The following is a 49296-nucleotide window of genomic DNA, read 5'->3' as shown; positions in this document are numbered from 1 at the left end:
CGCCGCCCGCGCGATTCGACGTTCAGCCGCAGCAAAGGCTCGGTGTTCGAAGCGCGCAGATTGAACCGCCATGTGCCAAACTCAAGGCTCAAGCCGTCCAGATCGTCGCGGCCCTGCGCTTGTGGCGCATAAATCGCCTCAATCGCGGCCACGGCTGCGGCGACATCTTGCACCCGAAAATTGATCTCGCCCGAAGACGGAAAGGCCGCGCGGCGCAGTTCCAAGAGTTCGGCCAAAGACCGCCCCGAACGCCCGATCAATTCCACCACCAAAAGCCAAGGGATCATCCCCGAATCGCAGCACATAAAGTCGCGAAAATAGTGATGCGCCGACATCTCGCCGCCATAAACCGCGCCGGTGTCGCGCATGGTTTGCTTTAAAAACGCATGGCCGGTGCGCGCGGCAATCGCCCGCCCGCCCGCCGTGGCGACGATGTCTTGGGTGTTCCAGACCACACGCGGGTCATGCACAATGCCCGCCCCCGGCTCTTTGGCCAGAAAAACCTCGGCCAAAAGCCCGACGATATATTCGCCCGCCACGAAATTGCCCGCCGCATCAAACAGAAAACAGCGGTCAAAATCGCCATCCCAAGCCACGCCCAGATCGGCCCCCACCGCGCGCACCAGCTCCGCCGTCGCGGGCTGGTTTTCAGGCAAAAGCGGGTTGGGAATGCCGTGAGGAAAGCTGCCGTCAGGGTCGTGATGCAGGCGCACAAACTCCAGCGGCGCACCGCGCGTGCCCAAGCCTTGCGCAATCGCATCAAAGGTCGGCCCAGCCGCACCATTTCCCGCATTGACCACAATCTTCAAAGGCCGCAAGGCTGCCACATCCACAAAGCCCAAAACCGCCTCAACAAACTGCGCCCGCACCGCTGAGGCATCGCGCAGCACCCCGCCCGGCTGATCCGGCGCAAAATCGCCGCTCTCGGCCAAGGCTTTGATCGCGGCCAAACCGCTGGCGCTGTCCAAAGGCGCCGATCCGCGCCGCACCATCTTCATGCCGTTGTAATCCATCGGATTATGCGATGCCGTGACCTCGATCCCGCCATCCGCCGCCAAGGCTGTGGTGGCAAAATACATCTCTTCGGTGCCACAAAGCCCCAGATCCAAAACCTCGACCCCCGCCTGCAACAAGCCCTCGGCGACGGCCTCAGCCAGCTCTTGTGACGAGGCCCTGCAATCGCGCCCCAAAACCACCCGCTTTGCGGCCAATCCTTCGGCAAAAGCCCGCCCGATGCGCCGCGCAATCTGCGGGGTCAACTCCGCGCCCAACTTGCCGCGAATGTCATAGGCCTTAAAACAGCTATAGCTTTGCATCAGTTCAATCCGTGCTCAAATTCGCTGTCACCTTAGCCAAGCGCGGGGCCAAATGCAAAAGCTTCGCACCCCTGCTTTTCAAACCGACCCCAGCCGCCTATAACAGCGCAACCTTGCAAGGAGCCCGCGATGCGCAGCGCCCAGATCACCCGCACGACCCATGAGACCGCAATCGCCGTCAGCCTCAACCTTGATGGCACGGGAATATCCACCTGCCAAACCGGCATCGGGTTTTTCGACCATATGCTCGACCAACTCGCGCGCCATGCACTGATCGACCTAACCGTTCAGGCCAAGGGCGATCTGCACATTGATGACCACCACACGGTAGAAGACACCGGCATCGCGCTCGGCCAAGCTCTGGCCAAAGCGCTGGGCGATAAAACCGGCATCCGCCGCTATGGCCACTTCCAGCTTGCGATGGATGACGCCCAAGTCGCCTGCGCGCTCGATCTGTCTGCCCGCCCCTATCTGATCTGCAACCTGCCCTTCCCTGCCGCCAAAATCGGCAGCTTTGACACCGAACTGGTGCGCGAGTTTTTCCAAGCCCTCGCCACCCACGGCGGCATCACCCTGCACATCGACCTGATCCACGGCTTCAACAACCACCACATAGCCGAAGCCGCCTTCAAAGCGCTGGCGCGTGCGCTGCGCCAAGCAGTCGAGCCTGATCCGCGGATGGCAGGACAACTCCCCTCAACCAAAGGCGCGCTTTAGCCTTTCATCTGTCTCTAAATATCCCCGCCGGAGGCCCCGCCGCCGGACACCCCCACGCAAGGCAACCCCATGCTCACCGTCCTGGTTGACTACGATTCCGGCAATCTGCATTCCGCAGAAAAAGCCTTCCAACGCATGGCGCAGGAAACCAACGCGGGTGAGGTGCTGGTCTCCTCAAAGCCCGAAGATGTCGCCCGCGCCGACCGCATCGTGCTGCCAGGCGATGGCGCCTTCCCCGCCTGCAGACGCGCCTTGGGCAGCTATGGCGGCCTGTTTGAGGCCATCGAAGAGGCCGTAACCCTCCGCGCCCGTCCCTTCCTTGGCATCTGCGTCGGCATGCAAATGATGGCAAGCTGGGGGCGCGAATACCAAGACACCGCCGGATTTGACTGGATCGCAGGCGAGGTGACCCATATCGCCCCGAAAGACCCCAGCCTGAAAGTGCCGCATATGGGCTGGAACGACCTGATCATCGACACCCCCCATCCGGTTCTGGCGGGGATCTCGAACGGCGATCACGCCTATTTTGTGCATTCCTATCAATTCCACGTAACCCAGGCCGCCGAGCGTCTGGCACATGTCGATTACGCAGGCGACATCACAGCAGTGATAGGCCGCGACACCATGGTTGGCATGCAGTTCCACCCGGAAAAATCGCAAGCCACAGGGCTACGCATGATCGGCAATTTTCTAACCTGGAAACCCTAAGACGCTGCGCCCCCGTCTGACGCCTTATCGCCTCAGGGTTTCGGGGGAACGCTCCGCGGGGGATATTTAGAGACAGATGAAACCAAAGCGCTTGATTTCATCTGTCTTCAAATATCCCCGCCGGAGGCTTCTAAGGCTGTGGCAGGGCGCGGGCGGCTTTTTCTGCGATGCCAGAGGTGCCTTCGCGCCGCGCAAGTTCGGCCTCGACATCGGCCAAAGTCAGATCGCGCGCGGCCAGCATCACCAAAAGGTGGTAAAGCACATCGGCGGCCTCTGCCGTCAGTTTGGCGCGGTCGCCCTTAACCGCCTCGATGATCGCCTCGATCGCCTCTTCGCCAAATTTCTCGGCGCATTTTTCGGGGCCTTTGGCGAGCAGCTTTGCCGTCCACGAGCCATCAGGATCGGCGGATTTACGGGCGGCTATGGTCTCGGAAAGTCGGGTCAGGGCGCTCATGTCAGCCTCATCGGGATGCCGGCGGCGGCCATATGGGCTTTGGCCTCGCCGATGGTGAATTCGCCAAAGTGAAAGATCGAGGCCGCCAGCACCGCAGAGGCGCCGCCTTTGGTGACGCCTTCGACCAGATGATCCAGCGTGCCGACCCCGCCCGAGGCGATCACCGGCACCGAAACCGCATCCGATATCGCGCGGGTCAGCGGCAGGTTGAAGCCCGCGCGGGTGCCGTCGCGGTCCATCGAGGTGAGCAAAATCTCGCCAGCCCCCTTGGCCACCATCAGGCGCGCGAAGTCGACCGCGTCGATGCCGGTGGCTTTGCGCCCGCCATGGGTGAAAATCTCCCATTTTCCGGGGCTTACAGTTTTGGCGTCAATCGCCACCACGATGCATTGCGAGCCAAAGCGGTCGGCGGCTGCGGCCACGACATCGGGGTCAGCCACGGCTGCCGAGTTGAAAGAGACCTTATCCGCCCCCGCCAGCAACAGCGCGCGCACATCTTCGTGGCTGCGCACGCCGCCGCCCACTGTCAGCGGCATAAAGCAGGCCTCGGCGGTGCGGGTGACCAGATCGAACATGGTGCCGCGGTTTTCATGGGTGGCGTGGATGTCCAGAAAGCACAGCTCGTCCGCGCCTGCGGCATCATAGGCGCGCGCGGCCTCGACCGGATCGCCGGCATCGCGCAGGCCGACAAAGTTCACGCCCTTGACCACGCGGCCATCGGCGACATCTAGGCAGGGGATCAGGCGGGTTTTCAGCATCGCTTGACCCTAGCCTTTGTGCGGCGCGGTGGCGAGGGTTTTGAGGGCGGCGGCCAGATCAATCGCGCCGTCGTAAAGCGCGCGCCCCGAAATCGCGCCCGCAATCACGCCGGTATCGCGCAGCGCGATCAGATCGGCCATCCGCGACACCCCCCCCGAGGCGATCACCGGGATGCGCACCGCGCGGCCCAGCGCCTCGGTGGCCTCGATATTGGGGCCCTGCATCGCGCCGTCGCGGTCGATGTCAGTATAGATCAGCGCGGCCACGCCGGCGTCTTCAAACGAAAGCGCCAGATCGGTGACCTTGACCGTGGTCTCGGTGGCCCAGCCTTTGGTGGCGACCATGCCTTTGCGCGCATCAATGCCCACGGCGACTTGGCCTGGAAAGGCGCGGGCTGCCTCGCGCACCAATGCGGGGTTTTCCACCGCCACCGTGCCCAAGATCACCCGCGTCAGCCCCTTTTCCAGCCACATCGCGATGGTCGCCATATCGCGGATGCCGCCGCCAAGCTGGGTTGGCACTTTCACCGCGGCCAAAATAGCCTCGACGGCCGCGCCATTCACCGGCGTGCCTGCAAAAGCGCCGTTCAGATCGACCAGATGCAGCCATGCGCAGCCCGCATCTTGAAACTTCAGCGCTTGGGCTGCGGGGTCATCGCCAAAGACTGTGGCCGCCGACATCTCGCCGCGCAGCAGCCGCACGCATTGGCCGTCTTTAAGATCAATTGCGGGGTAAAGGATCATGGCAGCCTCCGGTTTCGCTTGCACAGGCTCTTAAGCAGATGGGCCGTGATTGCCAAGGCTGATCGGACCCAACGTCAGGCTTGCAAGCTTTAGAATTCGCGGCACACTGAGTTGAAATCTTCAGGGAGGAAGAGAATGATACGGAAACTTGCGCTATCGGCGGGTTTTGCCCTTGTGGCCAGCACAGGCTTTGCCGGAAATCCGGTGGAAGGGGTTTGGAAAACATCCGTGGATGACAATGGCAATTATGGCCACATCGAGGTCACGCCCTGTGGCGAAGCCTTTTGCGGCATCTTGGTCAAGTCTTTTGACGGCAGCGGTAAAGCGATGGCAAGCGACAATATCGGCAAGCGAATCATTTGGGATATGAAGCCCGCCGCCGAGGGCAGCTATGACAGCGGCAAGATCTGGTCACCCGATCGCGACAAGACCTATGCCTCGAAAATGCAGCTGAACGGCGATTCTTTGGCGGTTCAGGGCTGCGTGATGTTCATCTGTCGCGATGGCGGCACTTGGACACGGGTGAAATAGCGCAGGTTTCGGGTCGTCTTTGCGCGCCGCGGGGCCCAGCCTTGCGGCGTGCAAGGGGGAGGAAACATGGATAAAACCGCAGGCGAGGCGATAGGTGATGCGGCTTGGGCGGCCCTTCGCGCCCGAGGGGCTTGGCCGGGAATTTACGGCGTGACCAGCACCGGGATTTTCTGCCGCTTTGGCTGCCCCTCCCGAATAGCCTTGCGCCCCAACATCAGGGTTTTCCCCGCCCCTGCCGCCGCCTTGGCCGCAGGGTTTCGCCCCTGCAAGCGCTGTGGCGGTGGGGTCTAGGCGCGCTTTGGCAGGCCCAAGCGCGGGATCTCGATCGCGGGGCAGCGGTTCATCACCACCGCCACACCGCGCGCGCGCGCCACTTCGGCTGCGGCCGCGTCTTCGACGCCCAGTTGCATCCAGACAGCCGTCAGATCGGGGCTGGCGGCCAAAGCCTCGGCCACCACCGCGCCCGCTTCTTCTGAGCGGCGGAAAATATCGACCATATCAAAGCCGCCCTCAATCTCTGCAAGCGAGGCGCGCACCGCTTCACCTGCGACGATTTCGCCGACTTGGCCGGGGTTCACCGGAATGACGCGGTAACCCTGTGCGGTAAGATAGGCGGCAACGCGGTGGCTGGGGCGGTCGGGCTTGGGCGACCAGCCGACAAGGGCGATGGTTTTTACACGGGTCAGAACATCGCGGATCAGGGCATCTTCGGTCATGACGGGGCCTTTCAAATAAAAAGACGCCCGCGCCAGAGGCACGGGCGTCAAGGTGTGGAACGAGGGACAATAAACAAGCGGTGCGGGGTTCCATTTCCGCAGCTCATGTCTTCAAGATGGGCGTTTTGACCAAAGATATAAGGGGCGCTCGCAGCTTTGTGATTACGCACAGGCTGCAAGCGGGTTTGGCCAAGGCCAGCGCGCCTAGGCTTTGTCATGACGCGTGGCGGCCGCATAAAGCCCCACCGCCGCGGCATTCGAGACGTTCAGGCTGCCAAAGGCCCCGGCAAAGGGAATGCGCGCGATAACATCGCAGGTCTCGCGGGTTTTTTCGCGCAGGCCCGGGCCTTCGGCGCCCAAAACCAAAGCGACCGGATGGGTGCCAACGCTGGCCATCGCAGCGCCCAATTCCACCGTGCCGTCGCCGTCCAACCCGATCATGCGGTAGCCCATGGCCTTCAGCTCTTCCATCGCCTCGGCCAGATTGGTGACCTTAAGATAAGGCTGCCGCTCAAGCGCACCGCTGGCGGTTTTCGCCAAAGCGCCGGTTTCAGGCGCGGAATGGTGACGCGGTGCGATCACGGCGCGCGCGCCAAACACCTCGGCCGAGCGCAAAACCGCGCCGACGTTATGCGGATCGGTGACCCGGTCCAGCAGCACCACCAAAGGCGCGCCCTCGCCCGAGATCGCGACATCAGCCAGCTTGCCCCAGTTCAGCGGCTTGACCTCCATCGCAGCACCTTGGTGGACCGAGCCTTCATCGATGGGCACATCAAAGCGGCGCGGATCGGCGATTTCGGGCTGAATGCCGGCGGCGGCGACCGCCTCTTCCAGCTTATCAAGTGCATTTTTGGTGACAACCAGCCGGATTTTTTCCCGCGCGGGGTTCATCAGCGCATCGCGCACCGCATGCAGGCCAAAGAGCCAAACTGTTTCACGCGCCTCGGCACGGCGCGCACGCTCTTTATCTACCACCCAAGACGGTTTCTTATCACCCGACATGTCTTTATCACCCTTATTCTCGCAAGCGCCGACAATGCGCAAAGCCAAGCTTGGGCGCAAGTGGGGCAGATGCGGAATTTCCATCGGCACCTCTTGACGCCCCCCAGCGCTTTCGGTAATCCCCCTCTCATGTTGGGCGACGCGCTGCAAGGTGCGGCAGTGGACTGTAACTCCGCCGAGGTGACTCACGCCTGGTTCGATTCCAGGGTCGCCCACCATATCCTTCTTTCCTTGTTGTGAAATCAATGCCCTGCGGGGCGGCTTGGTGTTTTGGCCAAGCGCGTCAGGCTTTGTCAAAATCGGCGCGATAACGGTTTGGCGCACGCCCGATCACACGCCGAAAGGCGCGCGAGAAATAGGACGGATCATCATAGCCCAGCCCATAGCCGATAGATGCGACCGAGGCGCGGGTATAGACCAACAGCCGACAGGCCTCACGCAGGGTCGCCTGCTCGATCAGCGCGGCGGCAGTCTGGCCGGTGGCCGCATGACAGATGCGCGACAAATGCCGCGGCGAGACCGAGAGCGCCCGAGCATAAGCCTCAACCCCCCAAGCCGCACGCAAGTGTTGCCTTAGAAGATCTTGAAACTGCGCAAAACGGGCATCTTGCGGGCGCGCGGCTGCGGGCTGGGCGGCATCCAATCCGCGCAGCGCAAGGCAGGCCACCTGCAAGGCCAGCGCGCGCAGCATTGTGGCACGCGCCGTTTGCGTGCTGGCATGTTCAGCGGCGATGCGCTGAAACAGCGCCGTCATCTCGGCGGTGACAGGCAAAACTCCGGCCTGCGCCAAGCCCGAGACTGGCGCGGAAGCCGAGAGCATTTCGGGCAGGGTTTGCACCGGCACCGTCAGCACCCAACCCTGTGTGCCCTTGGCAAAGCGAAAGCCATGCACCACCCCCGCCGGCAGGGTCAGCAAGAACGGCGGGGTCAGCTGGCGCGGCGCGCCATCAATCGACATTTGCACAGCACCAGTGGTGATCAGAAAGACTTGGTGCAAATGGGCATGACGATGCGGCGCGATCTGCCAATCCAGCTCTGCCGCCCGCGCGCGGATGGTTTCTATGTGCAAAACATCGGGAAAATCCCGGCTTTCGCCGTAAAGGCTCCAGATCGGAATCGGGGTGGTTTGCAATGTGGGGGCAGAGGCGCGCATGTCCGAAAAGTGCCAGAAGTTGCGCGCCCTGTCCATTCCCCCAAGCGGGGGGCGCCTTTACACCTTGGGCAAGAAAACCAAAGGCATTACGCGGCAAAGGAGGGGCAAGAATGAAAACCGATGTGGCCATCATTGGCGGCGGGCCTGCGGGGCTGTTGTTGTCGCAATTGCTGATGAAAGCGGGGATTTCCACCGTGGTTCTGGAACGGCAATCGCGCGATTATGTGTTGTCGCGGATCCGGGCAGGCGTGCTGGAATCAGGCACGGTGCAGCTGCTGCAAGAGGCGGGCGTTGGCGCGCGGATGCAGGCTGAAGGCATCCCCCACCACGGCTGTTTGCTGTCGTCAGACGATCAGATCATTCGGATAGATTTTGTCGAAAGCTGCGGCAAACAGGTGATGGTTTACGGCCAAACCGAGGTCACGCGCGATCTTTATACTGCCCAAGACGCCTTGGGCGCGCGGATCTTGCACGGCGTGGCAGATGTGGTCTTGCATGATGTGCAAAGCGATGCGCCCTTTGTCAGCTTTACCCATGAGGGGCAGCACCAGCGGCTCGAGTGCCAGTTCATTGCCGGCTGCGATGGCTTTCACGGCGTCAGCCGACCCAGCATTCCAGCCGAGGTGCGGCGCGAGTTTGAAAAGGTCTATCCCTTTGGCTGGCTTGGGATTTTGTCACAGACCCCGCCCGCGCATGAGGAGTTGATCTATGCCAACCACCAGCGCGGCTTTGCTTTGGCCTCGATGCGCAACCGCAATCTATCGCGCTATTACATTCAGGTGCCACTGACCGATAAGGTGGAAGATTGGTCGGATGCGGCGTTTTGGGACGAGCTTTGCGCCCGCCTGCCCGCCGAAGTTGCCAAGACCTTGGTGCGCGGTGCTTCGATTGAAAAAAGCATCGCGCCGCTGCGCAGTTTTGTCTGCGAGCCGATGCAATGGGGCCGCTTGTTTCTGTGCGGCGACGCCGCCCATATCGTGCCGCCCACTGGCGCAAAGGGGCTTAATCTGGCTGCATCGGATGTGTTTTACCTCTCGCGCGCGCTCAAAGCGCAGCTTTTGCAAGGCGATGGTGCGGCTTTGGCCCAATATGGCGCGGAAGCGCTGGCGCGGGTCTGGCAAGCCATGCGCTTTTCTTGGTCGATGACCACGATGCTGCATCAGTTCCCCGATCAAAGCGCCTTTGACCTACGCATTCAACGGGTTGGGCTTGAGACACTGGCCGCCTCGGCAGAGGCGCGCAAGCTTTTGGCCGAAAGCTACTGCGGCCTGCCCTATTAGCGCCGGACCGACTTCATACCGCTTTGGTTATGCATTTGGGCAAGTTTTGCATTATCGTTGCGAAACAGCAGAGATTAGAACAGGCTCAGAGGGGTGGGTCTGTCTGCGCCATACGGGGAGTTTGGTGGCGACGTTTGAAAAAGGCTCGACCTTAGAAAGCAGAATAATATCAGGGAGGATTTTATGATGTCACTATCCACGACGTTTGCCCGCTTGCTGGGGGCTTCGGTGCTGGCCAGCGGTTTGGGGCTTGGGGCGGCCTTGGCGCAAGAGGTTACCTTGAAACTGCACCAGATGCTGCCCGCGCAGGCGCCTGTGCCCGCGCTGGTGCTTCAGCCATGGATGGATAAGATAAGTGCCGAGTCGGGCGGGCGCATTGCCTTTGAACATTTCCCCGCCATGCAGCTGGGCGGCAAGCCACCAGAATTGGTCGATCAGGTCAAAGATGGCGTGGCAGATATCATCTGGACCCTACCCGGCTATACGCCTGGTCGCTTCCCGCGCACCGAGGTGATCGAGCTGCCATTTTTGGTGAATGACGCCGAATCTGCTTCGCGCGCGCTTTACCAGCTGGGCGAAAAATATATGTTCGACACCGAATATGCCGATTACAAGGTTTTGGCCTTGTTCACCCATGGCCCCGGCCTGTTCCATTCCGCCAAACCCATCACCACCCCCGCCGATCTGGCAGGCGTCAAGCTGCGCGCGCCAACGCGGGTGACAAATATGATGGTCACAGCCCTGGGTGCCACGGCGGTGGGCATGCCCGTGCCGGCCGTGCCCGAAGCGCTGTCCAAAGGTGTGATCGATGCGACCATGCTGCCATGGGAAGTCACGGGCGGCCTGAAAGTGGCCGAATTGGTCAAAAACCACACCGAATTCACCGGCAAGGCGATGTATGTCGGCGCGTTTTTGATTGCGATGAACAAAGAGAAATACAACGCTCTGCCCGACGACCTTAAGGCGGTGATTGATGCCAACTCGGGGCTGGAATTCTCGGCGCTTGCGGGGAAACTCAGCCAAGAGGCCGATGCCAAGGCCCGCCAGATTGCCATCGATCTTGGCAATAACATCATCCAGTTGGACGCCGCGCAATCGGCGGTTTGGGAAGAGGCCGCAAAGCCCACCTATGAAGCTTGGATCGCCGAAACTGCCGCCGCGGGTTTTGACGGTCAGGCGATTTTGAACGACGCCCAAACGCTGCTGGCGCAGTAGTCCGGCTTGTTTGCACCGCACCCGGGCTCAGGCCTTGGGTGCGGTGTCTTTTTTGGTGCGATCTGGAAGCTGCGCGGGGGGGGGATCATGCGAAATCTGGCTTATGCTTTGGCCAATGCAACGGCCTTGATCGGCGGGGTGACCCTTGTCGCGATTATTGTGATGACGGTGGTCAGTGTGCTGGGCCGCGCCTTTGTCTTTGCCGGTCTTGGCCCTATCCCGGGCGATTACGAGATCACCGAGATGACCATCGCCTTTTGCATCTTTTGCTTTTTACCGCTGTGCCAGCTGGTTTCAGGCCATGCGACGGTGGATGTCTTTACCTCGGGCATGGGAGAGCGGGCCAATTTGATCGTCTTGGCGCTGTGGGAGCTGGCACTGACCGCAACGGTGATCTTTATCGCCTGGCGGCTTTATCACGGTTTTCTAGGCAAGCTGGGCAATCATGAAATCTCGATGCTGCTGGCGATTCCTATATGGTGGCCTTACCTGGCCGCGCTGGTTCCAGCTGGTGTCGGGGTGATTGTGGGGCTTTGGTCGGCCTATGACCGCGTGCTGGCCGCCTGGACTGGCAAAGCAACGCGCGCGATTGCGGGGGCGAACCATTGAGCAATCTTGAACTCGGGCTTTTGGCCTTTCCTTGTCTGCTGGCGATGATCTTCTTGCGCGCGCCGATTGGACTGGCGATGCTGCTGGTCGGCGTGGCGGGGATGTGGGCTGTCACCGGCAGCCCCAATATCATTCTGTCCAAGTTCAAAACCGAGACCTTCAGCACCTTTGCCAGCCATTCGCTTTCGATCGTGCCGATTTTCTTGTTGATGGGGCATTTGGCGGGGCTGGGCGGGATGAGCCAGGCCTTGTTCAAAGCCGCCGAGGCTTGGCTAGGTCACCGCAAGGGCGGCACGGCGATGGCTGCGGTGGGCGCCTGCGCGGGCTTTGGCTCGATCTGCGGTTCCTCGGTGGCGACAGCGGCCACAATGGCGCAGGTCGCCCTGCCCGAGCTGCGCCGCGCCGGCTATTCCGGCGGGCTTTCGGTTGCCACCCTTGCAGCAGGCGGCACTTTGGGCATTTTGATCCCGCCCTCGGTGGTGCTGGTGATCTATGCAACCCTGACCGAAACCAATATCGCCAAGCTGTTCCTTGCCGCCTTTGTGCCCGGCATTCTGGCCGCTTTGGGCTATATGCTGGTTATTGCGCTTTATGTGCGCATCCATCCCGACTCTGCCGGCAGCCTGCCACGGCTGCCATACCGCGCGCGCTTTGCCGCGCTGCGCAAGGTCTGGCCAGTGGCGCTGATTTTTGTGGCGGTGGTGGGCGGCATCTATACCGGCATTTTCAACCCGACTGAGGGCGCCTCGGTAGGGGCCTTGGGCACGGGTCTGATTGCTTGGACTGCGGGCGGGCTAGATTGGCCGCGCCTCAAAGCCGCCTTGCTGGCCACCGCTTCGGGAACGGCGATGATCTTTCTGATCGTTCTGGGCGCGGGATTTTTCAACGCCTTTCTGGCGCTGACCCAGATGCCGCAGATTGTCTCGCAGTGGATCGTGGGCCAAGGCTTTGGCCCCTGGTTTGTGCTGGTCTGCATCCTGCTGATCTATCTGCTGCTGGGCTGTATCATGGACAGCCTGTCGATGATCTTATTGACGATTCCGATTTTCTTTCCCGTCATGCTGGCACTGGATTTCGGGATGAGCCCTGATCTGATGGCGATCTGGTTCGGGATTTTGGTGCTGATTGTGGTGGAGGTGGGCATGATTACCCCGCCTGTGGGGATGAATCTGTTTGTGATCCATGCCATCGACCGCAGCACGCCGATGCGCGACACCTATCGCGCGGTGATGTATTTTGTTCTCACCGACTTGGCACGCGTGGTTTTGTTGGTGGCTTTCCCCGCGATCACGCTGTTTTTGGTGCGCTGACTAGGGAGCAGCTGCCGCCTCTTGCAGGCAGAGGCGCTGAAGCTGTTCGGTCGCGGGGTTGCTGGCTTGGGCTTGCAGCCGCGTGACCCCGACAGCCCCCGACAAAAACCGCACTCCGGTGGGGATTTCGATCAATGCTTGACGGTCCAACTCATCGGCCACCACCCCGCGTGAGATGAACCAAAGGCTGTCAGAGGCCGCCAGAATCCCCCGCCCCACCGCCAAAGCCACCGTCTCGACCGAGGCCCGCAAACCAGTCAGCCCCAAAACCGACAGATAATCATTTACCGCGCGGCGGATCACAGCCCCTTCAGGCGGCAAGATGACCGGACAAGATTGCAGCAGCTGCGCCAAAGGCGCCTCGGCCAAAGGATGGCCCTTGCGCGCAACCAGAACGATGTCTTCTTCATACAAATGAGCAAAGGTCAGCCCCGCCATTTCTCCTGGATCAGGCATGCGGCCCAGCATCATATCCAAGGCGCCCGCCCGCAATTGGCCCAGCAAATAGCCATGCGGACCGGTCTCGATCTTCAGCGTCAGGCGCGGGTGCAGCGCGGTGAACTGCAAGGCCACACGCGGAAACAGCCGCGCGGCCACGGTGGGCAAAATCCCAACCCGAAGGCTTCCGCCATTGGCATCGGGCAGCAAGGCAATCGCCCCTGCCTCAAGCGATTGCAACGCCAGACTGGCATGATGGCGAAACAGCGCACCCTGTTCGCTTAGAACCAGCCGCCGTTTTTCGCGCAAGAACAGCTTGGCTCCCAGCAAATCCTCTAACTCGGCCAGACTGCGCGACAGCGCCGGTTGCGTCACCCCCTGCACCGCCGCGACCGAAGACAGATTGCCCGATGCCGCAATATCTAGAAAAGCGCGGATGTGACGCAGTTTGATTGCAGGGTGCATAATCATCGCGGTATCTACAGCCCCCTGTTTTGCAGCAGCAACTCTGCCTGCGTTCAAGCTATCGAAAGGCGCAAAGAAGATACAAGCGCTATCGCCGCCCCGTGCCACTTTCAGGCACCATACCCCGCTTAAACTGGCGCTTGGGGCGGTGTCAGCGGCTTGCACGCTACGGCGGCCGCCTTGACGCGCTGCCTTTCGCACAAGCTTCAGCTTTGGCCGCTATTTTTTGTTTGTTGCGCGCAGTTTACCTTGCTAGGCCTAGGGGAAGGGGGACGCCATGTCACACTCATACCAATTCAGCCACGCCATCACCCGCAAGCCCAGCCCCGAGGTGGTGGCAGGTCTGCGCGCTGTCGATCTTGGCGCGCCGGATTTTGCGCTGATGCTGCAACATCATAGCGACTACATCGCAGCCCTGCGTGCGACCGGGGCGCAGGTGATCGAGCTGGACGCCCTGCCCGCCTATCCTGATTCTGTCTTTGTCGAAGACACCGCCCTTTGCCTGCCCGAAGGCGCTGTAATCATGCGGCCGGGCGCGCCGTCGCGCTTGGGCGAGGCGGCCGAGATGGCGCCGCATCTGGCGCAACTTTACCGCCAAACCGTCCAGATCAGCGGCGCTGACAGCTTTATCGAGGGCGGCGATATTCTGGTGACAGGGCACGAGGTTCTGGTCGGCCGCTCGGCGCGCACCAATGCGGCGGGGATTGCGGAACTGGCGGCGCTGATCAGCCCATGGGGCCACCGGCTGCGCGAGGTCATCACGCCAGAGGGCGTGCTGCATTTCAAAACCGACTGCTCGCTTTTGGATGCAGATACCGTGCTTGCGACCCGCAGACTGGCGGCCTCGGGCTGTTTTGAGGGCTACCGCGTCATCGAGGTGGCCGAGGGCGAAGAGGCCTGCGCCAATACCATTCGCTTTAATGATGCCGTGATCGCGCCGGCGGGCTTTGCGCGCACCATGGCACGGCTGACCGAGGCGGGGTTCAAAGTCGTGCAGATTGGCAATTCGGAATGTGCCAAATTGGATGGCGGCATGTCCTGCCTATCTTTACGCTTCACCCCGCAGCCGTGATCGGGCTTTTGTCGGGCATCGTTGCGCGCTAAGTTACGCGGACAGTTTTGCAGCTATTGAGAGTTTTATGAGTAAAGCGCCTGTTTTTAACATTCTTGCTGTGGTGCAATCGGGGCGGTTGCAATACGAGGCGCTGCTTTTGGCCGCAAGTCTGCGTGCCAGCAATCCCGATTTTCAAGGCAAGCTTTATCTGGCTGAACCGCAGCAGGGCGGCAAATGGAAGCGCAATCCCGCAGTGTCCAACCCTGAAATACGCGCGGCGCTGCGGGATCTGGGGGCCGAGTTTCTGCCCTTTGAAGCACAGGTCTTTGGCCAAGACTACCCGCATGGCAATAAGATCGAAGCTGTCGCCCTGCTGCCCGAGGCGCCGTTTTTGTTTCTTGACACAGATACGCTTCTGCTGGGTGATCTGGGCAGCTTGGGCTTTGATTTCAACCGTCCCTCGGCCTCGATGCGGCGCGAAGGCACATGGCCAATCCCCAGTCTTTACGGCCCCGATATTGGCGAGATTTGGCAAGAGCTTTACAACCACTTTGACTTGGATTTTGCCGCCAGTTTGGATCTCAGCCAGCCCGAAGGCTATTGGCAACGCTATCTTTATTTTAATGCCGGCTGGTTTTTCCACGCCAGCCCGCGCGTCTTTGCCAAGCGGTTTCTGACCTATGCAATCGCTTTGCGCGACGCGCCACCGCCTGCCATGATCGGCCAGGAGCTTTACCCTTGGCTGGACCAGATCGCCTTGCCTTTGGTGATCAGCAGTCTGGGCGGCGGCAGGCCGGGGCCAGAGCTTGCAGGCCTGGACAGCGATGTCACCTGCCATTATCGCAGCTTGCCGCTGCTTTATGCCCGCGAAAGCGACAGCGCCGTGGCGATGCTTGAACAGATTTGCGCGCCCAAAGAGATGCGCAAGCTGCTGCGCGAACACGAACAGGTCAAGCTGATGGTCTATCAAAATCGCGGCAAGAAAGTGCGGGCGCTGTTCGATCAGGCCGATCTGCCCAAACGCGAGCGCGCCATTCGTTTTGTGCTGAAACGCGAGGGCTATTGGCTGCGCTAAAGCCGCAGCACCGGCAAGAGCGAGGCGACCAAAAGGGCTGCCATCGTCCAATTAAACGCCCGCAAGCGCGCAGGCACCGCCAACCAGCCGCGCAAGCCCTCGCCCATCGCCGCCCAGACCGAGACCGAGGGGAAATTGACGCAGGCAAACACCAAGGCCACCAAAGCGGCGGCTTGCACCGTGCCCTCGGGCGCATAGGCCGAGGTCGCCCCCAACGCCATCGCCCAAGCCTTGGGGTTGACCCACTGAAACGCCGCAGCCTGCAAAAAGCTGAACGGCTTGCCCCCGACTTGCGCCCCCTTTGGCGCCGCCGAATGGGCGATTTTCCACGCCAGCCAAAGCATATAGCTGACCGAAGCCAGCTTCAGCACGATCAGCGCTTGCGGTGCCGAATGGATCACCCCCGCCAGCCCCAAACCGACCAGAAACACCATCAGGCTATGGCCCAGCGAAATGCCCAGCATATGCGGCAAACTGCGGCGCAGGCCAAAGTTCACCCCCGAGGCCAGCAGCATCATATTGTTCGGCCCCGGCGTGACCGAGGTGACAAAGGCAAAGCCCAAAAGGCCAATGAAAAGATCATATGTCATCGCGGCAGTATTGCAGAACGCGGCAGAAAAAGATTGCAAATGCCGCGATAAAGCAGCAATATTTGCAACAAATGTCCAATTTTGACGCCATAGATCATAAAATATTGCGCGAGCTGTCGCGCGACAGTTCGCAGTCGAACCTGCATCTGGCGCAAAAGGTTGGGCTTTCGGCCTCAGCCTGTTTGCGCCGCGTGCAAGCGCTGGAATCGGCTGGGGTGATCAAGGGCTACCGCGCTGTGCTTGACCCGGCCAAGCTGGGCATCAGCTTTGTGGCCTATGTCACCGTTGGGCTGAACAGCCACACCAAAGCCGCGCAAGAGGCCTTTGAACGCGCCATCTCGCGCGCGGCGCAGGTGCGCGAATGCCATAATATCACCGGAACCGTCGAATATCTGTTGCGGGTCGAGGCGCGCGATCTGGCCAGCTATAAATTCTTTCATGCCGAGGTTTTGGGCGTGCTGCCGCAGGTGCAATCCATCACCAGCTATGTTGTGATGGACAGCCCGAAAGACGAGCGCGCCTAATGCGCAAACACGCCGTCTAGGCTGGGAAAGCCCTTGATCTCAATCGGGTTTCCCGATGGGTCACGGAAAAACATCGTCCATTGCTCGCCCGGCTCGCCCTCAAAGCGCACCGAAGGCGGCAGCACAAAATCAACACCCGCGGCAAGCAGACGGTCCGCCAAGGCGCGCCAGTCTGGCAGATGCAGCACCAGCCCCATATGCGGCATCGGCACCAGATGCGCGCCCACTTTGCCGGTGTTTGTGGTGGCAAAGGGCCTGCCCAGATGCAGGCTAAGTTGATGGCCGAAAAAGTTGAAATCGACCCAAGTCTCGGTGCTGCGCCCCTCGGCACAGCCCAAGGTGCCGCCGTAAAAGCTGCGTGCCTCGTCAAGATCAGTCACATGCAGGGCAAGGTGAAACGGCGTCAGCATCGCGGGCTCCTTTGGGGTTGCATGATGCTAACAAGGCTGGGCCGGGGCGCAAGGCGAAAGGCACGCGCCCAACAGCACAAAGCCAGACCTGCGGTCTTCAAGCATAACATATTGATATTGCAATCTATCGCAGTGTTTCCTTCCAGCAATAGCGTTTGCCCGTGGCGATTTGATCGCATAGTCTTGCAGCCAAATCACCCTTGGAGGACCCGATGAGCACCACTCTTGGTTTTGACACCCTTGCCGTTCATGCTGGCGCAGAGCCTGATCCGGCCACTGGCGCGCGGCAGGTGCCGATCTATCAGACCACCGCCTATGTGTTTCGCGATGCCGATCACGCGGCGAAATTGTTTAACCTACAAGAGGTTGGCTATATCTATTCGCGCCTGACCAACCCGACCGTTTCGGCCTTAGCCAATCGGGTCGCAGCGCTTGAGGGCGGGGCGGGGGCTGTCTGCTGCTCGTCGGGCCATGCCGCACAGCTGATGGCGCTGTTTCCGCTGATGCAGCCGGGTTGCAATGTGGTGGCCTCGTCGCGGCTTTACGGCGGCACCATCCAGCAATTTGCCAATACCATCCGCAAATTCGGCTGGTCGGCGAAATTCGTCGATACCGACGATCTGCTGGCGGTCGAACATGCGATTGATGAAAACACCCGCGCGGTGTTCTGCGAAACCATCGCCAACCCCGGCGGCTATGTCACCGATCTGGACGCGCTGGCGCGGATCGCCGATCAGGCGGGCATTCCGCTGATCGTCGATAACACCACCGCCACGCCCTATCTGTGCCGCCCGATCGAGCATGGCGCGACGCTGGTGGTGCATTCGGCCACCAAATACCTGACCGGCAACGGCACGGTCACCGGCGGCGTTGTGGTTGACAGCGGCAAGTTCGATTGGTCGAAGAACGACAAATTCCCCAGCCTGTCGCAGCCAGAACCCGCCTATCACGGGCTGAACTTTCACGGCGCTTTGGGGGCGATGGCCTTTACCTTCCATTCCATCGCCGTGGGTCTGCGCGATCTGGGCATGACGATGAACCCACAGGGCGCGCATTACACCCTGATGGGGATCGAGACGCTGTCGCTGCGCATGCAGCGCCATGTCGAAAACGCCATGACCGTGGCGCAATACCTCGAGCAAGACCCGCGGGTCGAGGCTGTCACCTATGCCGGCCTGAAATCTTCGCCCTATAACCACCGCGCGCTGTCGATGCTGCCAAAGGGTGCGGGGGCTTTGTTCACGGTCTCGGTCAAGGGCGGCTATGACGCTTGCGTCAAGCTGGTCGATAGCCTCAAGCTGTTCAGCCATGTCGCCAACCTTGGCGATACCCGCAGTTTGATCATCCACCCCGCCTCGACCACCCACCGCCAATTGGATGAGGCTGCGCAAATCAAGGCCGGGGCCGCGCCAAATGTGGTACGTCTGTCCATCGGCATCGAAGATGTGCGCGACATCATCGCCGATCTGGATCAGGCGCTGACGGCTGCGACCGCTTAAGGCGGGTCAAGACCTCCCCTCGCGGATGGACTGCGAGGGGAAAGCCTTTGGTATTAGGGCCGTTTTCCCCATAAGCCCCCCCCGCCAAAGGCCTCGCATCGGGGCTCTGGGCGGTCTGGGATAAGGTCTGGGCGGAAAACCGCGAAAAACTTGGCTTTTTCTTTTCTTCGGCGAATTCCTGCTATACGAAGGAAGCTATTCTGGGCTGTGTTCCCGCAGGCCTTCCTCTTGTGCTAGACCCGTGACATGAAACCAGCTTTCGCCCTCGACTTCCGAAATGACTCTGTCAGCCTGTTGCACCGTTCTGCCGTTGGCTGGCAGTTGCTGGGCAAGGTTGCGCTTGACACCCCCGATCTGCCCGAGGCGCTGACCTATCTGCGCTCGACTGCGCTGGGGCTTTCGCCCAAGTCTCTGACAAGCAAGCTGATTATCCCCAACGAGCAGATCCTTTACACCCGCGTCACAGCCCCTGGCCCAACTGCGGCCGAGCGGCTGGCACAAGTGACCAAGGCGCTGGAAGGCCGCACCCCTTATGAGGTCGCCGATCTGGCCTTTGACATTCTGGGCGAGGGGCCCGAGGTGATCGTTGCGGTGATCGCCAAGGAAACGCTGGCCGAGGCCGAGGCTTTTGCGGTCGAGCATCGCTTTAATCCGGTGTCTTTCGTCGCGGTGCCAGAAATGGCCGAGATCCGCGGCGAGCCTTGGTTTGGCATGACAACTGGAGCGGAAAACTATCTTGGCGCCGGCAAAAAGGTCGAGCGTGACAAAGAGGCCGTGGCCATCGCGCAGCCGCCTGCCGCGCCCGAGGCAGAGCCCGCACCCCAGCCTGAACCAGCACAAGCGCCTGAAATCGCAGCCGCAGCGGCCCCTGTTGTCGCGCCTGAAATCGCAGCCGCACCCGAGCCTGCGCCTGCCCCCGAGACCGCAGCCGCGGTCCAAGCCCCCGAGGCCCCCGCCGCACCCGAGCAAGCACCGCAGCCCGTGCAGCCGCAGCTTGATCTGCCGGCCCCGTCAAGCCAACCGCTGGCCGCCGCGCGCCCTGCCCCACCGGCCACCGATGCCGCCACCGACCGCGAGCTGATCGCGCGTTTGGGCGACACTTTGGCCCAGCCCATCGCCCAGCCGCCTTTGGCCAGCCCCGCCAGCCTGCTTGATATCGACGAGGCCCCGATGGCGCTGGATGTTGCGCCCGACGAAGGGTCAGACGACGAGCCGCAAGGCGCTGACATCATTCGCGCCGCCCTCTCGGGCAAATCCGCGCGGGTGACAGAGACCACGATTGACGATCCACAGCCCGTCACACCTGCGGTCTCTGGGTTGATGGGCTTTAGCAGCCGTCGGGTTGATGCCACAGCGGCAGCAGGCAAAGCGCCCTCGCTTGGTGCCGCGCCCAGCCTGCGCGCCAGCAGCCGTCCGGCTGCCAAAGCCGCCGCCGCGCCGAAGGCCGCAGGTCTGGCCAAACGCGGTATCGGTGCCTTAAGCAGCGCCGCCACCGCCACCGCAAATGCCGCCAAGCGGCAAAAGGTCGAGCTGCCGGCGGCTTCCGCCAATGCCGCAGCCACACTGGCCGCCGCCCCCGAAGCGCGCAAAGCCTTGCCAAAGGGCCCCGGCGGCTTTGCGCTGCGCAAACCGGTGCGGGGCAAGCCGCGTTACCTTGGCTTGATCCTGACCGTGGTTTTGCTGTTTTTGTTAGCAATGGTGGCGGCATGGTCCTCTTATTCCTTGGGGGCTTGGAACACCGCCCCAGACCTGCCCGAGCCCGCGCAGACCGAGGCTGTGCAAACCGCAGGTGCCGCCCCCGAAGCCATTGCCACGCCTGATCTGGCCCAAACGGCACAGGCTGTGTCCGATGCCGCTGATGAAATCGCGGCCGATCTGCAAGATTCCGAGGCGATTGCCGACGGGCAGGCCACGCCGGCGCTTGACCCTTCTCCGCAAGACCGCGCCGATGCGCCTTTGATCGAACAAACAGCACCTGTGGCCGCAGCCTCGCTTGGTATGCAGGATGAAATCTACCTTGCCGCGATGGATGCGCCGCCGACTGCGCCCGACCCGCTGTCGCTGCCGCTGCCCGAAACGAGCGGCGATACGATGCCGGTCGCACAGGCTGCACCACCACCCTTTGGCACGGTTTATCAATTTGCCGAGAATGGCAGCATCCGCCCCACCCCCGAGGGGATCATCACGCCCGAGGGCGTTATGCTGCGGGCCGGCCGTCCCCCCTTGGTTCCCGCCGAGCGCCCCCTGACAGCTGCGCCCACCGACCTTCCTGCCGCCGCGGCTTTGGCCGCCGCCGCCGTGCCGGTGCCCGTGCCCGCCATCGCCTTTGCCGACCCAGCGCTTGCCGGAAAACTGCCCAAACCGCGTCCGGCCAATCTGGTGCCCGCACGCCCCGCAGATCAGGGCTCGCTTGCTCCCGAGGCCGGCAGCCGCCTTGCCGGTCTGCGCCCGCAGCCGCGCCCACAGCAGGTGCTGGCAGCAGGCGAAACCGCAAGGCAGGCCAGTGCGGCGGCAACCCTCTCCAGCGCAGCCTCGCTGCTGACACCCGCAAGCGCCAGCCCACAAGCCGTTGCAATCAGCCGCAAACCTGCTGCCCGCCCGCGTGATATGAGCCGGGCTGTTGAAGCGGCCATTGCCTCGGCCATGCTGCAACCCGATGCGGCGCTGGCAAGTTCGACCGCAGGGATTGCACAGCAACCCGCAGCCCCCGAAGCCGATGGCGAACCCGAGGTCGTGGCCTCGACTCAAAAGACACCACTGCGCACCACCGTAGCCAAGCAGGCGACCTATAAGAACGCGCTCAACATGTCGCAGACGAATCTGATCGGCGTCTATGGCACCCAATCCAGCCGCTATGCTTTGGTGCGCCAATCCAATGGCCGCTACAAAAAAGTCAGGGTCGGCGACAGCATTGACGGCGGGCGGGTGGCGGCGATCACGCCAACCGAAGTGCGTTATCAAAAGGGCAATCGGCTGATCGCACTGGCGATGCCCAAGTATTAGGCTGTGCCATCGGCGGCAGTCCATGGGTCGCACCTTGGGACCTGACAGCAAAGTGACAGATCTTTAAGCCTGCTAAGATATTTTCATCGTGCAATCCGCTTGCGGCCCAGCCTGCCATGCGGGACACTCTGTCCAATCCCCATCGGGACAAAAAGCGCCTTTCGCGGCCGCGGTGTCCCCTAACGAAAGTGACTGATGGAAAGTTTCCTGTTCCAAGCCTCGATCTACCTAGGCGCCGCGGTTCTGGTGGTGCCTTTGGCGGTGCGGCTGGGGCTTGGCTCGGTGCTGGGCTATCTGGCGGCGGGCATTCTGATGGGGCCGATCTTGGGGCTTGCGGGCACCGAAACCAGTGATTTGCAGCATTTTGCCGAATTCGGCGTGGTTTTGATGCTGTTTCTGATCGGGCTGGAGCTTGAACCGAAAACCCTGTGGGAGATGCGGCACAAGCTGCTTGGCATGGGCGGCGCGCAGGTGATTGGCACCATGGTGGCGGCCTATGGCCTGCTGATCTGGTTTGAACATACCCCTTCGGTCGCGCTTATCCTGGCAATGATGGCAGCGCTGTCCTCGACCGCTATCGTGTTGCAAACGCTGTCAGAAAAGAACCTGATGCGCACCCAAGGCGGGCGCTCGGCGTTTTCGGTCCTGCTGACGCAAGACATCGCGGTGATCCCGATGCTGGCGATCATCCCGCTGCTGACCCTGCCGGAATACCAAGGCCCAAGTTCGGCGCAATTTGGCATCGTCAATCCGGACACCGCCGCCCCTGCGGTGGAAAGCGCGGCCGAACCGCTGATGACTTTGGTGCAATCGCTGCCGGGCTGGGCTGCGACCTTGGTCACCATTGCCATCGTTGTGGGCATTGTTTTGGCGGGCCATTACCTAAGCCGGCCGGTGTTTCGCTTTGTCCATGCCGCCAAATTGCCCGAGATGAGCACCTTTATCTCTTTGCTGATGGTGCTGGGGATTGCGTTTTTGATGATGCTGGTCGGCCTCTCGCCCGCTTTGGGCACTTTTGTGGCAGGCGTGGTTCTGGCCAACTCGGAGTTTCGCCATCAGCTAGAGGCCGATCTGAAACCCTTTAAAGGCCTGCTGCTGGGGCTGTTTTTCATGACGGTGGGGGTGGGGATCAACTTTGGCATGTTGGCGCGCCAGCCCTTTACCGTGCTGGGGCTGACGCTGGGCCTGATGCTGATCAAGGCGCTGATTTTGTTGGTGATTGCCTTTGCGTTCAAGCTTAAGCCGCAAGACCGCTGGCTGTTTTCACTTAGCCTTGCGCAGGGCGGCGAGTTTGGCTTTCTACTGGTCAGCTTTGCGCGCTCGGAACGCGCCTTGCCGCTGGCGGCAGGGCAGATGGCGCTTTTGGTGATCAGCCTGTCGATGCTGCTGACGCCTTTGCTGTTCATCGGCTATGATTATCTCAGCAAACGCTTTGCCCCCGCCAAACCCACGCAAGCCCCCGATGAGATCACCGCCAAGGGTCAGGTGATTGTCGCGGGGATTGGGCGGTTTGGTCAGGTGGTCAACCGCTTGGTGCGCACCTCTGGCATTCCGACCGTGGTTTTGGACAGCGATATGCAAACCATTGAAACCATGCGCCGCTTTGGCGTGCAGGGGTTTTTCGGCGACCCCGCACGCCCCGAATTGCTAGAGGCCGCAGGTCTGGGCGAGGCACAGGTGATTGTGGTGGCGGTGGATGATCGCGACACCTGCACGCGGATTGTGCGCTATGCCCGCTCGCGCAGGCCCGATATTCACATCGTCGCCCGCGCCAGCGACCGCGTGCATGTCTATGAATTATATCAGGCCGGTGCCAATGACATCGTCCGCGAAACCTTTGACAGCTCGATCCGAGCGGGGCGCTATGTTCTGGAAAACATGGGATTTTCGGAATACGAGGCTGCAAAGGTCAGCCAAGCCTATTTCCGCATCGACCGCGCTGCGATGCGCGATCTGGCCAAGGCTTGGGTGCCGGGGCAGCCAGTCTATCTGAACGAGGCCTATGTTGAACGCGCCAAACAATTGGACCGCGATCTGGAAAACGCCCTGATGGAAGAGCTGCATGACGTCAGCCTGATGGCCCCCGAAGACGATCTGGACGAGGGCGCGCCCGAAGCGGCACCCGAAGACAGCCCGCAGATATTGGCCGAACCAAGCCCCGCCACCAAGCCCGAAGCATAAAAAAAGGCGGCCCCGCAGGACCGCCGTTTTTCGCATGTCTCAGCCGATCAGGCTGCGCGGCCAACCAATACGTCGCCGACTTTTTTCTGCGCGCCGGCCTCATCCACGCCCGAAACCGCAGCAACTTCACGGGTCAACCGCTCGAGTGCAGCTTCATAAAGCTGGCGTTCGGAATAGGACTGTTCGCGCTGATCGTCCGAGCGGTGCAGGTCGCGCACGACCTCTGCAATCGCCATCAGGTCGCCCGAGTTGATCTTTTGCTCGTATTCCTGCGCGCGGCGCGACCACATCGCACGCTTAACGCGGGCCTTGCCCTTCAGCGTGTCCAAAGCCTTGGTCACCACATCGGGGGTCGAGAGCGAGCGCATGCCGACATCTGTCGCCTTATGGGTCGGAACCCGCAGCGTCATCTTGTCTTTTTCAAAGGAAATCACAAAGAGTTCCAGCACGAGACCTGCGATCTCTTGCTCTTCAATAGAGACGATTTTGCCAACACCATGCGCCGGATAAACTACGAATTCATTCGGGCGGAAGTCAGGCTTCTTCGATTTGGTCATTCAGTCATTTCCTCGGCTAGACCCCTGTTCCACGCAAAAAGCCAACGTCGCTAGAAATATTCCAGCGAGGCATCGGGTTTTTCTATGGAATGTGACCCTGAAGCAGGCAGCAAAGGGGTCTGTTACAAGCGTCCGTGTTTGTTTGTGAAATCAGTGTAACACAAAAAACCACTGATTCCAACTGCCGCATATCGCAACAGATTCGCGGCAAGGCGTTGTTCTATATCAGCTTTCCCAAAAGCCCAGAGGTGATCACAGCAAAGTAGGCCGAATCAGGCGCAGATCAGCCGCCCAAGCCTGCGGCTTCAGAGAAGTATTTCTCTTTCTTGCCGGTTTCGCCATCGCGCGCCTCGGCCTCTGGCAGCGGGTCTTTTTTGGTGACGATCACCGGCCACATTTCGGAATACTTGCGGTTAAAAGTCACCCAAGCGTCCATATCAGGCTCGGTATCGGGCCGAATGGCATCGGCAGGGCATTCGGGTTCACAAACGCCGCAGTCAATGCATTCATCTGGATGGATCACCAGCATGTTCTCGCCCTCGTAAAAACAATCCACGGGGCAGACTTCGACGCAGTCGGTGTATTTGCAGGCAATGCAGTTGTCGATCACCACATAGGTCATGGGGGCAGGCTCCTATTTCCGCAAAGTCTGGTTACTAAAGCCAGCCGCATCATTCAAGCGGTGGATCGGTCGCAGGCACGAGATCTTCGTACATCTGTTGGGCTTGGGCCGCAGCGCCACGGATTTCGCCCAAGGCAAGCACCCGCACCACTCTGATTTGGCGGCCCTGAGGAAAGGTCAGCACATCACCCAGATGCACGCCATGCGCCGATTTGCGGCAGGGCTGACTGTTCAGGCGCAGATGCCCCGAGGCCACCAGATCGGCCGCCAGCACCCGTGATTTAAAGAACCGCGCCGCCCAAAGCCATTTGTCCAACCGCACACGCGGCTGGACAAATGGATCAGGCTTGGCGCTTGGCCCCGCCAATCAGAGCTTGGCCTTCAGCGCCATCAAAGCGGCGAAGGGATTGTCGGGGTCGATCGGCTTTTCAGCGCGCGGTGGGCGCTGTTCGTAGGTTTTCGGCTTGTGGTCGTCGCGCGCGCCACCCTTGCCTTGCGGCTTGCCGCCCTTGGCGTGATCGCGCTTGCCTTCGGGACGTTTGCCCTCGGGGCGCGGGCCACGCGGGGCGTCGCCGTCTTTGCGCGGCTCGCGCGCAGGCCTGTCACCGCGCGGGGCGGTGTCAGCGCGTGCCGTGCCTTCTGGACGCGGGCTGCGCTCGGGGCGCGGACTACGCTCAGGACGCGCACGCGGCTTTGGCGCCCAAGTGAAGGTGTAATAGGCCTCCATCTCGGCCACGGCTTCGGGGTCGGGATGCACGAAAGCCGATTCTTCTTCGGTGATCGGCTGGATCGGCGCGTTGGGATCGACGGCAACCGGAACCGGTGCGGCCTTGACCTTTGGCCGTTCAGCCTTTTCGCCCTTATAGCCCAGACCGCCCATCAGATCGCTGAATTGTTCCAGCGTCATACCAGTGATCGACAGCATGTCGGGCGTGGCTTCAAAGCCCGCACGGCTGTCTTTGGTGCGCAAAATATCGGCCAGACGTTCCAGCATGTCGATGCGGATCGCACGCGCGCCTGCGGGGTGATAGCCTGCAAGCGTGTAATGCATCGTCGGCACAGCGGCGATATTGGGGATGGTCACCAGACCCGGAGGCGGGCTTTCAGGGAATTCATCCAAACCGTTCCACAAAGACCACAGCACCAGCCGCAGACGGGTTGGCGCGGGCTTCAGCAGCGCGGGCAAAAAGATGGTAAACTGACCAAAGCGCACGCCATGTTTGCGCAGCGCGCCGCGCGCCTCTTGGTCCAGATCCTTGACCTCGGTTGCGATCATATCGCGCGGGATAACCCCCAAACCTTCGGCCAAACGAAAGGCAAAGCCGCGCGCAAGCCCGGTCAGCGTCTCGTCACGCCCCATCGCCAGCAAAGGGTCAAACCCCGCAGCAATCTTGCGGTCGATGAAATGCTGCAAGCGCCGGCGCACTTTGTCCGCGACATCGGGGCCGGCTTCGTCATCGACAAAAGCCTCGACCACAGGGCGGACGATATCGCCACCCTTGACCAGTTTCCCCATCGCGGTGGTGCCCCACATCAGGCCCCCCTGCTCGGTGAAATCCAATTCGGTATCGGGGGCATTGTAGAACCGATCCGCCCGCAGGTGGAATTCTGGTTTCAATGCCGCAATCGCTGCCTGGCGCAGGGTATGCGCCTCTTCCGAAGAGGCGGTCGCATCCTGTTGGAAACGGAACCCCTCAAGACGGCCAACGAATTCGCCCTCTACAGTTACTTCGCCCTTGTCATTCACCTCGGCCACGAGGGTCTCCTTCTGCTTCAACCGCCGCATCAGCACAGATGTGCGCCGGTCAACAAATCGTTGCGTCAGTGCCGCGTGTAACGCGTCTGACAATCGGTCTTCTACAGCGCGCGTCTCGTCACGCCAATGGCTTTCGTTCTCTACCCAGCCTTTGCGCTGTGCAACATAGGTCCAGGTGCGAATATAGGCCAGCCGTTTCGAGATGGTATCAATGTCGCCGCCGGCTTTATCAATGCGCGCGATGGCTTTTTCCAGCCATTCTGAAGGGATTCGGGTCTGCGCAAGCCCGCGTCCGGTCAAAAAGTCGAAAATCCGCGCCAAAAGCGTGACATGCTCGACCCCCGAGGCATTGCGGAAGTCGGGCACGCGGCAGACATCCCAAAGCAATTTAATCCGCTGGGGTGTGTTTAACTTGTCACGCACCTCGGGCAATTCGATCAGATATTTCAGCGCCAGCACGTCATCGGCATCACGCGCACGCGCCAGCCATTTGTTTTGCGTCGGCGCTTCAAGGCTGCGCAGCAACCGATCAACGCTGCCAAATTCCAGCGCGTGGTTGCGCCATTCCAGCTTGCGGATCGGGTCAAAGCGATGCTCTTCAATCGCCTCGATGGTTTCCTCGTCCAAGGGGCGCACCTCGCCCGTCACGCCAAAGGTGCCGTTTTCCTGATAGCGCCCAGCGCGGCCTGCGATCTGCGCCAGCTCTTGGGGATAAAGTGCGCGCATCCGGCGGCCGTCAAATTTCGAGGTGGCGGCAAAGGCGATGTGTTTGACATCCAAATTCAGCCCCATGCCAATGGCATCGGTGGCCACCAGATAATCAACCTCGCCGTTTTGATACATTGCCACTTGGGCGTTGCGGGTGCGCGGGCTGAGCGCCCCCATCACCACCGCGCAGCCGCCCTTGGTGCGGCGGATCAGCTCGGCGATGGCATAGACGTTTTCCACCGAAAACCCAACGATAGCAGAGCGTTCCGGCATCCGGCTGATCTTTTTCTGCCCAGTATAGGTCAGTTCGGAAAAGCGTTCGCGCTTGTGAAACTGCACGCCTTGGATCAGCCCCGCAATCGCAGGCCGCATGGTTTCGGCGCCCATAAACAGCGTCTCGTGCAGCCCGCGGGCGCGCAGCAGACGGTCGGTAAAGACATGACCGCGCTCGGGGTCGGCGCAAAGCTGGATCTCGTCCACCGCAACAAAATCGGCGCCAATATCCAAGGGCATCGCCTCGACGGTGCAGACCCAATATTGCGCACGGTCCGGCACAATGCGCTCTTCGCCCGTCATCAGCGCCACCACCGATGGCCCGCGTGAGGCCACGATGCGGTCGTAGACCTCGCGCGCAAGCAGGCGCAGCGGCAGGCCGATCACCCCCGTGCGGTGGCCCAGCATCCGTTCAATCGCGTAATGGGTTTTTCCGGTATTGGTCGGCCCAAGGACCGCCGTCACCCTGTGGTGCGCGTTCATATCTTGTGCCTTTGGTCGGGGTTAGAGGTCTTTGCCCTGAAGCTTGGTTTCGATTCGCCGAATGGCTTGCTCTACCCCATCGGCATGCGGGTTTATAGCGAGAGCGGCGCGATAAACCTCTAAAGCCTCGCTTGGCTTGTCCAATTCCTCAAAAATCGCGCCAAGACCCGCAAGCGCGCCGAAATGGCGCGGGTTCAGCGTTAGCACTTGGCCAATATCAGCAATGGCTGGCCCCAGATTTCCGGTTTGATAATAGGCGGTGGCGCGCGCATTCCAGCCTTCGGCAAAATCGGGGTCGTGGTCGATCAGCGCGGTCAGATGTTCAATCGCCACCTCTGGCGCGCCTTGGGCCATGGCATTGCGCCCGCGTTCCAGCAAAAGATCCATCGCGGGCGAACCCGATTTCGACCATTCGATCCAGATGTCTTGGGTGATGCGCTGTGATTCGGCCTCATCCGCGGTTTTCAGCCGCGCAAACAGATCATCCAGCGTCGCGGTCTGGCCAAAGGCAGGCGCGCCGGCCATAAAAACCAGCACAAGTGCCGCAACGATACGATTGTGTAACCCAAGATGCGCTTTCATAAGGCTAAGGTAACTTAAGCTGTGCAAAATTCCAGTGCCCAGCGATCACGAAGGAGAGCATTATGAGCGATGTGATAACAGGCGCGGTTGCAGCGCTGGCGGCCAAGCTGCCAAACGGATTTGACGGGGTGGCGAAATTCGTGATTTCGGATGCGGGCGCGATCATGGTCGACGCCGATGGCGTGCGCGCCGGGGACGAGGCCGCCGATGTCACCCTGACCGCCTCTGCCGAAGTATTCCAAGCCATGCTGGCCGGCGAGATGAACCCGACCACCGCCTTTATGACCGGCAAGCTGAGTGTTGACGGCAGCATGGGCCTTGCCATGCAGCTTGGCGCGGCCATCGCATGACCCAAGCGCCGCTTTACGCCATTGCCCAAGGCCCCGATGCAGGGGCCGGCTTTTATCTGCGTGCCGCTGATGATGTGCAGCTGCGCTTGGGGCTGTGGCAGCACAAAGCGGCGAAGGGCACGGTGCTGCTGATCCCCGGCCGCACCGAATATATCGAGAAATATGGCCCAGCCGCGGCCGATCTGCGCGCACGCGGCTTTGACACTTTGGTGCTTGATCTGCGCGGCCAAGGGCTGGCGGATCGGCCCTTGGGTGACAGGCTGACCGGCCATGTCGTTGATTTTGCAGAGTATCAGCTGGATATCGAGGCGATGATCGGCTTTGCCCGCGCCAAGGGTCTGGCCGAGCCTTACTATCTGCTGTCGCATTCGATGGGCGGCTGCATTGCCCTGCGCGCGCTGATGCTTGGGCTTGGCGTGCAAGCGGCGGCGTTTTCGGCGCCGATGTGGGGCATCTCGATGGCGGCATGGCTGCGGCCGGTGGCCAGCGTGATCGCCACCGCCTCGCGCTGGTTCGGGCTAGAGGGCAAATACGCCCCCGGCACCGGCGCCGCGACCTATGTGCTGTCGCAGGGCTTTTTCGGCAATACCCTGACCAGTGACCCCGATATGTGGGAGTTTATGCGCCAACAGGCCGAAGCGCAGCCCGATCTGACCTTGGGCGGGCCCAGCCTTGCTTGGGTCGATGCGGCGCTGGCCGAATGCGCAGCCCTTGCGCGGCTGCCGGCCCCTGCCATGCCCTGCTATACCGCGCTTGGCACGGCGGAAAAGATCGTCGACACCGCCCCCATTCATGCCCGCATGGCCGGATGGAAAAACGGGCAGTTGCAGCTTTTTGCAGGCGCAGAACACGAGGTGATGATGGAAGCCCCCGCCACCCGCAAGGCGGTGTTTGACCAGATCGCCGCGCTGTTTGACGCCAACCGCTAAATCAGGATCTGGGTAAAGCCATCGCGCAGCGCCTTGGACCAAGCCTCTGACATCGCGCGAAATTTCTCGTCTCCGGCCTCGATGCGGCGTTCGCGGCTGACGCAAAGCGCGTCTTTTTCAATGATGGCAAGATCCAGCGGCATCCCCACCGAAAGGTTCGAGCGCAGCGTCGAATCCATCGACAACAGCACCGCCTTTTCCGCATCTTGCAACGAGGTTTGCGGGGTGACAACGCGGTCCAAAATCGGCTTGCCGTATTTATGCTCGCCAATCTGCAAAAACGGCGTGTCCTCGGTCGCCTCGATGAAATTACCCTCGGGATAGATCAAAAACAATCGCATCGGCCCGCCGCGCCGCTGTGCCGCCACGATCATCGAGGCCGAAGCCCCCTGTTTCATCGCATGCAGCTTTTCGTCGATCTCAAGCCGCACCGCAGCCAGCGTCTCGCCGATGATCGAGGCCATTTTCAGCATCGTCGGCGCCAGCATGATCGAGGTTTGCTCGCTGGCGTCATGCGCCTCGATCGCTTCGCGCAGCCGCATGATCGTGGTCTGGGTCACAGACAGCGAACCCGCCGTGACGATCGAGATCACCCGCTCGCCCTTGTTTTCAAAGTGAAACATCTTGCGATAGGTGGCAATATTATCAAGACCCGCGTTCGTACGGGTGTCCGACAGCAAAACCATGCCTTCATTCAGCAAGAGCCCAACGCAGTAAGTCATTCATATCTCCAGCGGCTTGGCGCGTAAGCTATTGCTGTTGCAACTGAACTGCAACGGTCACTTCAAGCGATTCCGTGCCAAGCCCGCGCGAAATGCCGCGAATGGGGGCGGCGTCTTGCGCATCTAACCCCGAGCCAAGCCGAATATAGCGCGCGTCTGGGCAGCAACGATTGGCCGGATCAAAGCCGATCCAGCCGATACCGGCGACAAAAACCTCGGCCCAAGCGTGCGAGGCCTCATGCGCAAGCCCGGTGTCATCGGCCTGCAAATAGCCCGAGACATAGCGCGCAGGCACCCCCGCAGCACGCGCCGCCGCAATCACCGCATGGGCGTGATCTTGGCACACGCCTTCGCCCTGCGCCAAGGCTTGCGCGGCGGTGGTGTGGGCGTGGGTGGTGCCCGGGCAATAGGCGATGCGGTCGGATATGGCGGCCGAGAGCGCATGGCACCCCGCCAACAGATCGGCGCCTTGCAACAGCGCGCCCAGATCGGCCAAGGCGGCATCGCTTTGGGTGGCTTGCGTCGCGCGCAGATAGGCAAAGGGCGGTGTCACCTCTTTATGGCCGCGCAGCACGCCTGCCAGATCGCTGGTTTCCACCTGCCCTTGCACCCGCACCTCGATCTCGCTGACCGGGCCCGCAATCGTCCAGCCCTGCACCCAATCGCCCGCGCCATCGCGAAAGCCGCCGCCCATGCTGCCGCCTGACACGGTTACGTTCCATTCAATCAGCTTTTGGCCGTCAAAGCGCGAGGGCGACAGGCGGTGGCTTTGCACCACCCCGCGCACGGGCATGTCATAGCGATAGAGCGTGCGGTGATCGACCGTGAGCAACATTATTGAACATCCCCCGAGAGATAGGCGTTATGGATCACCGTGCCCAGCCTTGCGGTGTCTTCGATAAAGCGGGTCAGAAACTCGTGCAGCCCCTCGTCGAAAATCCGGTCGGTCGATTGATTTTCCAAGCCAGTCAGCAGCCGCTGGGCGGCCTCTTGCGCAGGGGTTGCCGCCCCGTAGAACTTGGCCAGACGCGCCAGATGGTTGTTCATCCCCGCCATGCAGGTGATCAGCGAGCGCGGGCATTGCGGGTTCAAGATCAGGAAATCGGCGATCTTGGCCGAGGTCACCTCGCCGCCATAGGCCCAAAGAAACGCCCGATGCGACGACATCGCCCGCAGCAGCATCGACCATTGTTCGTTATCAAGACCCGAGCCGATATATTCGGCCTTGGGCAGCAGCACATAGTATTTCACATCCATCAAACGTGCGGTGCTGTCGCCGCGTTCAAGATAATAGCCAAGGTTCAAAAAGCTGTAGCCATCATTGCGCAGCAAGGTGGCATCAATCGCGCCGCGCAGCATGGCGGTGTGGCGCATCACCCATTCGGTCAGGGTCGACAGCTCTTGGTTGGGCCTGCGCCGCGCCACGATCTGGCGCATTTCCTGAAAGGCCGAGTTCAGCGCGTCCCAGACCTGCGTGGTCAAAGCCGTGCGCACAATGCGACCATTTTCACGCGCCCGCGTGATGCAAGACACCACGGAATTGGGGTTATCTGTGTCGAAAAACAGATAGCTTTCAATGTTTTGCTGCGTGGGCGCTCCGTATTTTGCGGCGTAACCCGTGGCATTGCCACTGGCGCGCAACAGACTGTCCCAATCGGAATGATAGCCTTCGGCGGTGGGCAAAAGCGCGATGCGCGCGCCCACTTCCAGCAGCCGTGCTGCGGTTTCGGCCCGCTCCATATTGCGGGCGATCCAGTAGAGGTTGTCGGCGGTTCTGCTTAACATCTGCTTACTCCGCCAAAACCCAAGTGTCTTTCACCCCGCCGCCCTGCGACGAATTCACCACCAAGGAGCCTTCGCGCAGCGCCACGCGGGTCAACCCGCCGGGCACCAATTCAATCCGCTCGCCCACCAGACAATAGGGCCGCAAATCGACATGGCGCGGCGCGATGCCCTCTTCGACAAAGGTCGGCGTCGTTGACAGCGCCAGCGTCGGCTGGGCGATGTAATTCGACGGATTGGCCTCGATCAGCAGACGAAAGGCTTCGACCTCGGCTTTGGTGGATTTCGGGCCAACCAACATGCCATAGCCGCCCGAGCCATGCACCTCTTTGACCACAAGTTCGGCCAGTTTTTCGCGCACATATTTCAGATCCTGCGCCTCGCCGCATTTCCAGGTGGGCACGTTTTTCAAAATCGGCTCTTCGCCCAGATAAAACCGCACCATTTCTGGCACATAGGTGTAGATCGCCTTATCATCGGCCACGCCCGCGCCCGGCGCTGAACAGATCGACACACCGCCCGCGCGGTAGACATCCATCAAGCCGGGCACGCCCAGCATCGACTCGGGGCGGAAGCACAAAGGGTCAAGGAAATCATCATCCAAGCGGCGATAGATCACATCAACGCGCTTGGGGCCTTGGGTGGTGCGGGTGTAGCAAAACTCGCCATCCACAAACAAATCCGCGCCCTCGACCAATTCCACCCCCATCATATCGGCAAGGAAGGAATGCTCGTAATAGGCCGAATTATAGTGACCCGGCGTCAGGATCACCACGGTCGGATCGCGGTCGCATTTGCGCGGGGCGACGCTGGCCAGCGTGCGGCGCAGCTTTTCGGGGTAATTGTCCACCGGCGCAATCCGGTTTTTCTGGAACAGCTCTGGGAACATCCGCATCATCATCTCGCGGGATTCCAGCATATAGGACACCCCCGAAGGCGTGCGGCAGTTGTCTTCCAAAACGTAGAAATCCCCCGGCCCCGTGCGCACGATATCGACGCCAACGATATGCGAATACACGCCTTTCGACGGGGTGAAGCCGCAGACAGATTTCTCGTAAGCCGCGTTTTGATAGACCAGCCGCGCCGGAATGCGGCCTGCGCGCACGATCTCGCCGCGCCCATAAACATCGACCAAAAACGCATTCAGCGCCCGCGCGCGCTGTTTGATGCCGCGTTCCAGCTTGGCCCATTCCGAGGCCATAAACACCCGCGGGAACATATCAAAGGGGATCAACCGATCAGGATCGCCGCCCTCGCCGTAAACCGCAAAGGTGATGCCGATGCGGCGAAACAGCGCCTCGGCCTCGGCTTGTTTTTCCAGCCGCACATCGGCGGGCATATCCGCGCTCCAGCCCTGCAAGCCCTTATAGGGGTCGCGCACGGCCTCGCCTTCGAACATCTCATTGAAACAGGAGGTCATTTGCCGCCGCCCTTTCGTTATAATGATCTAACTAGAAGCGGGCAAAGTCGGAAGGTAAAGCAAGATGCGCAAAAAAACTGGCGTATTCGTGCAGATGCACAATTTTTAGGCAGCGGCTTTGATGCCATTGCCGTGAGCCCACCTTGCGGTGCCGGGGTTTTGCCGCCTAGATGGGGGCAACATAGAATGAGGTTTGACATGACATTTCACCCCCTGCCCCGCCTTGGCACCAAGCGCCCAGTTTTCGACGCCCGCATCGGCTCTAACAGTTTTGGCGATCTGCCCGACTGGAATCTGGACGACCTTTACACCGACCCCGATGCGCCCGAATTGCAGCGCGACTTGACTTGGCTTGAAACCGCCTGCGCGGGCTTTGCCAGCACCTATCAGGGCAAATTGGCGGGGCTGTCGGCGGCACAGATGCTGGCTTGCGTGCAGGCCTATGAGGCGATTGACATCACCGCAGGCCGCATCGGGTCTTATGCGGGGCTGCGCTATTATCAAAACACCATGGACTCGGAACGCGCCAAGTTCATGGCCGATGTGCAAGACGCCATCACCAATTTTACCACGCCTTTGGTGTTCTTTAGCCTTGAATTCAACCGCTTGGATGAGGCGGCGCTGGCGGATCTGCTGGCGTCCAACGCAGACCTTGCCCGCTATCGCCCCGTGATGGACCGCATGCGCGCAATGCGGCCCTATCAGCTGTCTGACGAGATGGAGCAATATCTGCACGACGCGTCAGTTGTAGGGGCAAGCGCTTGGAACAAGCTGTTTGACGAAACCATGGCGGGGCTGATGTTTAAGGTCGCCGGCGAAGAAGAAGAGCTGAACCTAGAGGCGACGCTGAACCTGCTGACCGACACCGACCGCGCCAAGCGCGAGGCGGCTGCCCGCGCGCTGGCTGCGGTGTTTGATAAGCATATCAAGCTGTTCGCACGCGTGCACAACACCCTTGCCAAGGAAAAAGAGATCGAGGATCGCTGGCGCAAGATGCCAAGCCCGCAGCATGGCCGCCATCTGTCCAACCATGTCGAACCCGAGGTGGTGGAAGCCCTGCGCAATGCGGTTGTGGCCGCCTACCCCAAGCTTTCGCATCGCTACTATAAGCTAAAGGCGAAATGGATGGGGCTTGAAACCCTGCAAGTCTGGGACCGCAACGCGCCCTTGCCGATTGAAGCGCCGCGCTTGGTGAATTGGGCCGAGGCGAGCGAGACCGTGCTTTCGGCCTATGCCGCCTTTGACCCGCGCCTGGCCGAGATTGCCAAGCCCTTCTTCACCCAAGGCTGGATTGACGCAGGCGTCAAACCCGGCAAGGCACCGGGGGCTTTTGCGCATCCGACCGTGACCACGGTGCACCCCTATGTGATGCTGAACTATCTGGGCAAGCCGCGCGATGTGATGACGCTTGCGCATGAACTTGGCCACGGCGTGCATCAGGTGCTGGCGGCAGGCCAAGGCGAATTGCTTTCGGCCACACCGCTGACCTTGGCCGAAACCGCATCGGTGTTTGGCGAGATGCTGACCTTCCGCAAGCTGCTGGAAGGCGCCAAGACCAAGGCCGAGCGCAAGACCCTGCTGGCGGGCAAGGTCGAAGACATGATCAACACCGTGGTGCGCCAGATCGCCTTTTATGACTTTGAATGCAAACTGCACGCCGCCCGCGCCGAAGGCGAGCTGACGCCCGATGACATCAACGCGCTCTGGATGTCGGTGCAGGCGCAATCCTTGGGTGAAGTCTTTGATTTCATGGATGGATACGAGACCTTTTGGGCCTATATCCCGCATTTCGTGCATTCGCCGTTCTACGTCTATGCCTATGCCTTTGGCGATGGTCTGGTGAACGCGCTTTATGCCGCCTACGAGGGCGGGCTGCCTGATTTTGAAGAGAAATACTTTGATATGCTGAAGGCAGGCGGCTCGAAACACCACAAGGATTTGCTGGCGCCCTTTGGTCTGGATGCCAGCGACCCCAAGTTCTGGGACAAGGGCCTGTCGATGATCGCAGGCTTTATTGACGAGTTAGAGGCGATGGAGGACTGATCCCCAAGGCCGCAAAATCGGCTGCCGCTGCTTGCATGCGCTGCAACAGCGGCGGCCACATCACATCGCCGCCGCGCAGGTGCTGGTCGAAAAACCAATGCACAAAGGCCTGATAGGGCCAGTCGAAGCTTAGGGCATGGGCAAGCGCTGCGGGCCAGTCTTGCGGGCTTTGCACGGTGGCAGCGCAGGGGTGCAGATCGGATTTCCCAAACAGGATCGCGGGTTTTTGGTGCAGCATCGCCTCGATGGCTACCGACGAACAGATCGAAACGCAGACCGCCGCTGCCGCAAGAATATCATGCAGATTGGCCTGCGTCACCAAAACCTGCGGCTGTTTTCGGGCCAGCCAATGCAACAGCATCACGGTTTCCGGCCCCTGATTGCGCGGATGCGGCTTGACCACAACGGGGCGACCCGCAGCGCCTGCGATCACGGTTTGCAGCATGGCTTGGGTTGACATGAACCGCGCCGCCTCGACCGGTTCGGACCAATCTTGCAAGAACACCGCAATCGCGTCTTTGGGCAGGGTGCTACGCTCTTGCGGTTGGTCATAGCGACTTAGGCGCGGCAGCACATAGCGCTGACGCAGGGTCTGAAAGCGGCGCGCGGCTGCGACCTCGGGGACGGTCTTGGGATCAAAGCTAGCGCGATTGCTGCGGCTTTGAAAATAGACGCCTTCGGGATCGAAATAGAAATAGGGCAAAAGATAGGCCACGGCGGTGTTCAAAACACAGGCCCCCGTGCCGCCGCCGTTATGCACAAAATGAAAATCCGCGCCCTGCGGCAGGTCTTGCAGCGCGCGCGCTTCGCGGCGGCGCAAGACAACCTCTGCGCCGCGAGCCTGAAACCCGCGGCGCAGCTCTTGATAGATCTTTGGCATCTGCTGATCGCCCAACAAATGCCGTGGCAGATGAAAAACGATCTGCCCTTTTGCCGTCAAAGCGTGATCTCGACGCCTTTTGCGTAAACCTCGTCCATCATCGCTTGGGTGCCGCGCACGAATTCCAGCGGGCAGGCATAGGGCTCTTGACCAAGTGCTGCGCGGCCAAAGGCTTCGACTTGCAGCACATATTGGTTCACTCCGGCAAAACGCTCGGTGGTGACGCGGTTGCCGTTTTGATGCAGGCTGACGGCGGCCAGATCGTTGACATTGGCATTGAACGGCCCGCCATCCAGCCTCACCATGCCCTTATCGCCCTGAAAGGTCACGGTCTGGCGGTTGTAAAGCCGCATCGAGGTCATCGAGTTATAGGTGAACTTGCCATGCGGCCCGTCCATAATGCCCGCCACTTGCGCAAAGCTGTCGATGCCATTGTCCATGATCAGCCGCGCCGAGATGTCGACGGGTTCAGACGAGGTCACAAAGCGCGCCGAGCCAAAGGTATAAACCCCAATGTCGCGCAACGACCCGCCGCCCGCGTCGGAGCGGTTGCGGATGTTTTCCATGTCGTGCAAGCAAAAGGAAAACTGCGCATCGACATGGCGCAGCTGGCCAATCTCGCCAGCCTCGACCCAAGCCTTGGCCTTTTGCCACTGGGGATGATGCACAATCATATAGGCCTCGGCGGCCAGCAGACCGCTGGCGTCGCGCGCGGCGATAATCTGGTCGATCTCGCTGGCCTGCATCGCGATGGGCTTTTCGGTCAGCACATGCTTGCCCGCAGCCAGTGCTTTCAGCGACCATTCCACATGAATGTGGTTCGGAAGCGGGATATAGACCGCGTCAATGTTGGGGTCTGCAAGCAGCGCGTCATAGCTGGAATGCACGATCAAATCTGGGCAAAACGCCTGAAACCCAAGGGCTTTTTCTGGGCTAGAGGTGGCAAGCGCCACCAGTTTCGCGCCCTTGGCGGCATGGATCGCCGGTGCCATGTGATTGAGCGCGAAATTCGCAGCCCCCAAGATACCCCAACGCATAACCTTCATAACCGGCCTCCCTGACTGTTCGCGGCAGGCTAGCCTGTGCCCGATGCCTGCGCAACGGGGCTTAGTCTTCGGCAGGCTCGACGGTTGCGGGTTTTCGTAAGAAGGTATAGCCGATTGCCCCTAGATAGGCGAAATCAACCAAAACCAGCGTGGTCCAAGGGTAGGTCAGCAGTGCAGCAACCACGCCCACAAAGACAAGAATGACAAAGCTGACATTTTCGGCATAGACCGTGGCGCGCTTGAACGAAGGCGTGCGGAACCGCCCCACCATTAACCCGCCCACAATTACCATCCACAAGGCCACCGCCCAGATTGCCGCCGGTTTGCCGCTGTCCAAAGCATAGGCCAGAAAGATCGGCAGCAAGACCAAAAGCGCGCCAGCAGGCGAGGGCACGCCCTGAAAGCTGTTGGAATCATTCTCGGGCTGACGGTTGCTGATGTTAAAGCGCGCAAGCCGCAGCAGGCAGGCCACCGCATAGACCAAACAGGCGATCCAGCCTTCTGACCGCATGCCCTGAAACGCCCAAAGATAGGTGATCAGCGCAGGCGCCACGCCAAAGTTGACCAAATCGCACAGGCTGTCCAACTCGGCACCCATGTCGCTTTGACTTTTCAAAAGCCGCGCCATCCGCCCGTCCAGCCCGTCCAGCACCGCCGCCACAAGAATCAGCGCGACCGCCATGCCAAATTGCCCCGCAATCGCAAAGCGCACCGCTGTCAGCCCCGAACACAGCGCCGCAATGGTTAAGAAATTTGGCAAAAGCTGCACCAGATGCAGCTTTTTGCGCCGTTTGCGACCCTCGGGCTGTACGATCATTCTGAAATCGCCGTGCGACGCAGCAGGTCGCGGTCCAGCTCTGCCAGAACGGTTTCGCCTGCGATCATGGTTTGGCCCAGCGCCACCAGCGGCTCGACGCCTTCGGGCAGATAGACATCCAGACGCGAGCCAAAGCGGATCAGGCCAAAGCGCTCGCCCGTGCGCAGACCTTGACCTTCGCTGACAAAGGGCACGATGCGGCGCGCCACAAGACCGGCAATCTGCACCACGATCAGATGACGGCCATCGGGCAGTTCCAAGAGCAGGCTGTTGCGCTCGTTATCGGTGGAGGCTTTGTCCATCGCGGCGTTAAAGAATTTGCCCGGACGGTAGGCCATTTTCACCAAACGCGAGGCAATCGGCGTGCGATTCACATGGCAGTTGAACACCGACATGAACACCGAAACCCGGGTCAATTCGGCATGGCCCACGCCCAATTCAGGCGGTGGCACTGCGCGTTCGATCAGGCTGACAATGCCGTCAGCGGGCGAAACGATCAGCCCGCGCCCCTGTGGAATAGCGCGCTTTGCATCGCGGAAAAAGTAATAGCACCAAACCGTTAGGCCAACACCGATCCAGCCCAGCGGATCCCAGATCAGGAAAAGCACCAGCGTGATCGCGGCAAAGATCGCAACGAACTTATAGCCCTCGCGGTGCATGGGTTTGATGAAAGTTTCTAGCATCGTCATAAAAATCGCCCCTTGGCTTGATCGCACAGTCCTAGCCTTTGACGCGACAGGGTGCAACCGTCGGGCCAAGCTGACCCGACGCAAGTTTATGCAGGCACCACCATGCCCTTGGTTTTGGCCAGCTCGCGCATCCGCTCTTGCAGCTTTTCAAAGGCGCGCACTTCGATCTGGCGGATCCGCTCGCGGCTGACGCCGTAGATGTCCGACAGCTCTTCCAAGGTGATCGGGGTTTCTGACAGCCGACGCTTGTGCAGCACATCGCGCTCGCGCTCGTTCAGCACGGTCATGGCGTTTTGCAGCAGGCTCATACGGATGTCGAATTCATCGCGCGCCTCGTAGTCGCCGGCCTGATCGCTGTCTTCATCTTCCAGCCAGTCCTGCCACTGCGTTGTGCCCTCGCCATCCGATCCGACGGTGGCATTCAGCGACGAATCCCCCCCCGACAGGCGGCGGTTCATCGAGATCACCTCGTCGTGGGTCACGTTCAGTTCGGTGGCGATTTTGGCAACGTTTTCAGGGCGCAGATCGCCCTCTTCCAGCGCGCCGACCTTGGCTTTGGCTTTGCGCAGGTTAAAGAACAGCTTTTTCTGTGCCGAGGTGGTGCCCAGTTTCACCAAGCTCCAGGACCGCAGGATATATTCCTGGATCGAGGCGCGAATCCACCACATGGCATAGGTCGCCAAGCGAAAGCCCTTTTCAGGGTCAAAGCGTTTGACCGCCTGCATCAGCCCGACATTGGCTTCGGAAATCACCTCGGCCTGCGGCAGGCCATAGCCGCGATAGCCCATGGCGATTTTCGCGGCCAAGCGCAGATGCGAGGTGACCATTTTATGCGCGGCTTGGCTGTCTTGGTGGTCAACCCACCGTTTTGCCAGCATATATTCTTCTTCAGGTTCCAGCAGCGGAAACTTGCGGATTTCCTGCATATAGCGGTTCAGCCCCTGTTCGGGGCTGGGTGCTGGTAGGTTTGCATAGGTGCTCATCGTGACGCTCCCTTCTTTTCCGGTGCGATTGCGCCCCCGGGCAGGCAAATTTAAGTGTGCTTAAACGCGCCTTCAAGACACATCCTACACATTTAGCTTAACGTCAGATGAACATGGATCGGTCTCAATGTAAGATTTATGTCATTCTCTTCACGCTTATGTCAGCGCAGGGCTGCGATCAGCTCGGCCATATCGGCAGGCAGAGGCGAGGAAAACTCCAGCATCTCGCCCGTTACCGGATGCACAAAACCCAAAGTCGCCGCATGCAGCGCCTGACGCGCAAAGCCCATGCCAAGCTCGGCCGCCTCTTCGCCGTAAAGCTTGGGCGCCAGCCTGCGCTTGCCGCCATAGGTCTGATCGCCCAAAAGCCCGTGGCCGGCATAAGACATATGCACCCGGATCTGATGCGTGCGGCCGGTTTCCAGCCAGCATTCCACCAGACTTGCACCGCCCTTCAGATCTTCGATCACCCGCGCGCGGGTCACCGCATGGCGGCCTTGATCCCAAACCACGGCTTGGCGCTGACGGTCGGTTTTGTGCCGCGCCAGATGGGTAGCAATTTTCAAGATGCCGCCGGCTTCAAAACTGACGCCGCGCATGCCGCGCAGGCGGGGGTCGCTGGCCGCAGGCACCCCGTGGACCACCGCAAGATAATGGCGGTTGACGCTGTGATCTTCAAACTGGGCGGCAAGCCCGTGATGCGCGCGGTCGGATTTGGCCACCACCAACAGGCCGGTGGTGTCTTTATCAATGCGGTGCACAATGCCCGGACGCCGCTCGCCGCCGATGCCCGACAGCGTGTCGCCGCAGTGATGCAACAGCGCGTTCACCAAAGTGCCCGAGGGCGTGCCGGGGGCCGGATGCACCACCATGCCCGCAGGTTTGTCGATGACGATCAGATCGCCATCCTCCCAGATCACCGAAAGCGGAATGTCTTCGGCCATGGTTTCCACATCCACCGCAGGCGCAAGCCGCAGGCTATAGACCTGCCCCTCGACCACCTTGGCTTTGGGGTTGGTCACCGCAATGCCGTCCAGAAAAACATCGCCTTCGTCGATCATTTTCATCAAGCGCGAGCGCGACAGCGCGGCTTGCTCTGGCACTGCGGCCGCAAGCGCCTTATCTAGGCGTGCGGGCGCATCTTCGCCGATCTCCACCTCAAGCTGCCCCTGTGGGGTATCTTCGTCATCAAAAGGGCCTGCCATGACCGATACTCCTGAAGAGCCAAGGCTGCCGCCCTCGCTGCGTTTGTTAAAGGCTTTGGTGATCGTGCTGATGATCACCATGATTTGCGGTGTCATAACCGTGGTCGGCCTGCTTGTCACCCGCATGCCCAATGCAAATGCTGCTTTGCCGATATTACCCTCTAGTCTTAGCCTGCCTGCGGGCAAAACCGCGCTTGCGGTGACGATGGGGCAAGGCTGGGTCGGGGTGGTGACCCAGGACAGTCATTTTCTGGTGTACAACAGCGCCGGAACTCTTGTGCAAGATGTCACGCTGACCCTGCCCTAAGCCTTCCACCTTCGCCCAACGTTTAACGCGCTGCCACAGAGCGGCGCGGGCTTTTGGCTGACCAAAGGTTAAACAAAGCTGAACCAGCGCGAAGGCAGTTACGACGCCCGCATGCCATTATCCTGTGCAGACTTGGCCCAAGATGCCGAAACTGGAGGCAGATTCGACCGAAAGGTTAAGTTTATGTTGCGTCGCGCCAAAAAGCGCTGCCCAATATGATCAAAACATATCAGGGAGCGAGCCATCTTGACCCAAGCCAACGCCATAGAAGCGCGCAATGTCATCAAAGCCTTTGGCCAAGGCGCCTCGCTTGTCAAAGCTTTGGACGATGTCTCGGTTCAGATCAATCAAGGCGAGTTTTTCACCCTGCTTGGCCCCTCGGGCTGCGGCAAGACCACCTTGCTGCGGCTGATCGCGGGGTTCGAGATGCCGACAGACGGGCTGATCTTGCTGGAGGGGGCCGACATCACCTATCTGCCGCCCAACAAGCGGCCGGTGAACACGGTGTTTCAAAGCTATGCGCTGTTTCCGCATCTTACCGTGGCGCAAAACATCGGCTTTGGTCTGCAAATGCAGGGCCGCCCCAAGGCCGAGGTCGATAAGACCGTGGCCGAGATGCTGGCGTTGGTAAAACTGGAGGCGCTGGCCAGCCGCAAGACCAGCCAGCTTTCGGGCGGTCAGCAACAAAGGGTCGCCTTGGCGCGCGCACTTGCCCCCAAGCCAAAGGTGTTGTTGCTGGACGAGCCGCTGTCGGCGCTGGATCTGAAACTGCGCAAGGAAATGCAGGTCGAACTGAAGCGCTTGCAGCTGGAAACCGGCATCACCTTTATCTTTGTCACCCATGACCAAGAAGAGGCGCTGACCATGTCTGACCGCATCGGCGTGATGTCGGCGGGCAAATTGCAACAGGTCGGCACGCCCAAAGAGATCTACACCCGCCCCGTCAACCGCTTTGTCGCAAGCTTTATCGGCGAGACGAATTTTCTAACCGCCGAAACCGAGGCGGGCGGCGCGCGCCTTGCCAGCGGAGATTTTATTGCCATCGCCGGCATGGCGGCGGCAGGACAGGTGACGCTGACGCTGCGGCCTGAACAGCTGTCGATCGTGGACCCAGCGGCTGCGGGGGCGATTGCGGCCACCGTGACCTCGCTGGTGTATTTTGGCACCGACACCCATGTGAACATGACGCTGCGCGATGGTTCCGAGGTGATCGCGCGGCTGCAAAGCCCGGCTTCGGGCGATGCGGGGCTGCTGGCGGGGCAAGCGGTGGGCATTGCCATCAGCCCAGGGGCCGCCCAGATTGTGGAGGATTAAATGAGCGCCGCAGAACGCGACCAAGACCACGCTTCCAGCCGAAACGGCTGGCTGCTGTCGACCCCTGCGCTGATTGTGTTGACGCTGTTTGCGGTGGGGCCTTTGCTGATTGTGGCGGTCTATTCGTTTTTGACGCCGGGCAAATACGGCAATGTCGAATGGGCGCTGTCGTTTGAAGGCTGGCGCAGCATTCTTTACACCAAGGATATCTTTGACGACACCTATGGGCTGGCCGATGCCAATCTGACGATCTTTTGGCGGTCGCTGAAACTGTCGATGCTGACCACGCTGACCACCTTTGCGGTGGGCTTTCCCACCGCTTGGTTCATCGCCACCCGCCCGCCCAAGGCGCGGCCTTTGTGGCTGTTTTTGATCACCATCCCGTTTTGGACCAATCTGTTGATCCGCACCTATGCGATGAACGAGGTGCTGCGCACCGAAGGGCTGATGAACACCGTGCTGATGAAACTGGGCGCGATCAGCAGCCCGATCCAAGTGATGTATACCGATACGGCAGTGTTTATCGGCATGACCTATGTCTATTTGCCGCTGATGGTGCTGCCGCTGTTTGCAGCCATCGACCGCTTTGACATGCGCTTGCTGGAGGCGGGCTATGATCTTTACGCCAGCCGCTTGCAGGTGCTGCGCCGCATTATCCTGCCGATTGTAAAACCGGGGATCATCGCGGGATCTATCTTGGTGTTTGTGCCCTCGCTGGGGGCCTATGTCACGCCGCGGGTGCTGGGCGGCGGCAAGCAGATGATGATCGGCAACTTCATCGACCTGCAATTTGGCCAAGGCCGCAATTGGCCGCTGGGGGCATCCTTGTCGCTGACGCTTCTGGTGATCGTGACCATCGCGCTGCTGGTCTATGTCAAATACGCCAATAAGGAGAGCGCGCATGGCTAAACCTTCGTTTTCGGTCTCGGCGCTGCCCGGTTTTGCCACCACGGCGATTTTGGTCTTTGTGGCGCTTTATCTGCCGATCTTCACGCTTGTGGCCTATTCGTTTAACGCCAGCCAATCGGTGGCGGTCTGGGGCGGGTTTTCGCTGGATTGGTATGGCAAGGCTTGGGCCAATGATGCGGTCAAGGCCGCCACCGTGCGGTCTTTGCTGATTGCGGTCTCGGCGGCGGTGATCTCGACCGCGCTTGCCACGATGGCAGCGCTTGGCACCACAAGGCGCAAGGCCTTCAAGGGCCAGACCTTTATCTATGTGATGATCAACCAACCGCTGATGGTGCCCGAAATTGTCACCGCCGTGGCCTTGCTGATCTTTTTTGGCATGATCAAAAAAGCCACGGGCTATCAAGGGCTTGGCTATGTGATTGCGGCGCATTCGGCGTTTTGCATTCCCTTTGCCTATCTGCCGATCCGCGCGCGACTGGAAGGCATGGACATCAGCCTGGAAACGGCGGCGCAGGATCTTTACGCAAGTGCTTGGCAAAGCTTTCGCTACGTCACCCTGCCGATCCTTGCGCCGGGGGTGGCGGCGGGTGCGATGCTGGCCTTTGTGATCAGCCTTGATGATGTGGTGATCACCGAATTTGTAAAATCCGGCGGCCAAGATACCCTGCCCACCTATATGCTGGGCCAAATGCGCCGCCAACTGACGCCCGAGGTCAATGCTATTTCTTCGATGCTGCTGGCGCTGACCGTGGCGCTGCTGACGGCTTTTTTCTTTCTGACCCGCAAAGACGAGTAGAACCGGAGATTGCCGATGAAAAACACCCTGCTTGGCCTGTCACTGCTGCTGTGTTCCACCTCGCTGGCGGCGGCCGAGGAATTGCATCTGTTCAACTGGGGCGATTACACCTCGCCCGAATTGCTGAGTAAATTCGAGGCCGAAACCGGCATTCGGGTCACCACCACCGATTATGACAGCAACGACACCGCCTTGGCGAAAATCTCGGCAGGGGGCACGGGGTTTGATCTTGTGGTGCCTTCGGCGCATTTTGTGCAGATCTATGTCGAAAAGGGGCTGGTGCAAAAGCTTGACCTGACCCGCCTGCCCCATCACGGCAATATCAAGCCTGAATGGATGGATGTTGAATGGGACAAGGGCCGCGAATATTCGATCCCGTGGCAATGGGGCTCGACCGGCATTTCGGTGGATACTTCGGTTTATAGCGGGGACGCCAATACATCGGACATTTTCCTGAACCCGCCAGACGCGCTGAAAGGCAAGATCAACGTCGTGCCCGAGATGAACGAGATCGTCAATCTGGCGGTGATGTGGGCGGGGGGCAAACCCTGTTCCGAAGATGTTGCGGTGCTGAAAAAAGCCCGTGATGCGCTGATGAATGCCAAGCAATATTGGCTTTCGATGGATTATGGCACCACCGAGCGGATGGCCAATGGCGAATGGGCGGCCTCGGTGAATTGGTCGGGCGAAACCTTCCGCGCGCGGCTGGCCAATCCCAATGTGGTTTATGGCTATCCAAAGGAAGGCTATCCTTTGTGGATGGACTCGGTGATGCTGCTGTCTGACGCGCAAAACGTCGATGCGGCCTACAAATTCCTTGATTTTATCATGCTGCCCGAGAATGCTGCCCTGATATCGGCCTTCGCGCGCTATCCAAACGGCATCACCGGCGCCGAAGACTTTATGCCCGCCGATATGCAAACCGCGCCCGAGGTGGTGATCCCAGAGGCAAGCCGTGCTGCGGGGCATTTCCTGCCAACCTGTGCCGGCAAGTCGATGGACTATATGACCGCGATCTGGACTGAACTGCAAAAATAATCAAAACCAACAGGGAGACGACAATGAAAAACCTACTCTCCGCGACAGCGCTTTTGCTGGCAAGCACCTCGTTTGGCTATGCCGAAGGCAGCTTGCAGCTGTTTAACTGGGGCAATTACACCGGCCCGAAACTGCTGGAAAAATTCGAAAAAGAAACCGGCATCAAAGTCACTGTCACCGATTACGACAGCAATGACGCGGCCTTGGCCAAGATCGAGGCCGGCGGTTCGGGCTTTGATCTGGTGGTGCCAACCCACCAATATGTGCAGATCTATGCCGAAAAAGGCCTGATCCAAAAGCTGGACCTGTCCAAGATTCCAAACCACAAAAACATCGCGCCCGAATGGATGGATGTGTCGTGGGATCAGGGCCGCACGCTGACCATCCCTTGGCAATGGGGCACCACCGGCATTGCGGTGAACACCTCGGTCTATAAGGGCGATATCAACACCTCGGACATCTTTTTGCATGTGCCAGAGGAGCTGAAAGGCAAGATCAACATCGTTCCCGAGATGAATGACATCGTCAATCTGGCGGTGATGGCCGCGGGCGGCGAGCCTTGCACCGAAGACACCACCATTCTGAAACAGGTGCGCGACGATCTGATTGCGGCCAAACCGGATTGGATTTCGATGGATTACGGCGCCACCGAAAAGCTGTCGAACAACGATTGGGCGGCCTCGGTGAACTGGAACGGATCGACGATGCGGGTGCGGCTTGCCAATCCGGATGTGAAATACGGCTACCCCAAGGAAGGCTATCCGGTCTGGATGGATTCGGTGGCGCTTTTGTCGGATGCCAAGAATGTCGAAGAGGCCTATACCTTTTTGAACTTTATTGCCGAGCCTGAAAACGCGGCGCTGATCTCGGATTTCGCGCGCTATGCCAATGGCATTGCAGGATCGGAACCCTTCATGCCCGAAGACATGAAAACCGCGCCCGAAGTGCAGATCCCAGAAGAGTTCAAGGCGGCGGGCAAATTCATCCCCACCTGCTCGACCAAGGCGCAGGACTATATGACCGCGATCTGGACCGAACTGCAAAAGTAGGTGATCTGGCGGCGGTGTGGGGGCATCCGCCCCCCCACCATTGCGATAAGCGCTGACGCGCGGGCAAGGGGCCAGTGGCCCCTTGCGGCCTGTTCCGCAGGCGTTTTCCCCCAATGACTGGAGCCCCGCCTTGGACCTGATCGCGCTTTCTGCTTCTGAGTTGTCCCGCCAGATTGCCGGCCGCAAACTCGCCCCTTCCGAGGTGATGGCAGCTTATCTGCGCCAGATTGCTGCGGTGAATGGCGGGCTGAATGCGATTGTGTCCTTGCGCGATCCTGATGATCTGATGGCCGAGGCGCGCGCCGCCGATGATGCGCCGCATGCAGGTTGGCTGCACGGGCTGCCGCTGGCGGTGAAAGACCTTTGCGCGGTCAAGGGGCTGCGCACCACCTATGGCTCGCCGCTGTTTGCCGATTTTGTCCCCGCCAAGGATGATCTCTTGGCCGCTCGGATGCGCAAGGCGGGGGGGATTTTCATTGGCAAGACCAACACCCCCGAATGGGGCCACGGCAGCCATTCCTTCAACCGCGTTTTTGGCGTCACCCGCAACCCCTATGACGCCAGCCGCACCGCGGGGGGATCATCGGGTGGGGCGGCAGCGGCGCTGGCGGCACGGATGCTGCCGGTGGCCGATGGCTCTGACATGATGGGCTCGCTGCGCAATCCGGCCGCCTTTTGCAACGTTTACGGCTTTCGCCCCAGTTGGGGGCTGGTGCAGCATGATGCCGAGGGCGATACCCATCTGGCCACGCTTGCCACCGAAGGCCCGATGGCGCGCACGATTGAAGACATCGCAGGGCTGCTGGCGGTGCAGGCCGGCGTGAACCCCGAGCTGCCCTTTGGCCGCCAAGCGCAAAACTACAGCGCCCTGAACGGCGATCTGCGCGGCAAGCGCATCGCTTGGCTGGGCGATTGGGGCGGGGCCTATGCGGTGGAGCCGGGGATCCTTGCGCTTTGCGAAGCAGCCCTGACGGTGTTTCGAGATCAGGGCGCGCTGGTCGAGGCCATAGCCCCACCCTTTCCCGCCGAAAAGCTGTGGCAGGCTTGGACCACTTTGCGCGCGATGCTGAATGCGGGCAGTTTCAAGCCGATCTATGACGATCCGGCCAAACGCGCCGAATTGAAACCCGAAACCCTATGGGAAATCGAGCAGGGCAGCAGCCTAAGCGCGCAAGCGGTTTACGAGGCCAGCGTCATCCGCTCGCGCTATTACGCCAAAATGGCGCGGCTGTTTGAAAGCTATGACGCGGTGGTTTTGCCCACGGCGCAGGTCTGGCCATTTCCGGCAGACTGGCGCTGGCCGCAAAGCATTGGCGCGCGCGCGATGGACACCTATCACCGCTGGATGGAGGTGGTGATCCCGATCAGCCTGATCGGCCTGCCTGCGCTGTCGCTGCCGGTGGGGTTTGGCGCGCAGGGCCTGCCGATGGGGATGCAGCTTGCCGGCCGCGTGGGGGCGGATGCGCAGATCCTGGCGATGGGGCAGGCCTATCATCTGGCGACAGATTGGCCCAGCCGTCGCCCGCCGGCGCTATAGCACCTGCCAATCCGAGGCAAAGCGGTCATCATTGGGCAAAAACCGCCCGACATTGATCAGGGTGAACAAGATGGCATAAAGATGCTTGCGCTTTTGGCTGGCGATTTGCAGACCGTCTTGGGCCTGCAAATGCGGCATATGCTGGGCAAAAAAGCTGCGATATTCTTCGGTAAAGCGCCGCGCAAAGCCACCATAGCTTTGGTTGAACGGCTTGCGCCGCCCGATGAAATGCACAAAGCAAACGTCGAAAAACCCCATGTAATACATGGTCTGATGCGAATATTCGTAGTTCCAGACCAAGGACAGCTCGGCCCAATTGTCGCGCAGCGTCACGTTCAGCGCGGTTTGGTCATGCGCCATCAGCTTGAGCGCGTTTTGCGCCGCGAAATCCAGCGCGCGCTGGGTCACGCCTTGCGCGTTCCATGCCGCCACATCAATCAGCAAGACGCCCGAGTTGAAATATTTGCCAAAGGGCAGATCAAAGGGGCGGAAATCTTCGGGCACCCGATCTGGTTTGCGCAGCTGCACCATATCGCGCACCGCCCCCACCGCTCGTCCGCCCAGATCAAGCGACAACAGCCGGTTCAAATCGCCGCGCTGATAAAACACATCGGCATCAAGATAGAGCATCCGGCGGTAATCTGCCGCCAGCAGATCGGGCGCCATGATCCGCAGATAGGCTGCAAAGCTGATCCTGTCATCGGCGGGCAAACGGCTGCCCCAAGCGGCGGCGTCGATCTGCACCAC

At 60.5% G+C, this 49296-nt stretch carries 50 protein-coding genes and 1 tRNA gene; 25 read left to right on the top strand and 26 right to left on the bottom strand.

Annotated features, from left to right (window positions below; genetic code table 11):
* On the bottom strand, positions 1 to 1316 hold a 1316-nt coding region (locus tag V7Q10_RS03700), incomplete at its 3' end, for a phosphomannomutase (RefSeq protein ID WP_333867694.1).
* 129 nt (positions 1317 to 1445) lie between these two features.
* Here V7Q10_RS03700 and hisB point away from each other — a divergent pair.
* Both hisB and hisH read left to right on the top strand, forming a co-directional pair.
* Entirely contained in the window at positions 1446 to 2033 is a 588-nt protein-coding gene (hisB, locus tag V7Q10_RS03695; RefSeq protein ID WP_333867693.1) for an imidazoleglycerol-phosphate dehydratase HisB, read from the top strand.
* Between the two features lie 69 nt (positions 2034 to 2102).
* Positions 2103 to 2741: an imidazole glycerol phosphate synthase subunit HisH gene (gene hisH / locus V7Q10_RS03690; protein WP_333867692.1), complete on the top strand. Its 639-nt coding sequence runs from the start codon at positions 2103 to 2105 to the stop codon at positions 2739 to 2741.
* A gap of 130 nt (positions 2742 to 2871) precedes the next feature.
* Here hisH and V7Q10_RS03685 read toward each other — a convergent pair whose 3' ends face one another.
* The 3 genes from V7Q10_RS03685 to hisA are packed head-to-tail and all read right to left on the bottom strand — an operon-like array spanning position 2872 to position 4697.
* The gene (locus V7Q10_RS03685) at positions 2872 to 3195 is read right to left on the bottom strand and encodes a phosphoribosyl-ATP diphosphatase (RefSeq protein WP_333867691.1); all 324 of its coding nucleotides are present in this window, start codon (positions 3193 to 3195) and stop codon (positions 2872 to 2874) included.
* Positions 3192 to 3953, bottom strand: a complete 762-nt coding sequence (hisF, locus tag V7Q10_RS03680; RefSeq protein WP_333867690.1) for an imidazole glycerol phosphate synthase subunit HisF — start codon at positions 3951 to 3953, stop codon at positions 3192 to 3194. Before hisF ends, V7Q10_RS03685 begins: the two co-directional genes overlap by 4 nt.
* Before the next feature lie 9 nt (positions 3954 to 3962).
* Positions 3963 to 4697, bottom strand: coding sequence for a 1-(5-phosphoribosyl)-5-[(5-phosphoribosylamino)methylideneamino]imidazole-4-carboxamide isomerase (gene hisA / locus V7Q10_RS03675; protein ID WP_333867689.1), 735 nt, complete (start codon positions 4695 to 4697; stop codon positions 3963 to 3965).
* 135 nt (positions 4698 to 4832) lie between these two features.
* Between hisA and V7Q10_RS03670 the strand changes: the two genes are divergently transcribed.
* Together V7Q10_RS03670 and V7Q10_RS03665 are read left to right on the top strand one after the other, a co-directional pair.
* Complete coding sequence (locus tag V7Q10_RS03670; protein WP_333867688.1) at positions 4833 to 5228, top strand: DUF2147 domain-containing protein; 396 nt, start codon at positions 4833 to 4835, stop codon at positions 5226 to 5228.
* 66 nt (positions 5229 to 5294) lie between these two features.
* Entirely contained in the window at positions 5295 to 5519 is a 225-nt protein-coding gene (locus V7Q10_RS03665; RefSeq protein WP_333867687.1) for an Ada metal-binding domain-containing protein, read from the top strand.
* On the opposite strand, the gene V7Q10_RS03660 is transcribed toward V7Q10_RS03665, so the two are convergent.
* Both V7Q10_RS03660 and rlmB read right to left on the bottom strand, forming a co-directional pair.
* Positions 5516 to 5944, bottom strand: a complete 429-nt coding sequence (locus V7Q10_RS03660; RefSeq protein WP_333867686.1) for a CoA-binding protein — start codon at positions 5942 to 5944, stop codon at positions 5516 to 5518. The genes V7Q10_RS03665 and V7Q10_RS03660 overlap by 4 nt on opposite strands.
* Before the next feature lie 204 nt (positions 5945 to 6148).
* Positions 6149 to 6946 (bottom strand): 23S rRNA (guanosine(2251)-2'-O)-methyltransferase RlmB, encoded by a 798-nt coding sequence (gene rlmB / locus V7Q10_RS03655; RefSeq protein ID WP_333867751.1) that lies wholly within the window; start codon positions 6944 to 6946, stop codon positions 6149 to 6151.
* A gap of 134 nt (positions 6947 to 7080) precedes the next feature.
* On the opposite strand from rlmB, the gene V7Q10_RS03650 reads away from it, so the two are divergent.
* Positions 7081 to 7164: transfer RNA gene (locus V7Q10_RS03650), tRNA-Tyr, on the top strand.
* A gap of 65 nt (positions 7165 to 7229) precedes the next feature.
* Here V7Q10_RS03650 and V7Q10_RS03645 read toward each other — a convergent pair.
* Positions 7230 to 8135 carry a helix-turn-helix domain-containing protein gene (locus V7Q10_RS03645; protein WP_333867685.1) on the bottom strand — a complete coding sequence of 302 codons (906 nt, stop codon included), beginning with the start codon at positions 8133 to 8135 and terminating at the stop codon, positions 7230 to 7232.
* Between the two features lie 74 nt (positions 8136 to 8209).
* Between V7Q10_RS03645 and pobA the strand changes: the two genes are divergently transcribed.
* The 4 genes from pobA (at position 8210) to V7Q10_RS03625 (ending at position 12513) form a co-directional block, all read left to right on the top strand.
* Positions 8210 to 9379 (top strand): 4-hydroxybenzoate 3-monooxygenase, encoded by a 1170-nt coding sequence (gene pobA / locus V7Q10_RS03640; RefSeq protein WP_333867684.1) that lies wholly within the window; start codon positions 8210 to 8212, stop codon positions 9377 to 9379.
* A 186-nt stretch (positions 9380 to 9565) separates the two neighbouring features.
* Entirely contained in the window at positions 9566 to 10594 is a 1029-nt protein-coding gene (locus tag V7Q10_RS03635; RefSeq protein WP_333867750.1) for a TRAP transporter substrate-binding protein, read from the top strand.
* An 87-nt stretch (positions 10595 to 10681) separates the two neighbouring features.
* Positions 10682 to 11203, top strand: coding sequence for a TRAP transporter small permease (locus V7Q10_RS03630; protein WP_333867683.1), 522 nt, complete (start codon positions 10682 to 10684; stop codon positions 11201 to 11203).
* Entirely contained in the window at positions 11200 to 12513 is a 1314-nt protein-coding gene (locus V7Q10_RS03625) for a TRAP transporter large permease (protein ID WP_333867682.1), read from the top strand. The genes V7Q10_RS03630 and V7Q10_RS03625 overlap by 4 nt, the downstream gene beginning before the upstream one ends.
* Here the strand turns inward: V7Q10_RS03625 and V7Q10_RS03620 are convergent, their stop codons facing one another.
* Complete coding sequence (locus V7Q10_RS03620) at positions 12514 to 13422, bottom strand: LysR substrate-binding domain-containing protein (protein ID WP_333867681.1); 909 nt, start codon at positions 13420 to 13422, stop codon at positions 12514 to 12516.
* A 271-nt stretch (positions 13423 to 13693) separates the two neighbouring features.
* Between V7Q10_RS03620 and V7Q10_RS03615 the strand changes: the two genes are divergently transcribed.
* Positions 13694 to 14488, top strand: a complete 795-nt coding sequence (locus tag V7Q10_RS03615; protein ID WP_333867680.1) for a dimethylarginine dimethylaminohydrolase family protein — start codon at positions 13694 to 13696, stop codon at positions 14486 to 14488.
* Positions 14489 to 14555: 67 nt separating this feature from the next.
* The gene (locus V7Q10_RS03610; protein ID WP_333867679.1) at positions 14556 to 15545 is read left to right on the top strand and encodes a hypothetical protein; all 990 of its coding nucleotides are present in this window, start codon (positions 14556 to 14558) and stop codon (positions 15543 to 15545) included.
* Here V7Q10_RS03610 and V7Q10_RS03605 read toward each other — a convergent pair.
* Positions 15542 to 16135 carry a LysE family translocator gene (locus V7Q10_RS03605; RefSeq protein WP_333867678.1) on the bottom strand — a complete coding sequence of 198 codons (594 nt, stop codon included), beginning with the start codon at positions 16133 to 16135 and terminating at the stop codon, positions 15542 to 15544. The two genes, V7Q10_RS03610 and V7Q10_RS03605, sit on opposite strands and share 4 nt — an antisense overlap.
* Positions 16136 to 16206: 71 nt before the next feature.
* On the opposite strand from V7Q10_RS03605, the gene V7Q10_RS03600 reads away from it, so the two are divergent.
* The gene (locus V7Q10_RS03600; RefSeq protein ID WP_333867749.1) at positions 16207 to 16659 is read left to right on the top strand and encodes an Lrp/AsnC family transcriptional regulator; all 453 of its coding nucleotides are present in this window, start codon (positions 16207 to 16209) and stop codon (positions 16657 to 16659) included.
* Here the strand turns inward: V7Q10_RS03600 and V7Q10_RS03595 are convergent.
* The gene (locus tag V7Q10_RS03595) at positions 16656 to 17069 is read right to left on the bottom strand and encodes a VOC family protein (protein ID WP_333867677.1); all 414 of its coding nucleotides are present in this window, start codon (positions 17067 to 17069) and stop codon (positions 16656 to 16658) included. The two genes, V7Q10_RS03600 and V7Q10_RS03595, sit on opposite strands and share 4 nt — an antisense overlap.
* A gap of 212 nt (positions 17070 to 17281) precedes the next feature.
* On the opposite strand from V7Q10_RS03595, the gene V7Q10_RS03590 reads away from it, so the two are divergent.
* The 3 genes from V7Q10_RS03590 to V7Q10_RS03580 all read left to right on the top strand — a co-directional run bounded on the left by V7Q10_RS03590 (position 17282) and on the right by V7Q10_RS03580 (position 23752).
* The gene (locus tag V7Q10_RS03590; RefSeq protein ID WP_333867676.1) at positions 17282 to 18568 is read left to right on the top strand and encodes an O-acetylhomoserine aminocarboxypropyltransferase/cysteine synthase family protein; all 1287 of its coding nucleotides are present in this window, start codon (positions 17282 to 17284) and stop codon (positions 18566 to 18568) included.
* Between the two features lie 246 nt (positions 18569 to 18814).
* Positions 18815 to 21571, top strand: a complete 2757-nt coding sequence (locus V7Q10_RS03585; RefSeq protein WP_333867675.1) for a hypothetical protein — start codon at positions 18815 to 18817, stop codon at positions 21569 to 21571.
* Between the two features lie 195 nt (positions 21572 to 21766).
* Positions 21767 to 23752, top strand: coding sequence for a cation:proton antiporter domain-containing protein (locus V7Q10_RS03580; RefSeq protein ID WP_333867674.1), 1986 nt, complete (start codon positions 21767 to 21769; stop codon positions 23750 to 23752).
* Positions 23753 to 23799: 47 nt separating this feature from the next.
* On the opposite strand, the gene V7Q10_RS03575 is transcribed toward V7Q10_RS03580, so the two are convergent.
* From V7Q10_RS03575 to V7Q10_RS03555, 5 genes are all read right to left on the bottom strand, one after another.
* Positions 23800 to 24309 carry a CarD family transcriptional regulator gene (locus V7Q10_RS03575; RefSeq protein WP_333867673.1) on the bottom strand — a complete coding sequence of 170 codons (510 nt, stop codon included), beginning with the start codon at positions 24307 to 24309 and terminating at the stop codon, positions 23800 to 23802.
* Between the two features lie 283 nt (positions 24310 to 24592).
* Entirely contained in the window at positions 24593 to 24931 is a 339-nt protein-coding gene (gene fdxA / locus V7Q10_RS03570) for a ferredoxin FdxA (protein ID WP_333867672.1), read from the bottom strand.
* A gap of 49 nt (positions 24932 to 24980) precedes the next feature.
* Positions 24981 to 25298, bottom strand: a complete 318-nt coding sequence (locus V7Q10_RS03565) for an RNA-binding S4 domain-containing protein (RefSeq protein ID WP_333867671.1) — start codon at positions 25296 to 25298, stop codon at positions 24981 to 24983.
* The gene (locus tag V7Q10_RS03560) at positions 25299 to 28151 is read right to left on the bottom strand and encodes a helicase-related protein (RefSeq protein WP_333867670.1); all 2853 of its coding nucleotides are present in this window, start codon (positions 28149 to 28151) and stop codon (positions 25299 to 25301) included.
* 21 nt (positions 28152 to 28172) lie between these two features.
* Entirely contained in the window at positions 28173 to 28733 is a 561-nt protein-coding gene (locus tag V7Q10_RS03555) for a tetratricopeptide repeat protein (RefSeq protein WP_333867669.1), read from the bottom strand.
* A 62-nt stretch (positions 28734 to 28795) separates the two neighbouring features.
* Here V7Q10_RS03555 and V7Q10_RS03550 point away from each other — a divergent pair, with 62 nt between their 5' ends.
* Together V7Q10_RS03550 and V7Q10_RS03545 are read left to right on the top strand one after the other, a co-directional pair.
* On the top strand, positions 28796 to 29083 hold the full coding sequence (locus V7Q10_RS03550) for an SCP2 sterol-binding domain-containing protein (RefSeq protein WP_333867668.1): 288 nt from the start codon (positions 28796 to 28798) through the stop codon (positions 29081 to 29083).
* A complete protein-coding gene (locus V7Q10_RS03545) occupies positions 29080 to 30012 on the top strand; it encodes an alpha/beta hydrolase (protein WP_333867667.1) in 933 nt (310 codons plus the stop codon). Before V7Q10_RS03550 ends, V7Q10_RS03545 begins: the two co-directional genes overlap by 4 nt.
* Here the strand turns inward: V7Q10_RS03545 and V7Q10_RS03540 are convergent.
* Genes V7Q10_RS03540 through V7Q10_RS03525 form a run of 4 tightly spaced genes read right to left on the bottom strand, consistent with a single transcriptional unit; the run spans position 30009 to position 33936 of the window.
* Entirely contained in the window at positions 30009 to 30734 is a 726-nt protein-coding gene (locus tag V7Q10_RS03540; protein WP_333867666.1) for a peptidase, read from the bottom strand. The two genes, V7Q10_RS03545 and V7Q10_RS03540, sit on opposite strands and share 4 nt — an antisense overlap.
* Before the next feature lie 28 nt (positions 30735 to 30762).
* Positions 30763 to 31569, bottom strand: a complete 807-nt coding sequence (locus V7Q10_RS03535; protein WP_333867665.1) for a transglutaminase family protein — start codon at positions 31567 to 31569, stop codon at positions 30763 to 30765.
* A complete protein-coding gene (locus V7Q10_RS03530; protein ID WP_333867664.1) occupies positions 31569 to 32519 on the bottom strand; it encodes an alpha-E domain-containing protein in 951 nt (316 codons plus the stop codon). The genes V7Q10_RS03535 and V7Q10_RS03530 overlap by 1 nt, the downstream gene beginning before the upstream one ends.
* A 4-nt stretch (positions 32520 to 32523) precedes the next feature.
* Entirely contained in the window at positions 32524 to 33936 is a 1413-nt protein-coding gene (locus V7Q10_RS03525) for a circularly permuted type 2 ATP-grasp protein (protein WP_333867663.1), read from the bottom strand.
* Positions 33937 to 34134: 198 nt separating this feature from the next.
* Here V7Q10_RS03525 and V7Q10_RS03520 point away from each other — a divergent pair, with 198 nt between their 5' ends.
* On the top strand, positions 34135 to 35979 hold the full coding sequence (locus tag V7Q10_RS03520) for a M3 family oligoendopeptidase (protein ID WP_333867662.1): 1845 nt from the start codon (positions 34135 to 34137) through the stop codon (positions 35977 to 35979).
* Here the strand turns inward: V7Q10_RS03520 and V7Q10_RS03515 are convergent.
* From V7Q10_RS03515 to V7Q10_RS03490, 6 genes are all read right to left on the bottom strand, one after another.
* Positions 35948 to 36859, bottom strand: a complete 912-nt coding sequence (locus V7Q10_RS03515; RefSeq protein WP_333867661.1) for a capsular polysaccharide export protein, LipB/KpsS family — start codon at positions 36857 to 36859, stop codon at positions 35948 to 35950. The two genes, V7Q10_RS03520 and V7Q10_RS03515, sit on opposite strands and share 32 nt — an antisense overlap.
* Before the next feature lie 56 nt (positions 36860 to 36915).
* A complete protein-coding gene (locus tag V7Q10_RS03510; protein WP_333867660.1) occupies positions 36916 to 37905 on the bottom strand; it encodes a Gfo/Idh/MocA family protein in 990 nt (329 codons plus the stop codon).
* A 61-nt stretch (positions 37906 to 37966) separates the two neighbouring features.
* A complete protein-coding gene (gene pssA / locus V7Q10_RS03505) occupies positions 37967 to 38722 on the bottom strand; it encodes a CDP-diacylglycerol--serine O-phosphatidyltransferase (RefSeq protein WP_333867659.1) in 756 nt (251 codons plus the stop codon).
* On the bottom strand, positions 38719 to 39438 hold the full coding sequence (locus tag V7Q10_RS03500) for a phosphatidylserine decarboxylase (protein ID WP_333867658.1): 720 nt from the start codon (positions 39436 to 39438) through the stop codon (positions 38719 to 38721). The genes pssA and V7Q10_RS03500 overlap by 4 nt, the downstream gene beginning before the upstream one ends.
* A gap of 59 nt (positions 39439 to 39497) precedes the next feature.
* Entirely contained in the window at positions 39498 to 40394 is an 897-nt protein-coding gene (gene rpoH / locus V7Q10_RS03495) for an RNA polymerase sigma factor RpoH (RefSeq protein WP_333867657.1), read from the bottom strand.
* A 161-nt stretch (positions 40395 to 40555) separates the two neighbouring features.
* Positions 40556 to 41599 (bottom strand): RluA family pseudouridine synthase, encoded by a 1044-nt coding sequence (locus V7Q10_RS03490; protein WP_333867656.1) that lies wholly within the window; start codon positions 41597 to 41599, stop codon positions 40556 to 40558.
* Here V7Q10_RS03490 and V7Q10_RS03485 point away from each other — a divergent pair.
* The 7 genes from V7Q10_RS03485 to V7Q10_RS03455 all read left to right on the top strand — a co-directional run bounded on the left by V7Q10_RS03485 (position 41598) and on the right by V7Q10_RS03455 (position 48549).
* Positions 41598 to 41906: a DUF6476 family protein gene (locus tag V7Q10_RS03485; protein ID WP_333867655.1), complete on the top strand. Its 309-nt coding sequence runs from the start codon at positions 41598 to 41600 to the stop codon at positions 41904 to 41906. The genes V7Q10_RS03490 and V7Q10_RS03485 overlap by 2 nt on opposite strands.
* Before the next feature lie 246 nt (positions 41907 to 42152).
* Positions 42153 to 43220 carry an ABC transporter ATP-binding protein gene (locus V7Q10_RS03480; RefSeq protein ID WP_333867654.1) on the top strand — a complete coding sequence of 356 codons (1068 nt, stop codon included), beginning with the start codon at positions 42153 to 42155 and terminating at the stop codon, positions 43218 to 43220.
* Positions 43221 to 44129 (top strand): ABC transporter permease, encoded by a 909-nt coding sequence (locus V7Q10_RS03475; RefSeq protein ID WP_333867653.1) that lies wholly within the window; start codon positions 43221 to 43223, stop codon positions 44127 to 44129. It abuts the gene before it with no gap.
* Positions 44122 to 44925, top strand: coding sequence for an ABC transporter permease (locus tag V7Q10_RS03470; RefSeq protein WP_333867652.1), 804 nt, complete (start codon positions 44122 to 44124; stop codon positions 44923 to 44925). Before V7Q10_RS03475 ends, V7Q10_RS03470 begins: the two co-directional genes overlap by 8 nt.
* Before the next feature lie 15 nt (positions 44926 to 44940).
* Positions 44941 to 45963, top strand: coding sequence for an extracellular solute-binding protein (locus V7Q10_RS03465; protein ID WP_333867651.1), 1023 nt, complete (start codon positions 44941 to 44943; stop codon positions 45961 to 45963).
* Positions 45964 to 45986: 23 nt separating this feature from the next.
* Positions 45987 to 47012: an extracellular solute-binding protein gene (locus V7Q10_RS03460; protein WP_333867650.1), complete on the top strand. Its 1026-nt coding sequence runs from the start codon at positions 45987 to 45989 to the stop codon at positions 47010 to 47012.
* 82 nt (positions 47013 to 47094) lie between these two features.
* Positions 47095 to 48549, top strand: coding sequence for an amidase (locus V7Q10_RS03455; protein WP_442885813.1), 1455 nt, complete (start codon positions 47095 to 47097; stop codon positions 48547 to 48549).
* Here V7Q10_RS03455 and V7Q10_RS03450 read toward each other — a convergent pair.
* A partial coding sequence (locus V7Q10_RS03450; RefSeq protein ID WP_333867649.1) for a glycosyltransferase family 8 protein occupies positions 48544 to 49296 on the bottom strand: 753 nt, incomplete at its 5' end. The genes V7Q10_RS03455 and V7Q10_RS03450 overlap by 6 nt on opposite strands.

It is taken from the genome of Cypionkella sp. (genome assembly GCF_036782355.1).
Taxonomy (GTDB): domain Bacteria; phylum Pseudomonadota; class Alphaproteobacteria; order Rhodobacterales; family Rhodobacteraceae; genus Cypionkella.
The sequence above is the reverse complement of the archived record's forward strand: the minus strand, read 5'-3'. Positions and strand labels throughout refer to the sequence as shown.

Coding starts and splice junctions, on each gene's coding strand:
- hisB (WP_333867693.1), top strand. CDS start 1,446: ATGCGCAGCGCCCAGATCACCCGCACGACCCATGAGACCGCAATCGCC.
- hisH (WP_333867692.1), top strand. CDS start 2,103: ATGCTCACCGTCCTGGTTGACTACGATTCCGGCAATCTGCATTCCGCA.
- V7Q10_RS03685 (WP_333867691.1), bottom strand. CDS start 3,195: ATGAGCGCCCTGACCCGACTTTCCGAGACCATAGCCGCCCGTAAATCC.
- hisF (WP_333867690.1), bottom strand. CDS start 3,953: ATGCTGAAAACCCGCCTGATCCCCTGCCTAGATGTCGCCGATGGCCGC.
- hisA (WP_333867689.1), bottom strand. CDS start 4,697: ATGATCCTTTACCCCGCAATTGATCTTAAAGACGGCCAATGCGTGCGG.
- V7Q10_RS03670 (WP_333867688.1), top strand. CDS start 4,833: ATGATACGGAAACTTGCGCTATCGGCGGGTTTTGCCCTTGTGGCCAGC.
- V7Q10_RS03665 (WP_333867687.1), top strand. CDS start 5,295: ATGGATAAAACCGCAGGCGAGGCGATAGGTGATGCGGCTTGGGCGGCC.
- V7Q10_RS03660 (WP_333867686.1), bottom strand. CDS start 5,944: ATGACCGAAGATGCCCTGATCCGCGATGTTCTGACCCGTGTAAAAACC.
- rlmB (WP_333867751.1), bottom strand. CDS start 6,946: ATGTCGGGTGATAAGAAACCGTCTTGGGTGGTAGATAAAGAGCGTGCG.
- V7Q10_RS03645 (WP_333867685.1), bottom strand. CDS start 8,135: ATGGACAGGGCGCGCAACTTCTGGCACTTTTCGGACATGCGCGCCTCT.
- pobA (WP_333867684.1), top strand. CDS start 8,210: ATGAAAACCGATGTGGCCATCATTGGCGGCGGGCCTGCGGGGCTGTTG.
- V7Q10_RS03635 (WP_333867750.1), top strand. CDS start 9,566: ATGTCACTATCCACGACGTTTGCCCGCTTGCTGGGGGCTTCGGTGCTG.
- V7Q10_RS03630 (WP_333867683.1), top strand. CDS start 10,682: ATGCGAAATCTGGCTTATGCTTTGGCCAATGCAACGGCCTTGATCGGC.
- V7Q10_RS03620 (WP_333867681.1), bottom strand. CDS start 13,422: ATGATTATGCACCCTGCAATCAAACTGCGTCACATCCGCGCTTTTCTA.
- V7Q10_RS03615 (WP_333867680.1), top strand. CDS start 13,694: ATGTCACACTCATACCAATTCAGCCACGCCATCACCCGCAAGCCCAGC.
- V7Q10_RS03610 (WP_333867679.1), top strand. CDS start 14,556: ATGAGTAAAGCGCCTGTTTTTAACATTCTTGCTGTGGTGCAATCGGGG.
- V7Q10_RS03605 (WP_333867678.1), bottom strand. CDS start 16,135: ATGACATATGATCTTTTCATTGGCCTTTTGGGCTTTGCCTTTGTCACC.
- V7Q10_RS03600 (WP_333867749.1), top strand. CDS start 16,207: ATGTCCAATTTTGACGCCATAGATCATAAAATATTGCGCGAGCTGTCG.
- V7Q10_RS03595 (WP_333867677.1), bottom strand. CDS start 17,069: ATGCTGACGCCGTTTCACCTTGCCCTGCATGTGACTGATCTTGACGAG.
- V7Q10_RS03590 (WP_333867676.1), top strand. CDS start 17,282: ATGAGCACCACTCTTGGTTTTGACACCCTTGCCGTTCATGCTGGCGCA.
- V7Q10_RS03585 (WP_333867675.1), top strand. CDS start 18,815: ATGAAACCAGCTTTCGCCCTCGACTTCCGAAATGACTCTGTCAGCCTG.
- V7Q10_RS03580 (WP_333867674.1), top strand. CDS start 21,767: ATGGAAAGTTTCCTGTTCCAAGCCTCGATCTACCTAGGCGCCGCGGTT.
- V7Q10_RS03575 (WP_333867673.1), bottom strand. CDS start 24,309: ATGACCAAATCGAAGAAGCCTGACTTCCGCCCGAATGAATTCGTAGTT.
- fdxA (WP_333867672.1), bottom strand. CDS start 24,931: ATGACCTATGTGGTGATCGACAACTGCATTGCCTGCAAATACACCGAC.
- V7Q10_RS03560 (WP_333867670.1), bottom strand. CDS start 28,151: ATGAACGCGCACCACAGGGTGACGGCGGTCCTTGGGCCGACCAATACC.
- V7Q10_RS03555 (WP_333867669.1), bottom strand. CDS start 28,733: ATGAAAGCGCATCTTGGGTTACACAATCGTATCGTTGCGGCACTTGTG.
- V7Q10_RS03550 (WP_333867668.1), top strand. CDS start 28,796: ATGAGCGATGTGATAACAGGCGCGGTTGCAGCGCTGGCGGCCAAGCTG.
- V7Q10_RS03545 (WP_333867667.1), top strand. CDS start 29,080: ATGACCCAAGCGCCGCTTTACGCCATTGCCCAAGGCCCCGATGCAGGG.
- V7Q10_RS03540 (WP_333867666.1), bottom strand. CDS start 30,734: ATGACTTACTGCGTTGGGCTCTTGCTGAATGAAGGCATGGTTTTGCTG.
- V7Q10_RS03535 (WP_333867665.1), bottom strand. CDS start 31,569: ATGTTGCTCACGGTCGATCACCGCACGCTCTATCGCTATGACATGCCC.
- V7Q10_RS03530 (WP_333867664.1), bottom strand. CDS start 32,519: ATGTTAAGCAGAACCGCCGACAACCTCTACTGGATCGCCCGCAATATG.
- V7Q10_RS03525 (WP_333867663.1), bottom strand. CDS start 33,936: ATGACCTCCTGTTTCAATGAGATGTTCGAAGGCGAGGCCGTGCGCGAC.
- V7Q10_RS03520 (WP_333867662.1), top strand. CDS start 34,135: ATGACATTTCACCCCCTGCCCCGCCTTGGCACCAAGCGCCCAGTTTTC.
- V7Q10_RS03515 (WP_333867661.1), bottom strand. CDS start 36,859: ATGCCAAAGATCTATCAAGAGCTGCGCCGCGGGTTTCAGGCTCGCGGC.
- V7Q10_RS03510 (WP_333867660.1), bottom strand. CDS start 37,905: ATGAAGGTTATGCGTTGGGGTATCTTGGGGGCTGCGAATTTCGCGCTC.
- pssA (WP_333867659.1), bottom strand. CDS start 38,722: ATGATCGTACAGCCCGAGGGTCGCAAACGGCGCAAAAAGCTGCATCTG.
- rpoH (WP_333867657.1), bottom strand. CDS start 40,394: ATGAGCACCTATGCAAACCTACCAGCACCCAGCCCCGAACAGGGGCTG.
- V7Q10_RS03485 (WP_333867655.1), top strand. CDS start 41,598: ATGACCGATACTCCTGAAGAGCCAAGGCTGCCGCCCTCGCTGCGTTTG.
- V7Q10_RS03490 (WP_333867656.1), bottom strand. CDS start 41,599: ATGGCAGGCCCTTTTGATGACGAAGATACCCCACAGGGGCAGCTTGAG.
- V7Q10_RS03475 (WP_333867653.1), top strand. CDS start 43,221: ATGAGCGCCGCAGAACGCGACCAAGACCACGCTTCCAGCCGAAACGGC.
- V7Q10_RS03470 (WP_333867652.1), top strand. CDS start 44,122: ATGGCTAAACCTTCGTTTTCGGTCTCGGCGCTGCCCGGTTTTGCCACC.
- V7Q10_RS03465 (WP_333867651.1), top strand. CDS start 44,941: ATGAAAAACACCCTGCTTGGCCTGTCACTGCTGCTGTGTTCCACCTCG.
- V7Q10_RS03460 (WP_333867650.1), top strand. CDS start 45,987: ATGAAAAACCTACTCTCCGCGACAGCGCTTTTGCTGGCAAGCACCTCG.